A 55,248-nucleotide genomic window follows, 5' to 3' on the forward strand; every position below is an offset into this window, starting at 1 on the left:
GGGCCGCGTCCTTGCTGTCGCGCATGTTGCCGCACTCGATGAAGACCTTCGGAACCGTTGACAGATCGAGACCGCCCAGGTCCTCGCGGGTGACGAGGCCCGTGCCGTCGCCGACGTAGTTGGCGGGCGCGCTGCTCGTCGCGCGGACGAAGTTGCCCGCGATCCGCTCGCCGAGGTCGCGGGAGGGGCCGACGATCGGCCGGGTGTCGGCACCGCCCGCGTGCACGGCGCCGGGCAGGATGACGTGGAATCCGCGGTTGCCCGCGGCCGAGCCGTCCGCGTGGATGGAGATCGCCGCGTCCGCGTGCGCGGCGTTGCCGATCCGGGCGCGCTCGTCCACGCACGGCCCCCACGGCGGGTCGTCGTGGTCGTGGGTCAGCTTCACCGTGGCGCCCTGCTGCTCCAGCAGCGTGCGCAGCCGGTGCGACACGTCCAGGGTGAACTGCGCCTCCGGATAGCCGTCGTTGGTGGACGTGCCCGTGGTGTCGCATTCCTTGGCAGTCGCGCCGATGTTCACCTTTTGGTTGATTTCAGCTGCGTGTTGGAAATTGCCCAGATTGTGCCCGGGGTCGATGACGACCACCTTCCCCGCGAGCGGCTCGGAGCCGGTGGCGGCCGGTGCCGCGGGCGTCGGTTTCGCGGGCGTCGGTTTGGCGTCGTCGCGCGGGGAGCCCGAGGAGTGCGCGCCGGACGGCGCCGACGAGCGCCCGGAGGCCGCGGACGCCGCGGAGGAGGCCGAGGAAGCCGGAGGCGTGGCCGCGCCGCCCGCCGCGGCGGAGCCGTCCGAGCCGCCCACCGCCTCGTACACGAGCCAGCCGATCAGCGCGCCCGGTACCAGGGCGGCCAGTGCGACCGTGAGCGGTGCGCGCCGGAAGCGGCGCGGTTGCTGGGGTTCGAAGTCGGGGCCTAGGTAGGACACGGGTGCGACTCTAACGTGGGGCTCAGATACCTGCCCCCGTTCGCCGCAGCACACGCAGCGAGCCGTGGCCCGCGCTCTCGGTGAACGCGCCGGATTCCAGCGCCCGGAGGTAGACCCGGTACGGGGCCTGGCCGGTGAACTCGTCCGCCGGGTCGGGGAAGACGTCGTGGATCACGAGCAGTCCGCCCTGGGCCAGCCGGGGGGCCCAGCCCTCGTAGTCGGCGCCGGCGTGCTCGTCGGTGTGCCCGCCGTCGATGAAGACGAGGCCGAGCGGCGAGGTCCACAGGGCGGCTATCCGCGGCGAGCGGCCGACCAGGGCGACCACATGCTCCTCAAGACCCGCCCGGTGCAGGGTCCTGCGGAACGCGGGCAGCGTGTCCATCAGGCCGACCTCGGGGTCGAGCGTCTCCGGGTCGTGGTACTCCCAGCCCGGCTGCTGCTCCTCGCTGCCGCGGTGGTGGTCCACGGTGAGCGCCTGCACGCCGTGCAGCCGGGCGGCGTCCGCGAGCAGGATCGTCGAGCGCCCGCAGTAGGTGCCGACCTCCAGCAGCGGCAGCCCCAGCCGTCCCGCCTCGACGGCCGCCGCGTACAGCGCGAGCCCCTCGTCCCGGGGCATGAACCCCTTCGCCGCCTCGAACGCGGCCAGGATCTCGGGTTTCGGCGCCGCGGGCATGGCGGTCCTCTCGGTCGGTCGGCCACCCGTGTCCGGGTGCGGAGGTGCGGGACGGTGTGCGGTCCGTACGGGCGCTCATGCTGCCGCACCCCCCGGCGCGGGGCGACGGGGGGTGCGGCGGTGCCGGATCCGGGCGGTGCCGCCCGGCGGCGGAGTCAGGCGTGGACGGTCTCGCCGGGCAGGGCGAGGTCGAGGTCGACCGGCCGGTCGGCGCCCGGATGGGTCGCGGAGGAGGCGTGCGGGCCGTGGCCCGCGGCCCGCGCCGCCAGGACGTAGGGGCCCTCGGCGGGCACGGCGAGCGCGTAGCTGCCGTCCGCCGCGGAGACGGTGGCGCCCGCCTGCCGGCCCCGGCGGTCGATCAGGGTGACCCTGGCGCGGGGCACCGGGGTGCCGTCGGCGCCCACGACCCGGCCGCGGAAGCCGCGCAGCACCTGCTCGGCGCGCTCCAGGTTGGCTTCCTCCTGGCTGCTCGCGCGCAGCTGCGACGTGCGGTGGGGCTTCGGCAGGAACACCGCCAGGACGAATCCCACCACCACCGCGGCCGTCGCGATCACGAAGGAGAGGCGGAAACCGTGCAGGGTCGGCAGCGAGACGCCGCCCACGGTGTGCGCCGTGTTCGCCAGCACCGTGCCGATGACGGCGCTCGACACGGACGTACCGACGGACCGCATTAGGGTGTTGAGGCCGGTGGCCGCGCCCGTCTCCGCGGCCGGGACCGCGCCGACGATCAGCGCCGGGAGCGAGGAGTAGGCGAGACCGATGCCCGCGCCCAGGACCACCGCGATGACGGCGCTCTGCCAGGGGGCGTTCATCAGGCCGAGGCCGGCGCTGTAGCCGATCGCGATGATCAGCATGCCGAGGATCAGGGTGACCTTCGGGCCGTACTTCGCGGACAGCCGGGCGTAGACCGGTGCGGTCAGCATCATCGTCAGGCCGAGCGGCGCCACCAGCAGGCCCGCGACGACCATCGACTGGCCGAGGCCGTACCCGGTGGACTTCGGCAGCTGGAGCAGCTGGGGCAGGACGAGCGAGACGACGAAGAAGGAGACGCCGACCATGACCGAGGCGAGGTTGGTGAGCAGCACCTCGCGGCGGGCGGTGGTGCGCAGATCGACGAGGGGAGCCTTGACGCGCAGTTCCATCAGACCCCACAGCACCAGCACCAGGAGGCCGGCGCCGAACAGACCGAGCGTTCTGCCGGACGTCCAGCCCCAGTCGCTGCCCTTGCTGACCGGCAGGAGCAGCAGGACCATGCCCGCGGACAGCCCCAGGGCGCCCAGCAGGTCGAAGGAGCCCGGGGCGCGTACCGGGGACTCGGGGACCACGAGGAGGGTGAGCAGGATGGCGATCACACCGAGGCCGGCGGCGCCGTAGAACAGGGCGTGCCAGTCGGCGTGCTGGGCGACCAGGGCCGCGGCGGGCAGGGCGAGGCCGCCGCCGACGCCGATCGAGGAACTCATCAGGGCCATCGCCGAGCCGAGCCGTTCGCGCGGCAGCATGTCGCGCATCAGGCCGATGCCGAGCGGGATCGCGCCCATCGCGAAGCCCTGGAGCGTACGGCCCACGATCACCGTGAGCAGTTGGCTGGTGACCGCGCTGATCAGCGCGCCCACGACCATCACCGCGAGGCTGGCTATCAGCATGCGCCGCTTGCCGTACAGGTCGCCGAGGCGGCCCATGATCGGCGTGGCGATGGCGCCGGAAAGGAGTGTCGAGGTCAGAACCCAGGTGGCGTTGCTCGGCGAGGTGCTCAGCAGCTGCGGCAGGTCCTTGATGACGGGGACGAGCAGGGTCTGCATCACCGCGACCACGATGCCTGCGAAGGCGAGGACGGGGACCACGGCCCCGCTCGCACTCCGGGGGTGCTGGTCGTTCGTGTGCGTCATGAAGTATGGCCTCCGGGCCGGAAGAGAGGAATCGGTCGAGGAACCGCGCGGGATGGGTGCTTGGTGAACCTCGTATGCGCAGGCAACTATTCCTTCGCTTCGAGCCCTGACGGATCCTTGACCTCCCCATGGGGAACTGATTCTTCGTCAGAGGGATGGTCTATGGGTGGAACACGTTCTAGTCTGGCGCGTCATGAAGGCTTATGTAGCCGGGGTCGGGATGACCAGATTCGAGAAGCCCGAGACCCGTGACTGGCAGTACTGGGACATGGCGCGGGAAGCGGGCGGCGCCGCGCTCGCCGATGCCGGAATCACCTACTCCGAAGTAGAACAGGTTGCTGTCGGCTACTGTTTCCAGCCCTCGACGGCCGGTCAGCGCGCCGCCTACGAACTCGGCCTGACCGGCGTACCCGTCTACAACCTGAACAACAACTGCGCCACCGGCTCCACCGCGCTGATGCTGGCCCGCCAGCTCGTCGAGGGCGGCGTCTGCGACTGCGTGCTCGCGCTCGGCTTCGAGAAGATGAAGCGCGGCTCGCTCGGCTCGGGGGCCGACGGCGGTGACTTCGCCACCTCCCCGGTCGCCCGCCACTACAGTGTGATGGCCGCCCGGCACGGCTTCGAGCAGACCCCGCCGACCGCCCAGATCTTCGGCGACGCGGCCCGCGAACACATGGAGCGGTACGGCACCACCGAGGCGCAGCTCGCCGCCGTGGCCGCCAAGAACCACCGGCACTCAGCGCACAACCCGTACGCCCAGTTCCAGGACGTGTACGAGGTCGACGACGTGCTCGCCGCCCGCACCGTGCACCGGCCGCTGACCAAGCTCCAGTGCTCACCGACCTCGGACGGCGCGGCGGCGGCCGTGGTGGTGTCCGAACGGTTCGCCGAGCGGCGCGGACCGGCCGGGCTCGTCGAGATCGCCGGGCAGGCGATGGCCACGGACACCGAGGAGTCCTTCGCGTCCGGCTCCTGCATTGACGTGGTCGGCCGGCCGATGTCCCGCACGGCGGCCCGGCAGGTGTACGAACAGGCCGGGCTCGGCATCGAGGACGTGGACGTGGTGGAACTGCACGACTGCTTCTCCATCAACGAACTGCTGACGTACGAGGCGCTGGGCATGTGCGAGCCCGGAGAGTCCGGCAAGCTCGTCGAGTCCGGCGCCACCACGTACGGCGGGCGCTGGGTGGTGAACCCGTCGGGCGGCCTGATCTCCAAGGGGCACCCGCTCGGCGCCACCGGCCTCGCCCAGGTCACCGAGCTGACGTGGCAGCTGCGCGGCGCGGCGGGGGAGCGGCAGGTGCCCGGGGCGCGGGTCGGCCTGGCGCACAACATCGGACTGGGCGGTGCCGCGGTGGTGACCATGGTGCGTGCGGTATGAGTGATATGGCCGGTATCGGTGGTATGGGCAGGATGTGTGGACCTGGGGACGTAGGCCCGGCGACCTAGACCCACCCGGACACACGTGGTCCGAAATCCCGATGGAAAGGACCGTAACCGGCTTGAGAGCATGACACCCATGCTCGAAGCCGCTGACTCCACCCGAATACGCACCCGGAACGCACCCGCCACCTGGCTGGTGGTGGCACTCGCCTGCGCCGGACAGTTCCTCGTCGTCCTCGACGTGTCCGTCGTCAACGTGGCGTTGCCGTCGATGCGCACCGACCTGGGACTGAGCGGTTCGGGACTCCAATGGGTGGTGAACGCGTACGCCATCGCGTTCGCCGGGTTCATGCTGCTCGGCGGCCGAGCCGGTGACCTGTACGGACGCAAGCGGATGTTCCTCGTGGGGCTCGGGCTGTTCACCCTGGCCTCGCTGGGCGGCGGGATCGCCCAGGACGGCTGGCAGTTGCTGCTCGCACGCGCCGTGCAGGGCCTGGGTGCCGCCGTGCTCGCGCCCTCGACGCTCACCCTGCTGACCGCGGCGGTGCCGGAGGGAGCGGCCCGGGCGCGGGCCGTGGCCACCTGGACCGCGGTGGGCGCGGGCGGCGGGGCCGCCGGCGGACTCGTCGGCGGGGTACTGGTCGACGCGCTGTCCTGGCGGTGGGTGCTGCTCATCAACGTGCCCGTCGGCGCGCTGGTGCTGGCCGGCGCCCTGGTCTGGCTGACGGAGAGCCGGGCGGGGGACCGGCACCGGCTGGACCTGCCGGGCGCGCTGCTGGTCACGGCGGGCCTCGCGACGCTGGCGTACGGCATCGTGCAGATCGAGTCCCACGGCTGGTCGGCCGCGGCCACCCTGGTGCCGCTGCTCGCCGGGCTGGTGCTGCTCGGGCTGTTCCTGCTGGTCGAGGCGCGGGCGACCGCGCCGCTCATGGCGCTGCGGCTGCTGCGGCAGCGGCCGGTGGCCTCCGCGAACGCGGCGATGCTCGTGTCCGGTTCGGCGATGTTCGCCATGTGGTACTTCATGACCCTGTACGCACAGAACGTGCTCGGCTACTCGCCGCTGGAGGCCGGGTTCGCGCTGGTGCCCAGCTCGCTGGCCGTGGTGATCGGCTCGAAGCTGGCGCCGCGCCTCATGCCCGTGCTGGGCCCGCGCAACGTGGCGGTGCTGGGGACCGTGGTGGCCATGGCCGGCTTCGGCTGGCAGTCGGCGATGAGCCCGCACGGCGCGTATGCGACGGAGATCATGCTGCCCGGCGTGCTCATGATGCTCGGCGCGGGCCTCGCCGCCACCCCGCTCGCCTCGCTGGCCACCTCGGGGGCGGCGCCCGGCGACGCCGGTCTGGTCTCCGGCCTGATCAACACCTCGCGCACGATGGGCGGTTCGCTGGGACTCGCCGTCCTGTCGACCGTCGCCGCCGACCGCACCGAGGGCGCGGCGACCCCGCAGGCGCTGACCGACGGCTACGCCCTCGCCTTCCGCACGAGCGCGGTCATGCTGCTGGCCGCGGCCGTGCTGATGCTGCTGTGGCTGCCCCGGAGGGCACCGGCGCCGGCCGTGGGCTGAAGGGCGGACCCGGCCGCCGGTTCTGGCGCGGGCTGTTGCCACGACCAGGCGGCCGGTATGGAATGGACCGCCGAACACACCCGGCCCCTACCAGGTGCCGACACCGTGACGCCTTGAGGAGGCGACCATGGCCGCGAGGCCCCCTGTGCCCCCGTTCACCCGTCAGACCGCGGCCGAGAAGGTCCGCCTGGCCGAGGACGCGTGGAACACCCGGGACCCCGAGCGGGTCGCCCTCGCCTACACGGCCGACAGCCGCTGGCGCAACCGCGGCGAGTTCATCGACGGCCGAGCGGAGATCGTCGACTTCCTCACCCGGAAATGGACCCGGGAGCAGGACTACCGGCTCATCAAGGAGCTGTGGGCGTTCGACGGGAACCGCATCGCCGTGCGCTTCGCCTACGAGTGCCACGACGACTCGGGCAACTGGTTCCGCTCCTACGGGAACGAGAACTGGGAATTCGACGAGGAGGGCCTGATGCGGGTCCGCCTGGCGAGCATCAACGACCTTCCCATCAGGGAAACGGAACGCAAGTACCACTGGCCCCTCGGCCGCCGGCCCGACGACCACCCGGGCCTGGGCGACCTGGGCCTGTGACGCCCCCCGGTCACAGCCAGCCCTGCTGACGGGCCTCCCGCACCGCCTCCATGCGGTTGCGGGTGCCCGTCTTGCCGATGGCCGCGGACAGGTAGTTGCGGACCGTCGACTCGGACAGATGGAGCTTCGCCGCGATGTCCGCGACGGTCGCGCCGTCCACCGACGCCTTCAGCACATCGCACTCCCGGCCGGTCAGCGGACTCGGCCCGGCGCTCAGCGCGGCGGCGGCCAGCGCCGGATCGACCACCGTCTCCCCGGTGAGCACCCGCCGGATCGCCCCCGCCAGGTCCTCCACCGGTCCGTCCTTGACCAGGAAACCGGCCGCCCCGGCCTCCATGGCCCGGCGCAGATAGCCGGGCCGGCCGAACGTCGTCAGGATCAGCACCCGGCAGTCGGGCACCTGCTCGCGCAGCTCGGCCGCCGCGTCCAGCCCGCTCATGCCGGGCAGTTCGATGTCGAGGAGGGCGACGTCGGGCCGGTGGCTGAGCGCCGCGTCCACGATCGCGTCGCCCGCCGCGACCTGGGCCACCACCTCCAGGTCGCCCTCCATGCCGAGCAGCAGGGCCAGCGCGCCGCGCATCATGCCCTGGTCCTCGGCGAGAAGAACTCTGGTGCGCCTGGCCGGGCGGCGCTCCTGCGGCATCTCGTTCATGAAGGACAGGCTAGGTGTACTGTCCCGCCGGCGGGTCTTCGCGGCGGCGCGGCGCCCGGCGCGCGCACACTCTCGCCGCACCCGGTCAGGCACCGAACCGGTGCCGGTCCGGTGCCGATCCGGCGGTCAGCTCGCGTTGGGCACCGTGAGTGCCCCGAGACTCGCCAACTCCGCCGTCTCCACCGGGAGTTCGGCGGTGACCGCGAAGCCGCCGCGCGGCCCGGGGCCGGCCCGCAACGAGCCGCCCGCCGTGGCCAGCCGCTCGGTCAGCCCCGTCAGCCCGGTACCGCCGATGCCCCGCGGGACCCGGTCAGCGCCACCGGCCGCCTCCCGCGGCACGTCGTCCGAGGCGGTCCCGTTGTCCGTGACCGTGAGCCGTACCCGCTCCGCGGCGGAGTCGACCGCGATCTCGCAGCGGCTCGCGTCGCTGTGCCGTACGACGTTGGTGACCGCCTCGCGGACCACCCAGCCCAGCAGCGCCTCCGCCTGCGGGGCGAGCGGGGTGCCGGACTGCCGGACCACCGGTTGCACGCCCGCCGCGGACAGCGCCGAGCGGGCCCGGTCCAGCTCGGTGGCGAGGCTGCCCTCCCGGTAGCCGGTCACCGCCTCGCGGATCTCGGTGAGCGCCTGCCTGCCGACCGACTCGATGTCGCCGATCTGGGTCAGTGCCGCGTCCAGGTCGCGCGGTGCCAGCCGGCGGGCCGCCTCCGACTTCACCACGATCACCGACAGGGTGTGCCCGAGGAGATCGTGCAGGTCGCGGGAGAAACGCAGCCGCTCCTTCTCCACGGCGCGGCGGGCCAGCTCCTCACGGGCGGCGCGCAGCTCCCGCACGGCCTCGGCGAGGGAGAGTATCGCCGCCGTCACCATCGTCGACAGGAACGTGCCGTACGCGATGGTCACCCCGTCCGAGCCGTCCCGCATCCAGGACACCACGCCCGCGTACCCGGCCAGCAGCAGCCCCACCCGGCCCAGCCACGGACCGCGCAGGGTCGCCCCCGTCGCGAGGCCGAGCAGCGGGAAGAACATCAGCCAGCTGCCGCCGTACCCGATGGCCAGGGCGCTGGTCACCAGGGCCATCAGGCCGAGGGCGACCCGGGTGGCCGGCTGCCGGCGCCGCGCCTTGTCGAAGGAGCGGAAGGTCACGTAGATGTAAAGGGAATTGAAGGTCAGCAGGCCCAGCGCGCCGATCCACGGGTCGGAGGTCTGCCCCTGGAGAAGGTTGGACAGGGCGCCCATGCCCATCAGCAGCCAGGGCAGCAGGGCGAACCCGGTGGGCGGCGGGCCCGGATGCTCGGGCACCCGCCCGGTCCCGCGGGCCGCCTTCCGCTCGGCCTTGAACCGTGCCATCTCCTCCTTCCACTGGGCCCGCTCCACCTGCCAGCCGCCGACCTGGCAGGCCACGCCGCGCCACCACCTCATACCGTTGCCCCCGTTCATGGTTCTGCCCCGTTCAGAAGGTCCGCTCAAGGGTCCGCTCAGAAGGTCCGCGCCCCACGGCGGTACGACAACACGGCGTACGCACCGAACGCCATGACCCAGGCCACCAGCACGAGAACGGCACCGAGGGCCGGGGCGTGTCCGTCCGCGACCGAGACGCCGAGCCCGGCGAAGCGGTTCGTGGGGGTCCAGGCGGACACGGAACGCAGCCAGCCGGGGAAGAGGGCGACGGGGAACCACAGGCCGCCCAGCACCGCCAGACCCAGGTTGCACACCATGTTCGCCACGCCCGTGGCCGGTCCGGTCAGCCGGTAGCCGTTGCCGAGGCCGAGCAGCGTGAAGGGGACCGAACCGAGCCACAGCAGCAGCGCGAGCGCCGCCCACTGCCACAGCCGCAGCCGTACCCCGTTGACCAGGCCGCCCGCCGCGAGCACCGCGACGATCGCGGGCAGCACGGTCACCGCACCGGTCAGCGCCCGTCCGGTCACCACCTCGCGCGGGGTCATCGGGGTCACCCGCAGCTGGCGCAGCCAGCCGACCGCCCGGTCCTCGGCGACCGCGCCGCCGGTGTTCAGCGCCGAGCCGACCGCGCCGTACGCGGCCATGCCGACCATGCCGGCGGTCCGCCAGCCGGTGTCGTCGCCCCCGCCGAGGTTGGTGAACAGCAGGTACATCATCACCGGCATCACGATCCCGCCGATCACGAATCCGGTGTCGCGCAGCGTCCGGCGCACCTCAAGGCGCAGGTAGTGGCCCATCACACGGCCTCCTTCGCGGAATCGGCCGTCGCCGCTTCCGTCACAGAGCCGGCCGTCGTCGTCTGCGCGGAACCGGCCGTCGCCGCCTCCGTCGCGGAACCGGCCCGCGACGTCACCGGCTGCGCCGTCCTCGTCCGCAAGGCCGCCCCCGCGGGGCCCGGTGCCGACTGCGCGGTGAGGGCCAGGAACGCGTCGTCCAGCGAGGCCGGGGCCACCTCAAGGCCGCGGATCGCGCCGAGCCCGGCCAGGGCGATCACGGTCGCGTCGGAGTCGTCCGTACGCAGCCGCGCCCGGCTCCCGCGCAGCTCCACCGACCGCACCCCGGGCAGCAGGGCCAGCTCGTCCGGCGAGAGCCCGGCCGCCTCGATGCCGACCAGGCTGCCGCCCGCCGCCCGGCGCAGTTCGTCGCCGGTGCCGTCCGCGACGATCCGGCCGCGGTCCACGACCACGATCCGGTCGGCGTGCGCGTCCGCCTCCTGAAGGTAGTGGGTGGAGAACAGCACGGTGCGGCGGTGGCGCGCGTGCGCCCGCATCGACTCCCAGAAGGACTGCCGCGCCGCCACGTCCAGGGCGGCGGTCGGCTCGTCCAGCACCAGCAGCGCGGGGTCGCCGCACACCGCGACCGCGAACCGCACCCGCTGCGCCTGCCCGCCGGACAGCCGGTCCACCCGCCGCCCGGCCAGCGCACCGATCCCGGCCAGTTCCAGCGCCCGCGCCACCGGCATCGGGGCCGGATAGCGGGAGGCGACGAAGGAGACCAGTTCGCCGACGGTGACCCGGGGGACCGCGCGGCCCTCCTGGAGCATGGCGCCCACCCGGCCCGCGCGTACGGAGCGCTCCGGTGCCGCCCCGAAGATCCGGACGGTACCCGCGTCCGGCTCGTGCAGGCCGAGCAGCAGCCCGATCGCGGTCGACTTCCCCGCGCCGTTGCGGCCCAGCAGCGCCACGCTCTCGCCGCGCCGGATCTCCAGATCGATACCGTCGACGGCGCGGACCTCGCCGTACTTCTTGACCGCCCCCGTGAAGGACACGGCGGTGTGTTCCGTCTGTGTCATGCCTACGACGTTAGAGGTCCGCGCCCAGGCCCGGCAGAGGCGCTTGTACGGACCCGGGCAGGACAAATGTCACCGGGCCGTAGATCTGACGATGCGTCAGCCTTCACAAGTGTCGTGGGCTGGGCTATACAGAGGGCGCCGAGCTGGAACGCGTTCTGGACCGGCCCGTGACGACCTCGGTGCGGTCGACGGTGCGGACGGCCGCGCCGGGGTCTTGCAACCGCGGCCGACCGCGGTCAACCACCGTGCCGGCCCCCCGTGCCGGCCACCCGGCCCGGCCGCCTGCGCCGGCCGCCAGTGTCAGGAGCCGTATGCCCATCGACGCAGCCAAGGCCCTCGCCGCCGAACCCCGCTCCGGGCAGATCACCTGGGACCACAAGGACGTCCAGCTCTACCACCTCGGCATCGGGGCCGGCCGCCCCGCCACCGACCCCGACGAACTGCGCTACACGCTGGAGTCCCGGCTGCACGTCCTGCCCAGCTTCGCCACCGTCGCGGGCAACGGCGCACCGGGTGTGATCAGCGGCCTGTCCATGCCCGGCATCGAGGTCGACCTCGCCCGCGTGCTGCACGGCGGCCAGCTGCTCACCGTGCACCGGCCCATCCCGGCCGAGGGCACCGCCACCGCCACCAACCGGATCGCCGCCGTCTACGACAAGGTCAAGGCCGCCATCCTCGTCCTGCGGACCGAGGTCGCCGACGCCGACGGGCCGCTGTGGACCAACGACGCGCAGATCTTCCTGCGCGGCGAGGGCGGCTTCGGCGGCGACCGCGGCCCCTCCACCCGGCTCGAACCGCCCGCAGGCGAGCCCGACCGCACCGTCGAGCGCGCCGTCCGCGAGGACCAGGCCCTGCTCTACCGGCTCTGTGGCGACTGGAACCCGCTGCACGCCGACCCCGAGTTCGCCAAGCTCGCCGGGTTCGACCGGCCCATCCTGCACGGGCTGTGCACCTACGGCATCACGCTCAAGGCGGTCGTCGACACCCTGCTCGACGGCGACGTGACCCGGGTCCGCAGCTACGTCACGCGCTTCGCCGGAGTGGTGTACCCCGGCGAGACACTGCGCATCCGCATGTGGCGCACGCCGGGCGCCATCAGGGTCGCGGTGAGCGCCGTCAGGGGGACGGACGACGCCCCCGTCCTCGCCGACACCGTCGTCGAACACAGCTGAGCCAGACCGTAGTCGAGGGGAGCCGCACCATGCGCGCAGCCGTACTGCACGAGATCGGCCAGGAGAAGCTGGAGGTGCTCGACGACGTCGAGGCGGTGGGCTTCGGCCCGGGCAAGGTGAGGGTGCGGGTGCGCGCCACCGGGCTGTGCCACTCCGACCTGTCCGCCATGAGCGGGGTGCTGCCGCAGCCGGGGCCGTTCGTGCCCGGGCACGAGGGCTCGGGCGAGATCCTCGAAGTCGGCGAGAACGTCACCACCCTGAAGCCCGGCGACCGGGTGGTGATCTGCTGGCTGCCCGCCTGCGGCGCCTGCCCCGCCTGCCGGCGCGGCCAGACCCAGCTGTGCCTGGCCGGATTCATGAACGCGGGTACCCCCAACTTCAAGCGCTCCGGCGCCGACGTCTTCGGCTTCGCGGGCACCGGCACCTTCGCCGAGGAGGTCGTGGTCGACGCCGGCTGCGCGGTACCGATCCCGGACGACGTGCCCTTCGACATCGCCGCGCTCATCGGCTGCGGGGTGACCACCGGCCTCGGCGCCGCGCTCAACACCGCGGACGTGGCGGCCGGTTCGTCGGTCGCCGTGATCGGCTGCGGCGGCGTCGGCATATCGGCGATCCAGGGGGCCCGGCTGAAGGGCGCCGCGGAGATCGTCGCCGTCGACCCGGTCGACGCGCGCCGTGAGTCCGCGCTGCGCTTCGGCGCCACCCGGGCCGTACCGCCCGAGGGACTGGCCGACGCCAAGCAGGACCTCACCGGCGGCGAGGGGTTCGACTACGTCTTCGAGGTCGTCGGCCGCTCGGCCACCGCCCGCACCGCGTACGAGAACACCCGGCGCGGCGGCACGCTCGTCGTGGTCGGCGCGGGCGCCATGGACGACTTCCTCCAGCTCAACATGTTCGAGCTGTTCTTCGACGAGAAGCGCATCCTGCCCTCCATGTACGGCGGCGGCGACGTGCTCCGCTCCTACACCCGCGCCATAGCGCTGTGGCGGGCGGGCCGGATCGACCTGGAGGGCCTGATCACCCACCGCGTGCCGCTGGCCGGGATCAACGAGGCCCTGGACCAGATGCGCACGGGAACGGCCCTGCGCACCTGCATCGAAATCTGACCTGGGGAGCCGTAGCCGTATGTCACTGCCACTCGAAGGCCGGTCCGCCGTCGTCACCGGCGCCGGACGCGGACTGGGCCGGGCCGAGGCGCTGGAACTCGCCCGGCTCGGCGCCGCCGTCGTCGTCAACGACTACGGGCAGCCGGGCCGTGAAGGACTCGGCGCCGCCTCCGCCGCGCCCGCCGAGGAGGTCGCCGCCGAGATCCGCGCGGCGGGCGGCCGGGCGGTCGCCCACACCGGCGACGTCACCGACTTCGCCCAGGCCCGGGAGCTGACCGGGCTGGCGATCGACACGTTCGGGAGCCTGGACATCCTGGTCAACAACGCCGGGATCCTGCGGGACCGCATGGTCTTCTCCATGACCGAGGGCGAGTGGGACGCGGTGATCCGCGTCCACCTCAAGGGCCACTTCAACACCACCCACTTCGCCGCCGCGCACTGGCGGGAACGGTCCAAGGCGGCCGGCGGGCCGGTCTACGGGCGGATCGTGAACACCTCGTCGGAGGCGTTCCTGGCCGGTTCGGCGGGCCAGCCCAACTACGCCGCGGCCAAGGGCGGAATCGTCGGCCTGACCACCTCGACGGCGCTGGCCCTCGCCAAGTACGGCGTGACGGCCAACGCGATCTGCCCGCGGGCCCGGACCCGGATGACCGAGGACGTTTTCGCCGGCTTCGCCGTACCCGACGAGGGCCTGGACCCGCTGGCGCCCGAGCATGTCGCCCCGCTCGTCGGCTATCTGGCCTCGCCCGCGGCCGGGCGGGTCAACGGACAACTGCTCGTGGTGCACGGCGGCATGGTCGCCATCGTCGACCGGCCACGCGTCCAGGCCAAGTTCGACAGCAAGCAGGACACCTTCAGCTACGACGAACTCGACGCGCTGCTCACACCGCACTACGCGGACCGGCCGGCGGGGGAGACGTTCGCGGCGGCGGAGGTGCTGGGGCTCAAGCGCGGGTGACGACCCGTGCGACCCGGCAGGGCGGGTGGCACGGGAAAGGGGAAAGGGGGCCGGCCGTCGGTCGACGGCCGGCCCCCTCCTCGTTCACCCCGTCAGGCCGCCGACTCGGCCGGCTCCGGCTTGCGGTGACGGCCGCTCGGGGCCGACTCGCCGTCCTTCGACGTGACCGGACCCCGGTGCCTGCCGTGGCCGTCGGCCTCCTGAGAGCCGGCCGACAGCGGCTGCTTGGTGCTGGTGTCGCTCATCGGAAGAATTCACCCCGTCAACATCATTTTCGTACAACCGGGCGAGTTTAACCGGGGCAACGCGGGGCGGATCCAGGCGGGCACACCAACCGGCACTACTTCGTTACAAGACGTCCCAACGGAGCTTGCTGGAGGGGGACGGGGCGGGGCGCGACCGGTTGTCGAGGCTCCGGTTCCGCCATGAGCGGGTCCGGCACCGAGCCCTGGGACTCCGTCAGGTCCGCGGAACCTGCCGAGCCCGTGGCGTCCGTGGAGCCCGTCGAGTCCGCCCTCGTGGAGCCGGGGCGGCCAGGCGAACCCGGGGCGCCGGGCGAGCCCGAAGAGGTGCCCGGCGTCTGCCGCTCCCGCGCGGGCACCGTCAGCCGTGCCAGCCCGCACGCCACCTCCGCCGTCGCGTACGGCAGCAGCAGCTCCCCGTCCGCGGTCCACCGCCCGGCGCCCGCCAACCAGCCTGCGGGCGCCGGGAGAGGGCACACCTGCCGCTGCGCGGGCCGCCACACCCCGACCCACGTGCCGAGCGGACCCTCGACGCGCAGCGCCACCGCGCAGCGCTCCGGCGTCAGCACCTGCCCCGGCTGGATCGCGAACGGTGTCACCACGCAGTCCGGCATCCGCAGGCTCGCCGGGAAGCGCACCGGCAGCATGCTGCCCAGCACGCCCCAGCCCAGCCGCTCCCGGCCCGGCGAGGGCGCGTCCGACGCGATCAGGAGCAGGCCGCTGTCCGGATCGGCGAGCAGCAGCCGGTCGTCGCTGTCGGCCGCGATCTGCAGCAGCGGCGACACCTCGCCACCCCGCTCCAGGTCCACCACGACCGCCTTGGTGCACCCGTCCGCCTCCCGGTCCAGCGCCAGCAGCCGCCCCGTGCCGTCCAGCCAGACCCCGCCCGAACAGCGGCCCGGCACCTCGGCCAGGTGTTCGGGACCGAAGGCGCCGCCCGCCACCAGCCACACCGCCGTCGACCGCGGGCCGACCGCCAGGGCGTAGGCGCGCGTGCCGCCCGGAGCCGGCGGCAGCAGCCGCAGCCGGGTGCCCGCCACCGGGCACTCCACCGCGCCGAGCGGCAGTTCGCCGGTGTCCGGTCCGGTCGGATACAGCAGCGCGAACAGATGCCGCCCGGCCGCCGACCGGTGGATGAGGACCCGCCCGTCGCCCATCGGCTGCACCTCGGTGCCGGGCTCCTCCGGCTGATGGCCGGGCAGCGGTACGGCGTACGGCTCGGGGCCGTCCAGCGTCCAGCGCTCCGGGAACCAGGAGCCGTCGGCCGGCGCGAGCCGGGCGGCGTAGGCCCCGTCCGCCGTGATGGCGCAGCCCGCCTCCGGCTCGCCGTCGTAGGCGTCGGCTGCCGAGGGTTGGATCGCACAGGCCGTCATCGTTCGGTCACCTCCGGCGACGAACGTAGTTTTCGCACGCACAGGCGTGGCACCGGCGAGTGGCCTCTTCACACATAAGGGTGGCCACGCAGCGGTTCGCCTGAGGGAACGGAGACGCGTGTGCTGCTCGGGCCCGCACGTCCGGAGCCGATAGGTCCCCGCAGAACAGGCAGGTAGCCTTTCCCCCGTGCCCCGTCTGTCTGAAGTCATCGCAGCGCTGGAGAACCTGTGGCCCGCCGAGCGTGCCGAGTCCTGGGACGCGGTCGGCACGGTCGTGGGCGATCCCGGCCAGGAGGTCGGCCGGGTCCTGTTCGCCGTGGACCCGGTGCGGGACGTCGTGGCCGAGGCGGTGCGGCTCGGTGCCGACCTGCTCGTCACCCACCACCCGCTCTATCTGCGCGGTACGACGACGGTCGCGGCCGGCACCGTCAAGGGCCGGGTCGTGCACACGCTGATCAAGAACGACATCGCGCTGCACGTCGCCCACACCAACGCCGACACCGCCGACCCGGGCGTCTCCGACGCGCTGGCCGGGGCGCTGGACCTCAGGGTCGTACGCCCCCTCGTGCCCGACCCCACCGACCCGGCGGGCCGCCGGGGCCTCGGCCGGGTCTGCGAACTCGACCACCCCGTCACCGTGCGCGAGCTGGCCGCCCGCGCCGCCGAGCGGCTGCCCGCCACCGCGCAGGGCATCCGGGCGGCCGGCGACCCCGAGGCCCTCGTCCGCACGGTCGCGGTCAGCGGCGGCTCCGGCGACAGCCTCTTCGACCAGGTGCGGGCGGCCGGCGTGGACGCCTTCCTCACCGCCGACCTGCGCCACCACCCGGCTTCCGAGGCCGTCGCCGAAAACCCGCTCGCGCTGCTCGACGCGGCGCACTGGGCCACCGAGTGGCCCTGGTGCGAGCTGGCCGCGGCCCAGCTCGACGAGATCTCCGACCAGCACGGATGGAACCTGCGCGTGCACGTCTCGAAGACGGTCACCGATCCCTGGACCGCCCACGCGGCGTCCCGTCCGTCGCCCACCACCGCCCGTCCACCGAGCGCCACCCGCGCCTCCTCCTCTCACTCACCGGGAGCCCCCAACTGAACGCAGCGCCCGCCGATCAGATCCGACTGCTCGACGTCCAGGACCTCGACGTCCGCCTCCAGCAACTGGCCCACAGGCGGAAGTCGCTGCCCGAGCACGCCGAGATCGAGTCGCTGACCAAGGACCTCACCCAGCTGCGCGACCTGCTCGTGGCCGCGCAGACCGAGGAGAGCGACTGCGCCCGCGAGCAGACCAAGGCCGAGCAGGACGTCGACCAGGTGCGCCAGCGCGCCGCCCGCGACCAGCAGCGCCTCGACTCCGGCGCGGTCACCTCCCCGAAGGACCTGGAGAACCTCCAGAAGGAGATCGTCTCCCTCGCCAAGCGCCAGGGTGACCTGGAGGACGTCGTCCTGGAGGTCATGGAGCGGCGCGAGGGCGCGCAGGAGCGGGTGGGCGAGCTGACCGGACGGGAGACTTCAGTACAGGCGAAGATCGACGACTCGACCGGCCGCCGGGACGCCGCGTTCGAGGAGATCGACGGCGAGGCGGCGACGGTGACCAAGGAACGCGAGGTCATCGCCGGTTCCGTCCCCGCCGACCTGCTGAAGCTGTACGACCGGCTGCGCGAGCACCAGGGCGGCATCGGCGCGGCCAAGCTGTACCAGCGCACCTGCCAGGGCTGCCGCCAGGAGCTGGCCATCACCGAGCTGAACGAGATCCGTTCCGCCGCGCCGGACACGGTGGCGCGCTGCGAGAACTGCCGCCGCATCCTGGTGCGTACGGCCCAGTCGGGACTGTAAGGGGCCCGGGCGTGCGGGAGTTCATCGTCGAGGCGGACGGCGGGTCGCGCGGCAATCCGGGACCCGCCGGGTACGGCGCCGTGGTGCTCGACGCGGCGACCGGCGAGGCGCTGGCAGAGGCCGCCGAGTACATCGGCGTCGCCACCAACAACGTCGCCGAGTACCGGGGGCTGCTGGCCGGCCTGCGGGCCGCGCGGGACCTCGACCCCGGCGCCGCCGTCCACGTCCGGATGGACTCCAAGCTCGTCGTGGAGCAGATGTCGGGCCGCTGGAAGATCAAGCACCCCGACCTGAAGCCGCTGGCCCTGCAGGCGGCCGGGGTCCTGCCTGCCGACCGGGTCAGCTACGAGTGGATCCCCCGGGAGCGCAACAGGCACGCCGACCGGCTGGCCAACGAGGCGATGGACGCGGGCCGTCGGGGCGAACAGTGGTCGCCGTCGCGGTCGACGGCCGCGCTGGACGCGGGAACCGCTCCGGACACGGGGCCGGCTCCGGACGGTGGATCGGCTCGGGACGCGGGACCGGCTCCGAACGCCGGAACCGCCGTACCCGGGCCCGGCGTCGCCGCCGCCGCGGCGGAAGCCGATCTGCGGGCCGCGCAGGCGGTGGCCACGCCGAGTACCGGGTGGGCGCCCGCCGACCTCGGGGCGCCGTCCACCTTCGTGCTGCTGCGGCACGGCGAGACCCCGTTGACCCCGCAGAAGCGGTTCTCCGGGAGCGGCGGCAGCGATCCGTCCCTGTCGGAGGCCGGCCGGGAGCAGGCGCAGCGGGCCGCCGCCGCCCTGGCCCGGCGCGGCACCGTCGAGGCGGTCGTGTCGTCACCGCTGGCCCGGACCCGGGAGACCGCCCGGATCGTCGCCGCCCGACTGGGCCTGGACGTGGCGGTCGAGGACGGGCTGCGCGAGACGGACTTCGGCGCCTGGGAGGGGCTGACCTTCGGCGAGGTGCGCGAGCGCCATCCGGGCGACCTGAACGCCTGGCTGACCGATCCCGCGGCGCGGCCGACCGGCGGCGGCGAGAGCTTCACGGAGACCGCCGCCCGCATCGCCGCCACCCGCGACGAACTGGTCGCCGCGTACCCCCGCCGGACGGTCCTGCTGGTCACCCACGTGACCCCGATCAAGACCTTCGTACGGCTGGCCCTGGGCGCCCCGCCCGAGTCCCTGTTCCGGATGGAACTGTCGGCGGCGTCGCTGTCGGCGGTGGCGTACTACGCGGACGGGAACGCGAGCGTACGGCTGTTCAACGACACGTCCCACCTGCGCTGAGCACCCCGCGCCCGGCCGGCGTACGCGCACAGCCGGCCGCTCCCGGCCTCACCCGGCCGGCTGCGCCCCGCCCCGCACAGCCGGCCGCAGCCCCGCCGCCACCCGGGCCAGTGCCTCGATCCGCCCCCAGTCCCGGGCCGTCACCGTGTCCTCCGGGACCATCCAAGTGCCGCCCACACAGCTGACGTTGGGCAGGGCCAGGTACTCCGGGGCGTTGGCCGGGCCGATCCCGCCGGTGGGGCAGAAGCGGGCCTGCGGCAGCGGACCGGCCAGCGCCTTCAGATACGCCGTGCCGCCCGCCGCCTGCGCCGGGAAGAACTTCATCTCCCGCACCCCGCGCTCCAGCAGCGCCACCACCTCCGAGGTGGTCGACACCCCCGGCAGGAACGGCACCCCGGACCCGCCCATCGCGTCCAGCAGCGCTTCCGTCCAGCCGGGGCTGACGAGGAACCCCGCCCCGGCCGCGCACGCCTGTGCCGCCTGGGCGCGGGAGAGGACCGTTCCGGCGCCGACCACCGCCTCCGGGACCTCGGCGGTGACGGCCCGGATCGCGTCGAGCGCGGCGGGCGTCCGCAGCGTCACCTCGATCGCGGGCAGCCCGCCCGCGACCAGCGCCCGCGCGAGCGGTACGGCGTCGGCGGCGTCCGGCAGTACGACCACGGGCAGAACGGGCGCGAGATCCAGCGGCGATGAGGGCATGCGGCTCATCCTGCCCGCGGGGCACATCATGCACAACGATCGTTGCGCATGATGCAACGGACCCGCACGCCGGTGGCCCGCAGCACACCCCGGCCACGGCCCGGGCGCCGACAGTCCGCCACCCGCACGCCCTCAGTGCACCTCGGTGACCAGCACGTCCAGCGACCAGGCCCGGTCCCCCCGCGCGGGCGTCCGCGCCTCCACCACGTACCCGAGATCCCGCAGTGCCTCCACCAGCTCGCCCGGGCCCTCCGGTGCGGCCCCGGACGACAGCAGACTGCGGACGATCCGCCCCTTCGTCGCCTTGTTGAAGTGGCTGACGACCTTCCGGGTCGGCGCGTGCAGCACCCGCACGGTCGCGGTCCGGCCCGCGACCTCGCCCTGCGGCTTCCACGCGGCGGCGTACGCGGTCGAGCGCAGGTCCAGCACCAGCCCGCTCCCGGCCGCCGGGGGCAGCGCCTCGGCCAGCGGACCGCGCCAGTGCGTGCCCAGCGCGCCGAGGCCCGGCAGCCGCACCCCCATCGAGCAGCGGTAGGACGGGATCCGGTCCGTCACCCGCAGCGCACCCCACAGCCCGGAGAAGACCAGCAGCGCACGCGCGGCCCGCCGTTTGGCGGCCGGGTCCAGGGAGGCGAGGCCGAGGGCGTCGTACAGCACACCCGTGTAGACCTCCCCGGCGGGCCGCGTGCCCGCCGTGCGCAGCGCGGCGTTCTTCGCGACCTCGCCGCGCAGCCCCTCGCTCAGCCCGAGCACCTCGCGCGCCTTGCCCTCGTCGCCTGTGCACAGCTCGACCAGTTCGTCGAGGACGGCCGCCCGGGCGGCGGACAGACCCGGCAGGGACAGCGACTGAGGCTTCAGCGCGGCGCCACGGCCGGACGCGGCCTTGCCTTCGGACGGCGGCAGCAGGACAAGCAACGCGTACTCCTTCTCTCGGCCTTCGCGCCAGCGTACGGCCACGACACCGGCGCACCCACGCCCACCGCACCCTGCGCACCGGCCGAAGCGGCCCGCCGCGCCGGTCGGGGGCGCGGGCCGGTCCGTGCCACCCCGCACGCCCGGTAACATGGTCGACACGGCAGACGAGCCGGGCGGACGGCCGCGTGGAGCCCTTGACGGGTCTTCCCGAGGAACGTCCGGACTCCACAGGGCAGGGTGGTGGCTAACGGCCACCCGGGGCGACCCGCGGGACAGTGCCACAGAGAACAGACCGCCGGGGACCGTATCCGTACGAGCCTCGGTAAGGGTGAAACGGTGGTGTAAGAGACCACCAGTGCCCAGGGTGACCTGGGCAGCTAGGTAAACCCCACCTGGAGCAAGGTCAAAAGGAGCGCCGTCAGAAGCGCTCTGCGCGGACGTTCGAGGGCTGCCCGCCCGAGTCCGCGGGTAGACCGCACGAGGCCGACGGCAACGCCGGCCCTAGATGGATGGCCGTCTCCCGGCCGGCCGCGAGGCCGACCGGTGACAAAATCCGGCGTACAGCCCGACTCGTCTGCCTGCCGCCTTTCAACCCGTCGCGGCCGTGGTTTTACGCCCCTTGCGCAGGAAACGCCGCAGACGGGTCTGCGGCCAGGTATTGATCACATCGTCCTCGGTGAGCCAGCCGCGCTGCGCGGTGCCGATGCCGTACCGCATGTTGGCCAGGTCGGGAACGGAATGCGCGTCGCTGTCCACGGCGAACCGCACCCCGTGGCGGCGGGCCCGCACGATGTCCTCGTCGCGCAGGTCAAGGCGGGCGGGGTGGGCGTTGATCTCCAAAGCCGTGCCGGTGCGCGCGCACGCGGCGAAGATCTCGTCGAGGTCGACGTCGACGGGCGGCCGCCTGCCGAGGATGCGGGTGGTGGGGTGGCCGATGACATGGACGTACGGGTTCTCGCAGGCGCGCACGATCCGCCGGGTCAGTGCCTGGCGGCTCTGGTTGAAGTGCGAGTGCACGGAGGCCACGCACACGTCGAAGGCGGCCAGGAACTCCCCGGGCCAGTCGACGCCGCCGTCCGGGCCGATGTTCAGCTCCACACCGTGCAGCAGCTGCATGCCGCGCCCCTGGCCGTAGGTGCCGTCCAGCTCCCGCACCCGCTCGCGCTGGGCGAGGATCCGTTCCTTCGTCATGCGCTGCATGGACAGGTCCGGCCCGTGGTCGGTGACCGCGTAATAGGCGTAGCCTCGCCCGGCGGCCGCCCGCACCATCTCCTCCAGGGACGCGAGCCCGTCGGTCAGGTCGGTGTGCGTGTGCAGGTCGCCCCTGAGGTCCGACTCCACCACCAGCTCCGGCAGCTCGCCGCGCAGGCCGGCCTCGATCTCCCCCCGGTCCTCGCGCAGGGTCGGCGGGATCCAGGGCAGCCCGAGCCGGGCGTAGATCTCCTCCTCGGTCGCGGAGACGACCTTCTCCCCGCTCTCCACGTCGAAGAGGCCGTACTCGGACAGCTTCAGCCCCTGGTGCACGGCCAGCTCCCGAGTGCGTATGTTGTGCGCCTTGGAGCCGGTGAAGTACTGCAGCGCCGCGCCCCAGGAGTCCGGCGGCACCACCCGCAGGTCGACGGCCAGTCCCTTGGCGGTGCGTACCGAGGTCTTGGCCATGCCGTGCGCGATGACCTCCGTGACGTACGGCAGCTCGGTGAACGCCTGCATCAGCGGCCCCGGCTCCGCTGCCGCGACGAGGACGTCGATGTCGCCGATCGTCTCCCGCATCCGGCGCAGGGACCCCGCGTAGGTGCAGCGGTCGCAGCCGGTCACCCGGGACAGCGCGCCGGTGATGTCGTCGGCGAGGTCCATGGCCACGTCGAGCAGGACGCGGTCGCCGGAGGACTTGAGGAGTTCGACCCCGTGCAGGATGTTCTCCTGAGTCCTCGGCCCGAAGCCCTTCAGACCGTGCAGTTTCTCGGCGCGGATCGCCTCGACCAGCTCGTCGACGGAGGCGATGCCCTGTTCTTCGTAGAGGGCCAGGGCCTTCTTCGGGCCGAGCGTGGGGATGGCGGTCAGCTGCCGGACGCCGGCCGGGATCCTCGCGCGCAGTTCGTCCACCGCGGCCACCCCGCCGGTGCGGAAGTACTCGGTGACCTTCTCCGCGATCGACTTGCCGACCCCGGGGATCTGCTGCAGCCCCTTGGTGTCGAGGGTGGACACATCGGCGTGGTACCCGCCGATCGCCCGCGCGGCCTTCTCGTAGACGCGCGCCTTGAAGGCGTCCTTGCCGGTGATCGAGATGAGGTCCGCGTACTCCCGGAGCAGCGCCGCGACCTCGTCGTTGGATCGAGCCATGTCTTCGGAGTAGGCAGAAACGAGCGGTTCATGCGTGCGGCTGCGCCGTACCTGGGTACGGCGCAGCCGGGGCCGGCCGGGCAGGCTCACCGGTCGACCGGTGAGCCTGCGCTTCGGCGCGGATGCGGGTGCGGGCGGGATCAGGTGAGCTTCCGGCACAGCAGGGCGTCGGGGCCCTGGCCGGCGCCCAGCCGGGTGGTGTAGGCGATGCCGGCGGCGTACTCGTCGTCGGCGCACTGGCCCTTGTAGTCGCCCTGGGCGAAGTCGCCGCCCGGCGGGTTCGCGGGACGGTTGTCGGAGCGGTCGAACCACACGGTGCGTCCGGTGGTGCCGAGCGGCACGCGGGCGGGCACGCACAGGGCGGCCGACGTCCGGCCGCCACGGTGGCTGTACCCGATGAGGAAGTTCCCGTCCGGACACTGGAGTTTGGTGTAGCCGGAGGCCCAGTCGCCGCCCGCCGGGACGTACCGCTCGTCGGTGACGGCGGTCTGGGCGGTGCCCGCGGCGCGCAGGTCACCGACGGTGACGTCCGTGCACAGCCCGCGCCCACTGCTGTGGCCGATGCCGATCAGCCGCTGGCCGTCGGGGCAGGCGGCCTTGGAGGCGCCCACGTCCCAGTCGCCGCCCGCGCGTACCCGCAGCGATTGCACCTGGTCGCCGTGGTCGGTGCTGAGCATGTTCCAGCCGGGTACCGGGGCGACGGCTCCGGTGCGGCTCGGGGCGGTCATCAACCGGTTCCAGCCGGCGCTGCGCCAGTCGGACCCGTCGAGGATGCCGTGGCGGTCGCCCGCGGTGCCGTAGCGCAGCAGGGCCCAGTCGTCGTGGCCCTCCCATCCGACGAGCGGCCAGTACGCGAAGTCCGCGTCGTGGCCGGCGAAGTAGTCGGTGATGTTGCCGAACCAGGTACGGGCGGCGGCACCCGTCTCGTTCGCTCCCGTGCCGAACTCGCTGATCCACACAGGCGCGGTGAAGTGCCGGTCCGCCTCCTCGGACACGAAGAACGCCTCGTCGTACAGGGCCTGGTCGAGCTGGTCGCGGGTGAGGTCCTGGTAGCGCGGGTCGTGGGTCTCGCCGACGCCGGTGGCGCCGCTGTGGTGCGGGCCGGTGTACCCGTAGAAGTGGGCGGAGTACACCAGCTTGTGGCTGGTGACGAGGGTGTGCGAGAGGGTGCGGGCCGGGGTGAGCATCGGGCGGCCGTGCGGCAGCCCGTCGACGGGCAGGCCGGTCCAGTTGATCCCCTCGACGACGATGAGCAGCCGGGGGTTGGCCTCGGTGAGGATGCGGTCGGCCGCGAGCTGCGCGGCGGCGTACCAGTCGTGGGCGTCGCCCAGGCCCCAGTTGGGGTCGTCCAGGACGTCCCGGCGTACTTCGTTGTAGAGGTCGGCGCCCACCACCCGCGCGTCGCCGGCGTAACGGCGGGCCATGAAGATCCAGTCGTCGGCCCACTGCTGGGTGGACTGGCTGCTGTTCCACCGCTCGTTGCCGTCCAGCCCGCAGCACCAGCGGGAGGTGTTGGTGTGGTTGTTGAGGATGACCGCGAAGCCGTCCTGGGTGAGGGCCGCCACGACGGCGTCGAAGACCTGGAGGGGTGTCCGGCCGCGCAGTTGCGGGTTGGCCGCGACGGCGGCGTCCGGCACGGGTGCCGTCGCGTGGACCATCTCGTTGGCGAAGGGCAGCCGGATGCTGTTGATGCCGAGTTGGTGGAAGTCGGCGAGCAGCCGGGGGAGCGGGGTGCGGTCCAGGCCGAGGGGGATGTTGTGGGAGTCCTGGCCGGCGTGGTGGGCGGCGGGGTCGTCGACGCTTCCACTGCCGGTCCAGGAGCCTTGTGCGCCGTCCCAGTTGGCGGACTTCAGCCGGAAGCGGTTGCCCTCGGCGTCGACGACGTACCGGCCGCGGGTCGACAGGGGCGGTTGCCAGGTCGGGGCCGCGGGGGCGGGGGCCGAGACGGTGGCCGAGGCTGTGGTGTCGCCCGGGGGCGGCGCCGGGGCGGCGGTTGCCCCGGGGGCCGTGGGCAGCAGGAGGAGGACGGCCGCCACTGAGGGCAGCAACATCCGGAATAATGTCAGGTGCGGGTCAAATCGGCGGGGTGGCATGGGGCCTCTGTGGAGGGGAGAGGGGGCGGGGGCGAGGAGGTGCGGGTGCCCGCCGGGGTGAAGACGCGGTCCCGGCCGCGGCGGTGTGGCGTGGATCTGGACGCGAGCGTAGCGGGCGGGCCCGGGCCGAGGGGATGGCCTGGGCGGAATCCGATGGCCCGGGCAAGACCTGTTGTCCCGTCCGTCTGCTTCTCGGCCTGTCTGTTCGCTTCTCGGCCGTTGCGCGGCCTGGCTCTCAGGGCGGGGTGACGCGGGGAGTGATGACCGTCACCTCGGCGCCGGAGAGTTCGTTCAGGGCACGCCCGCGGGTTTCGACACGGAAGGCGAGGGTGACGACGAACCCGAGCGCGCAGGCGACGGCCACCCCGTACAACAGGGCGCTCTCCCCGACGGAGGACAGCAGGACGGGGAAGAGGAAGGTCCCCAGGGCGGCGCCCAGCTTTCCGCAGCCGGCCGCGAAACCGTGGCCCGCGGTGCGCATCTCGGACGGGAACACCTCGGCCGGCAGCGCGAACGTGGTGGCGTTGGGCCCCAGGTTCATGAAGGTGTTGAAGACCCCGAAGCCGGCGAAGACCAGGACGAGGTGGGCCTCGGCACCCCCGGGAAGCTGCCCCGCCACGGCCAGGCCGCACAGCGCCAGGGCCATCACCGCGAATCCCGTGAGCTGGAGCGGGATCCGGCCGACCCGGTCCACCAGCACGATCGCCAGACCGAAGCCGACGGCCAGGAAGACGTCCAGCACGGCCGTGCCGGTGGTGGAGGCGATGTCCTCGTCGATGAACGTGGCGTGCGGCCCGGCCACGGAGAACGAGGCCAGCAGGGTGGGCGTGAAGATGCCGACGCCGTAGGTGGCGATGTCCATCAGGAACCAGGGGACCGAGGCGAAGACCGTGCGCCTGCGCCAGCGGGCGGAGAACAGCCGCGGCTGGATGAACGCCCGCAGTCCCTCGGGCGCCGCCTCCTGCCGTAGCCGGTCGGCGTCGGTCACCCGCACCGGGACACCGGCCAGCCGCCGGCCGACCTCGCGCGCCTCCCGCTCCCGCCCGTTCTGCGCCAGCCAGCGCGGGCTTTCCGGTGCCTTGCGGCGCAGCCAGACGATGAACAGGGCCGGCAGCGCCCCGAACCCCAGCAGAATCCGCCAGGAGTCGGGCTGCGGCCGCAACTGGAGGATCACCACGCCCGCCAACGCCCCCAGCAGGATGCCCGCGGCCTGCAGACTGAACGCGGCCACCAGCCATCTGCCGCGGTTCTTCGAGGGCAGGATCTCCGCCAGATAGCTCGCGGCGATCGGGTAGTCCAGGCCGACCGCCAGACCGAGTGCGAAGCGGAACGCCGTCAGCGACCAGACGTCCCACGCCACCGCACACAGCAGCGAGAAGACGACGAACATCCACAGGTCGACCCGGAAGATGCGGCTCCGCCCGATCCGGTCGCCCAGCGGTCCCAGCAGCGCGGCACCGAAGATCGAGCCCACGATGGCGGCCGCCGAGACCAGTCCCGTCTGCGCGGCGCTCACCTTGAAGTCGTGCGAGATCAGCGGGTTGGCGACCCCGATCACGAAGAAGTCGAACCCGTCGAGCATGATGCCCAGACCGGCCAGCAGCCAGAACAGGACGTGCAGGCGAGTGGTGGCCGCGTTGTCGAGCGCTTCGCCCAGCGGCTGTGCCCGGTCGGAGGGGTCGGTCGTCGGCGTGGTCTCGGTGGTCATGGTCCTCACCAGGCCAAGGAGCGCGTCGGGGCGGAGGGATGTCCGGGGCGGGCAGATGTCCGGGGCGGACGGAGGTCATGGTGCGGTATGCGGGCCGCCACGCCCGCGGGCGGCGAGCGGGACGGCACGCCGGACACGGGCCGCCGGACCGGCGCGCGCCGCCGGACACCCGCCGACGGACCTACGAGGGCGAGGCCGAGGACAGGGCCGAGGGGGCGTCAGAGGATGGACAGCAGGGCGGCCAGCGTGGCGAGGGCGGCGCACACGGCCAGGGTCAGGCCCAGACAGCGCCGCCGCAGCAGCCGGTACCGGCTCTCGTACTCAGCGCGCAGGGACGCGCACCGGGCCGCGATGCGTTCCAGGTCCTGCTGGGCCCGTTGCAGGCTGTCCGAGACGTGGCGCTGCTCGACCTGCGCGCGCTGCGAGGTCGTCAGCCAGTCCATCGGCCGGACGAACTCCTGCGCCCGCCGCTCAGCCTCCGCGATCCTGGCCTGCCACAGCAGGTAGCCCTCCACCTGGTTCGCGAGTTCGCCGTCCGTGTCCTGCCGTGCCAGTTCGCTCACTTGGTCCTCAATCGGTCACAGCACGCCGTGCATCCGCGCCTCGGCCGTCGCGATCTCGGGGTGGTGCAGGTCGAACGCCGGGGATTCACTGCGGATCCGCGGCAGGGTGAGGAAGTTGTGCCGCGGCGGCGGGCAGGACGTGGCCCACTCCAGCGAGCGGCCGTAGCCCCACGGGTCGTCCGTGCCGACCGGCTTGCCGTACCTGGACGTGTGCCACACGTTGTAGAGGAACGGCAGCATCGACAGACCGAGCAGGAACGAGGAGATCGTCGAGACCATGTTCAGCGCGGTGAAGCCGTCGGCCGCCAGATAGTCGGCGTACCGGCGCGGCATGCCCTCGGCGCCCAGCCAGTGCTGGACCAGGAAGGTCCCGTGGAAGCCGGTGAACAGCGTCCAGAAGGTGATCTTGCCGAGGCGTTCGTCCAGCATCTTGCCGGTGAACTTGGGCCACCAGAAGTGGAATCCGGCGAACATCGCGAAGACGACCGTGCCGAAGACGACGTAGTGGAAGTGGGCCACCACGAAGTACGAGTCGGAGACGTGGAAGTCCATCGGCGGCGAGGCGAGGATGACACCGGTCAGACCGCCGAACAGGAAGGTCACGAGAAAGCCCGCCGCCCAGAGCATGGGCGTCTCGAAGGACAGCGCGCCCTTCCACATGGTGCCGATCCAGTTGAAGAACTTCACCCCGGTCGGTACGGCGATCAGGAAGGTCATGAAGGAGAAGAAGGGCAGCAGCACGGCGCCGGTGACGTACATGTGGTGCGCCCACACGGTGAGCGACAGCCCGGCGATGGAGATCGTCGCGCCGATGAGGCCCATGTAGCCGAACATCGGCTTGCGCGCGAAGACCGGGATGACCTCGGAGATGATGCCGAAGAACGGCAAGGCGATGATGTACACCTCGGGGTGGCCGAAGAACCAGAAGAGGTGCTGCCACAGCAGCGGTCCGCCGTTCGCGGCGTTGAAGACGTGCGCCCCGAACTTGCGGTCGGCCTCCAGGGCGAGGAGCGCGCCCGCCAGGATCGGGAAGGCGAGCAGGACCAGGAAGGCGGTCAGCAGCACGTTCCACACGAAGATCGGCATGCGGAACATGGTCATGCCCGGGGCGCGCATGCAGATGATGGTGGTGATGAAGTTGACCGAACCGAGGATGGTGCCGAAGCCGGACAGCGCCAGGCCCATGATCCACAGGTCGGCCCCGACGCCCGGTGAGCGGATCGCGTCCGAGAGCGGCGAGTAGGCGAACCAGCCGAAGTCCGCCGCGCCCTGCGGGGTGAGGAAGCCGGCGACCGCGATCAGCCCGCCGAACAGGTACAGCCAGTAGGCGAACGCGTTCAGCCGGGGGAAGGCCACGTCCGGTGCGCCGATCTGCAGCGGCATGATCCAGTTTGCGAAACCGGCGAACAGCGGCGTCGCGAACAGCAGCAGCATGATCGTGCCGTGCATCGTGAACGCCTGGTTGAACTGCTCCTTGGAGACGATCTGCAGTCCCGGCCGGGCCAGTTCGGCGCGCATCACCAGCGCCATCACCCCGCCGGTCAGGAAGAACGCGAACGACGTCACCAGGTACAGCGTGCCGATCGTCTTGTGGTCGGTGGTCGTCAGCCACTTCACCACGACACTGCCGGGGCTGCTGCGCCGCACCGGCAGTTCACTGCCGTAGACGGTGGCCGGCCCGGTCGGTTGGTTCAGAATGCTCAAGGCTCTGTGCTCCTGGCACGGGATCCGCGCCCGCTGCGCGACGTCGTCTGTCACCGGGCATCCTGGTGGAACGGAGACAGGGCCGACATGCCGTGCGGCCGACACGCGGCCGTTCGTGTGGAACCCGTACGCGAATGGAGCAGTCCCGGGGTCCGGCCGGCGGCGCGGCGGACTCCTGCCGCCCGCCGCTGCCCGCTCGATTCGGCCGGCCGGGCGCAGTGGGTGGTCGGCCGGGGTTTCTGGCGGTGCCCGGGGCCGAGGCCGGGCGGAGACGAGACGCACCGGCGGGCGGCGGACCCCGGACCCTCACCGCCCGCCAGCGGCCCGGGGCTACGCGTCGGGCCGCCGCGGGGCAGGGGCTGCCTGAGCGGCGGCAGGAGCGGCTTGAGCGGCTGCAGGGCCGACCTGGGCCGGGCCGAGCGAGCGCTCGGTGACCCGGGCGAGGTGGCGGGTGAACTCCTCGCGGGCGTCCGGGGTCAGGGTGCGCAGGGCGATCAGGGCGGTGATGACGACATCGCAGAGTTCGGCCCGTACGTCCTCCCAGGTGTGGGTGACGCCCTTGCGCGGGTTCTGCCCGGTCACGCCGATCACCGCCTGGGCGACCTCGCCGACCTCCTCCGACAGTTTCAGCAGGCGCAGCAGCAGGGTCTGCGACCCGTCGTGCGGGCCGTGCGCGTCCAGCCAGGCCCACAACTCGTCGATGGCGGTCCAGAGGTCCGCGGGCGCGGGTGTACGGGTGTCCCGATCGGTCATGCCCCGCAGCCTGCCACGCCTTCGGTCACGGCTCGCACAGCGCCTACGGCCACGGCTCGCACAGCGCGCCTCCCGTGCGCGCCCGGCCCGCCGCTGGTACCCGGTCGGAGCAGCAGCGGGCCCAGATGTCACGTCGGTCGTGACAGGTCACGGTGGCTCCCCGGTGCGGACAGGCGGACGGCTGGGAACGGGCTCCTGCCCCGGCGTCCGTCGTCGTCTCCGGGGCCGTCGGACAGCCCGCCCCGGTGGCCGTTCGGATGGCGGGGTCCGGGGAGCGGTGTGAGTGTGGCTGGCATGGCGATCCAGACATCGAAACTCAGCGATCCGGCGGTCCGCGCCTTCGTCACCGCTGTCAACGCCCATGACCGCCGGGCCTTCATGGACATCCTCGCCCCGGACGCCACCATGTCCGACGACGGCGCCGACCGGGACCTCGCCGAGTGGACCGACCGGGAGATCTTCTCCTCCAACGGCCACATGGAGATCGACAAGGAGTGCCGGGGCGGTCGCTCCCTCGTCGCCCGGTACCGCAACGACGAGTGGGGCGAGATGCGGACCAAGTGGTCCTTCATCGTCGAGAACGGCAGGATCTCCCGCTTCGAGACGGGACAGGCGTGACGCAGACGCAGACGCAGACGTAGTCGAGGCGTGGGCTTGTGCTCGGTGCGCTCCAACTCCTGGCGTCGCCGGGCATGGAGAACACGGGATGAGGATGCCGCGGGTACTGGCAGGACGCCGGGGACCGCCACAGGTACTCATCCGCGCCTACGCCTGGAGCACCGGCGACCCGGCTCGCGCCGCCCTCCTCGCCGAGGGCCCGTACTGCACAGCCGTGCACCACGCGCTCAATCCGCCCTGCGGGCAGGGGCGTACGCGTCCGGCACACGCACCGCGTCCCACCTCGGCGGGGAGACACCGGGAACCCGCCCGAAGCGGGTGATCCGGTACCAGCCATGACCACCGGCGGGCGAAGAATCCCCGTGCTTCAGCGCGGGACACGGAGGGCGAAAGCCAGCAAGGAACCACCCCAGGTGAAGGACGCGTGCGGGGTGCGCGAGCACCGTGCCGGACTGGGATTTTCATAAAACAGCAAAGTCCTGGCCCGATGCGCCTCCTCGGTCGGGGAAGCCCTCTGGACTGCGTGTACGGTCCTTGGGATGCGCGAAAGTTCCCGGCTCACGCGGCGTGCCGCCCTCGGTCTCACGGCCGCCGCCCTTCCCTTGTCCGCTGCCGCCCCCGCGACCGCCGCGGGCCCGGCCGTGATCGGTGGTGAGCTGCTGGCCCGCTCCGGGGTCCAGGTCCGCGGGGCCGGGCTGCCCGCGAAGCTCACGGCACGCTCATGGCTGATCGCCGACTGTACGAGCGGAGAGGTGCTCGCCGCGTTCGACGCACACCGGCGGCTGGCGCCGGCGTCCACGCTGAAGATGCTGTTCGCGGACACCGTGCTGGGCAAGTTCGACCGCACCGACAGGCACAAGGTGTCCGAGGAGGAACTCGCCGGGATACCGTCCGGTTCCAGCCTCGTCGGGATCCAGGCCGGGGTCACCTACACCGTCGAGCAGCTGTGGCAGGGCGTGTTCCTGCACTCGGGCAACGACGCGGTGCGCGTGCTGGCCAACATGAACGGCGGGGTGGCGAAGACGGTCGCCGAGATGCAGGCCAGGGCGCGGGACCTACAGGCCCTGGACACCCATGTGGTCAGCCCCGACGGCTTCGATCACGAGGGACAGCTGTCGTCGGCGTACGACCTGACCGTCTTCGCCCGGCACGGGCTGAAGAACGCCGACTTCCGCGGCTACTGCGCCACCCGGACCGCCGACTTCCCGGCGGGCGGCAAGAAGACGTTCCAGATCCAGAACACCGACCGACTGCTCACGGGCGCGTGGGGCCTTGACCGGTACCAGGGTCTGATCGGGGTGAAGAACGGCTACACCAGCAACGCGGGCAACACCTTCACGGGTGCCGCGACCAGGGACGGGCGCACCTTGCTGGTCACCGTGATGCATCCGGGGGCCGGCAGCAACGCCGTGTACGAGGAGACGGCGGCGCTCCTGGACTGGGGCTTCGCGAAGGGCGGCTCGGCACAGCCGGTGGGCGTGCTGGTCGACCCGCTCAGTGAGGGCGGATCACCGGCGAGCCCGCAGCCGGTCCGGGGCGCCGCGGGCGCCGCGGGCGCGTCGGCGGCCGGGGCGTCGAAGGGCCCCTCGTCCTGGCGTCTGCTGGAGGGCGCGGCGGGCACGGTCGTGGTGCTCGGCGCGGGCGTCTGGGCGCTGCGCCGCCGCAGGTCGGCCGCGGCTGGGGCGGCGGCGGGGGCCGAGGCGAACCCCGGGCCCCGGACCGGCACCGACCGGCCTCGCTCCCGGGCCCGGCACCGGGGCTGAGCCGAGCGGCCCCCGGCCCGGGCCCGGCACCGCGACTGAGTCGAGCGGTGCCGGGCGGCCGACGTCCGTGGCGGCCGTTCCACCCCCGGTGCGCACCTCGCGCCCCGCGCGAGGTCCACCCCCACCCGGGCCCGGTGGAACGGCCGCCGCCCCCTCCCCCTCGATGTGGTCTGCGGAACTGCGTTGCCCAACTGTGAAGCTTCGATGGAGGAAAGTTGAGCACAGGTTCACCACCGGCCGCAATGGGCCGGAGATGCAAACTCCGCTTTCCCGACTGGGGAGTTGACGGGGCGTAGGCCGCTCAGCCCCGTCCCACGTACGGCATCGACGTCGCCAGCACCGTCGCGAACTGCACGTTCGCCTCCAGCGGAAGCTCGGCCATGTGCCGCACCGTACGGGCCACGTCGGCGGCGTCCATCACGGGTTCCGGGGCCATTTCCCCGTTCGCCTGCAACGCGCCCGTCTCCATCCGGGCCGTCATGTCGGTGGCCGCGTTGCCGATGTCGATCTGCCCGACCGCGATGCCGTAGGCCCGGCCGTCCAGGGACAGGGACTTGGTCAGGCCGGTCAGCGCGTGCTTGGTCGCGGTGTACGCGACCGACTGCGGCCGGGGAGTGTGCGCCGCGATCGAGCCGTTGTTGATGATCCGGCCGCCACGGGGGTCCTGCCCCTTCATCTGCCGGTACGCCGCCTGCGCGCACAGGAACGCCCCGTTGAGATTGGTCTCGACCACGTGCCGCCAGGCGTCGTAGGGCAGGTCCTCGACCGGGACGCCGCCGGGGCCGAAGACGCCCGCGTTGTTGAACAGCAGGTCGATCCGGCCGAAGCGGTCCACCGTCGTCGCGAACAGCGCGGCCACGTCGTCCGGTCGAGACACGTCCGTGCGCACGGAGAGCGAGTCCTGTCCGGGCACCAGCGCCGCCGTCCCGGCGAGCCGCTCGGCCCGTCGCCCGGCGAGCGCCACCGACCAGCCCGCGCGCAGCAGTTCCACGGCGACCGCCCGCCCGATACCGGACCCGGCTCCGGTCACCACCGCGATCTTCGAATCCCTGTCAGTCATGGCTGAGCAGCGTAGGCGAGCGTGGGCGGCGGATCCGCCATGCGGAATCAGATGTCCGCCGGACGGCTGGCCGGGCCCGGGTTCAGGCGGCCACGGCATCCCCCGGATACCGCACGCCGATCCGCTCCCGGATCGTGTCCAGCGTGCGCATCACGGCGAGCGTGCCGGAGAGCGGGACCAGCGGGGATTCCTGCTCGCCCGCCCGCAGCGCCCGCATCACCTCCGCCGCCTCGTGCCGCAGCGTGTTGCGGGGGCCGTCGGCCGCGTCGAGGACGAACTCCTCGGCGTCGCGCCCGTCCCGGTGCAGCACGAACCGCTCCGGGTTGAAGAAGCCGTCCGGGATGTCGATCCGGCCCTGCGATCCGGTCACCGACGCCGCCACCGCCGTACCGCCGACGATCGAGCAGTGCACCGAGGCCAGCGCCCCGCCGTCCCAGGACAGCAGCGCGCCCGTCTGGAGGTCGACGCCCTCGGGGGCGAGGACCGCGCGGGCGTCGAGCGCGGTGGGCTCGCCGAGCAGCAGGTGGGCGAAGGACACCGGGTAGACCCCGAGGTCGAGCAGCGCGCCGCCGCCCAGCGCCGGGTCCCGCAGCCGGTGCGCGGGCGGGAAGGGGCCCGCGAGTCCGAAGTCCGCCTGCACGGTGCGCACGTCGCCGATCGCCCCGTCGTCGACCAGCGCCTTGAGCCGGCGGACCAGCGGATTGCAGTACATCCACATCGCCTCCATCAGGAAGCGCCCGTGCTCGCGTGCCAGCGCGACCAGTTCCCCGGCCTCGCGCGCGTTCAGCGTGAACGCCTTCTCGCACAGCACGTTCCGCCCGGCGGCCAGGCACAGCCCGGCCGCCGCCCGGTGCGCCGAGTGCGGGGTGGCGACGTACACGACATCGATGTCCTCGTCGCGGGCCAGCGACTCCCAGTCGCCGTACGCCCGCGGGATCCCGAACCGCTCCGCGAACGCCCGCGCCGACTCCTCGGTCCGCGAGGCCACCGCCGCGATCTCGGCGTCCGGCAGATCCACCAGGGCAGCCGCGAACGAGGCCGCGATACCGCCCGTCGCCAGGATGCCCCACCGTACGTTCCGCTCCGCCATTCGAGCCCGCCTCGCTCATGAGTGCCTCGACACTGTGTACGACCTGAGAGCATAGGTGCCGCTCGGCCGCGCGGACCGCGGGCACCGGCCGGCGGGGGAGACCGCTGCCCGGACCGGGCCCGCTCTCCGATGCCGCCGGGCAGGGCACCGGCACCCCGCCGACCGTCGTCCAACCGGTGGAAACGTGCTGGTGCCAGGGCCTGTTTCATGGGAACGTGCCCTCCCTGGAAAGCACGCGCGAGCGCGGAGAACGGGGGCCGTCGCCTGCTCCGGCGCGGCCGCGACCTTGGGGGAGGACAACTGAACACGCCGAGACTGCGTGTCGGCACACCGGAACGGGCCGGGCTCGACCGCGCGGAACTCCAGCGTCTCGCCGAGGAGACGCACGACCTCACCCAGGGGGCGCACCCCTGGGCGGCGGGCGTCGTCGTGGTCGCCGGGCGCGGGCCGGTGATCGCCGTACAGGAAGCGGCGGGCTGGGCGGTCCGCTACAGCGCGTACGACGCCGGCACCGACAGCGGTGTCGAACTGCCGCCCGCGGCCCGGGTGCCGGTGACCGTCGACACCCCCTTCGACCTGGCCTCCCTCACCAAGCTGTTCACGTCCGTCGCGGTCGTGCAGCAGATCGAGCGGGGCACCCTCGACCTCGACGCGCCGGTCTGCGTCCATCTGCCGGAGTTCCGGGCCCTGGGCCGGCACGGCGTCACGGTGCGCCAGTTACTCACCCACACCTCCGGGCTGCGTCCCGAACTCCCGCTGTACGACTGCCCGGACGACCCGGCCCGGCTGGCGATGCTGCGCGCGGAGGCACCGACGGGACCGGCCGGGCAGTACCGCTACTCGGACCTGAACATGCTGCTGCTCCAGCTCCTGCTGGAGCGGATCACCGGGCGAACCCTGGACGCCCTGGTCCACGAGGGCATCACCCGGCCGCTGGGGATGCGGGCCACCCGGTTCGGACCCTGCCCGGGCGCGGCGGCCACCGAGGACCAGCGCCGGCCCTGGGCCAAGGCGGACCGGGGGATGCTGCGGGGCGTGGTGCACGACGAGAACGCGTGGGCGCTGGGCGGGGTGGCGGGCCATGCGGGACTGTTCTCCACGGGCCGGGACCTGGCGGTCTTCTGCCGGGCGCTGCTGGCGGGCGGACAGTACGGGCCCGCGCGCATCCTCGGCCCGGACCTCACCGAACTGCTGCTGACCCCGCCGGGCCTGGGCTTCGCCGTCGACCAGCGATGGTTCATGGGGGAGTTGGCGGGGCGCGGCGCGGCCGGGCACACCGGCTTCACGGGGACCTCACTGGTCCTGGACCGGGCCACCGACACCTTCCTGGTGCTGCTGGCGAACACCGTGCACCCGCGCCGGCGCGAACCGGACAGCACCCCACGGGCCCGCGCCGCGACACACCTGGCCCGGGCGATACGCCGCATTCCCTCCGGGGACTGAGGGCCGGGGGCCGGAGCCGGTCCGGGCAGCCCACGTCCAGGTGGCGGGGGACGGCGGCCGGTCTCGCCGCGTGGCGCGGTGAGGATGCGCGGGCGGCGGGCGCCTCCCAGCCCGCCGCCGGAGCGCCACGCGCGATGGCTCGGGCGCCATGTGCCACGCGTCGGGCGCCCGCCGGTGCCCCGGCCGCCGCCGCAGAGTCCGCCGCCACCGAGGCCGCCGGGAGGGCCCGCCGGGCATGAGGCGGCCCCTCCGGGCTCCCGCCCGGACCCCGGGAACGGCTTCGTACAATCGGCGGGTGACAGAGCCCGTTCAGCCCGTGCAGTTCGTAGAGCCCGTACGTCCCGCCGAACGGCTCCGGGCCGCGCTGGCCCGTCTGCTCGACGGACTGCCGCCGTCGCAGGCCGGCCCGGCCGTGGAGCGGCTGATCGCCCACTACCGAGGGGCCACGCCGACCGACGCGCCGATCCTGCGGGACCGCGCCGACGTCGCCGCGTACGCCGCGTACCGGATGCCCGCGACCTTCGCGGCGGCGCGGGCCGCGCTCGGCGCGTTCGCGGACGCCGTGCCCGGCTGGGCGCCGGCCGGCCACACCGACCTCGGCGGCGGCACCGGTGCCGCGGCTTGGGCGGTCGGCGCCACCTGGGCGGGCACCCGGCCGGTGACCGTGCTGGACTGGGCCCAGCCCGCGCTCGACCTCGGCCGGGAGATCGCCGCCGCCGACCCGGCGCTGCACGGCGCCCGGTGGCTGCGGGCCCGGATCGGCGCGGCCCTCAACCTCGACCCCGTCGACCTCGTCACCGTCTCCTACGTCCTCAACGAACTGTCCGTGGCCGACCGCGCCGCCCTCGTCGACGCGGCGTCCGCCGCCGCGCAGAACGTCGTGATCGTCGAGGCCGGCACCCCCGACGGCTACGCCCGCGTCATCGAGGCCCGGGACCGGCTCATCGGCGCCGGGTTCCGCATCGCCGCGCCCTGCCCGCACAGCGCCGCCTGCCCGATCGCGCCGGGCACGGACTGGTGCCACTTCTCCGCCCGGGTCAGCCGTTCCTCCCTGCACCGGCAGGTCAAGGGCGGGTCGCTGCCGTACGAGGACGAGAAGTTCAGCTACGTCGCCGCCACCCGCCGCCCGGCCGGACCGGCGCCCGCCCGGGTGGTCCGGCGTCCGCAGATCCGCAAGGGGCAGGTCCTGCTCGACCTGTGCGAGAGCGACGAGCGGCTGGTCCGCACGACGGTCACCAAACGCCACGGCGAGCTGTACAAGGCGGCCCGGGACGCCGACTGGGGAGACCCCTGGCCGCCGTACGGGCCCTGAGGGCATGGGCTAGCTTCACCCCATGCCCGACAAGCCGGTCCCTGACACGTCCGTCCCCGACAAGCCCGTGCCCGACGCCACCCGCCGCAGCGAGCGGTCGCGCCGCGCGATCTACGCCGCCGCCCTCGCGCTCGTCGCCGAGGTCGGGTACCCGAAGACCACCGTCGAGGCGATCGCCGCCCGGGCCGGGGTCGGCAAGCAGACCATCTACCGGTGGTGGCCGGCCAAGGCGGACGTACTCCTTGAGGCATTCCTCGACCTGGCCGAGCAGTCCGCCCGGGAGCTGGGCCAGGAGCCGCACACCATCCCGGACAGCGGGGACCTCGCCGCCGACCTCAGGGCGGTGCTGCGGGCCACCGTCGACGAACTGCTCGACCCCCGGTTCGAGGCCCCCTCCCGGGCCCTCGCCGCCGAAGGCGTGGTCAACGAGCAGCTGGGCCGCGAATTCGTCGCCAAACTGCTCGAACCACAGCTCCAGCTGTACGTCGACCGGCTGCGCTCCGCCCAGGACGCGGGGGCGGTACGGGCCGACGTGGACCCGCGCGTCGCCCTGGAACTCTTCGTGTCACCGCTGGCCCAGCGCTGGCTGCAGCACACCGGACCGATCTCCTACGCGTACACCGACACCCTCGTCGACTACGCCCTCAACGGGCTCGCCCCGCGCTGACCGCGACCGCCTGGACGGGGCCGCGGTCTCCCGCGGCGCGCGATGGTGGGACCATGAGGGAAGTTGTCCGCACACCAGCGAGGGCGAGGGGATAGATGAGCGGGACGTTCGGCGGCCGGACCGGCCGGCAGGGCAAACTCTCCCAGTGGCTGCGGGGCCGCCGCACGCCACCGACCGCCGGCGACGGCGGCCGTGAGGAACTGCTGCTCGCCACCGCCGCAGCCGGGCTGCCGCTCGCGCCCGCCGCCCACCCCGCCGCCGGCTACCGGTGTTCCTGCGACCGGGTCGGCTGTCCCACCCCCGCCCGGCACCCGGTGTCGTTCGCCTGGCAGACGCAGTCCACCACCGACCGCGCCCAGATCGAGCGCTGGGCCCGCAACCAGCCGCAGGCCAACTTCATCACCGCGACCGGCATGGTGCACGACGTCCTCGACGTGCCACTGGCGGCCGGGCGGCAGGCCCTGCGGCGGCTGCTCGACTCCGGTGTCGAGGTCGGCCCGGTCGCCGAGAGCGACGACGGCCGCATGCTGTTCTTCACCCTCACCCGCGGCACCCCCGAGGACGAGGACGAGTGGTGGCCGTGCGAGCTGGACTGCCACCCCGAGACCATGGACGAGCACCCCGGCCTGCGCTGGCACTGCCGCGGCTCGTACGTGCTGGTGCCGCCCGCCCGGCTGCCCGGCGACGACGACCAGCGGGTGCGCTGGGCATGCGGTCCGGAGCATGCGCTGCCCGACCCGCTCAGCCTCTTGGAAGCCCTCACCGACGCCTGCGCCCGCCATGTCGGCGACGAGACCGACCACGCGGCGACGGCCTGGCCGCTGCGCCACTGAGTTCCCGCGCCGCCGGACAGGTCGCTCCGGCGTGGTCCAGTCCGGTGGCACCGTACGCCTGGCCGCCGTACGCCTGGCCGCCGTGGGCCTGCCCACCGTCGGCCTGCTCGCCGTGAGCCGGCCCGATGAGCCGGCCCGCCGTCGGCCTGCTCGCCTTGGGCCTACTCGCCCTGGGCCGAGGTCAGCCCCTGGACCCGGCCCAGCACCTCCACGTCGGCGCTCCCGGAACCCCGCTTCGGGTCGAGTACGGCCTCGTTGGAGACGAACTCCAGCGTCAGCGACTGCTTGACCTCGCCCTTCGTCAGGGCCTGCACGTCCGCGTTCTGGGGCGGCACGGCGGTGCCCGTGGCGGCGGTCTGCTTCTCGTAGTGCCGTGTGGTGAAGAACACCAGCGCCCCGCCGTCGGTCGTGCGCAGCGCCAGCGGCGCGTACTCGCCGCCGGTCATCGGCTTGTCGATGTACTGCCGGACCAGCCCCGGCCGGCTGGCCTCCTTGGCGCGGGCCGCCCGCCAGCCGCTGGTGTACGCACCGTCCGCGAAGCCGGAGCCGCCGCCCTTGAGATACGTCGTGTACTTCTCGCTCAGCTCCGCGGGCGGGACCGTCAGGCCGGCCGAACCGGCCGGGACGGCCTCGGCCCAGCCATCCGCGTCGAGCTTGAACTCGGGTACGTCGTCGGGGGCGACCAGCGTCAGGTACGCCACCTTGAACGGCTCGCCCAGATCGCCCCGGGTGAAGACGAACAGCCACCGGCTGCTGCCGCCCTTGTTCGCGGCGGTGTCCGCGACGAACCAGCGGGGCCAGCCCGCCTTCTTCGGGATGGTGAACCTGGTGTCCGACAGCTTCAGCGGCGCGTGCCCGGGGTTGCCCGCCGGGCTGTTGGTGTGCCCGGCCTTGAGCCGGGCCCCGTCGATGTCGGCGAGTGCGCCGGTCACGTGGCCGGCGTCCAGAGAGCGGTCGAACGCCTTGTCCGCCGCGTTGTAGGCGGCCGTGAACTCCTTCAGCGCCTTCGCCGCCTCCGCCTTGGTGGTGGCGGGGAGAACCTCGCGTTCGCCGTGCACCACCACGCAGCCGCTCGCTGCCAGCGACAGAGCGGTCAGTGAGGCCGCTATGAGTGCGTTCCGGTCACGTCGGCGAAGCCCACGAGGGCCGCGTTCCCTGGTCATGAGGTGCCGTCACCTTCCCCTTCCCGGAGGCGAACCCTACCGGGACCTGACGGCGGCCGGGCGCCGGGTGCCGCTACCGCGCCCGCACCGTGACCGGCGGCGGTGACCCGTGCCGTTCCCGGTGCCGTGACCGGCGGGGCTCCCGCCCCGCCGTCGGTCTGATTCCCGACCGCCGACCGCCGACATCCGGGGTTCCGGCCATCCAGGAAACGGGGTCCGCTCGTCGGGAGCCGGGTTCCCCGGCCGTCGGGACGCCTGCCGAAAGCCGGGGCTCCGCCCTCCTCCCGAGCCGTCAGACCTTGTCGCGCACCGTCGTCGAAGCGGGCTGTGTGCGGCTTCCCCGGGCGCGCAGGCCGGATGGCGCGAAGAACAGGACGAGCGTCGGGACCAGGTACACCAGCCACACCGTGACCTGCACGACGGTCGGGTCGGGCTGGAAGTTGAGGACGCCCTTGAGCAGCGTGCCGTACCAACTGTCCGGCGGGATCGTGTCGCTGATGTCGAAGGCCAGGTTCCCGATGCCGGGGACCCAGCTGGCCTCCTGGAGGTCGTGGAAGCCGTACGCGAGCACACCCGCCGCGACCACCACGAGCATGGCGCCGGTCCAGGTGAAGAACTTGGCCAGATTGATCTTCAGGGCGCCCCGGTAGAACAGCCAGCCCAGCAGCACCGCGGTGGCCAGGCCCAGGGCGACGCCGATCAGCGGGCGCGGGGTGCCGTCGCTCGCCGCGTGCACCGAGGCCCACACGAACAGCGCGGTCTCCAGACCCTCGCGGCCCACCGCGAGGAAGGCCGTGGCGACCAGCGCGCCGGTGCCCACGGCCAGCGCCGTGTCCAGCCGGCCGTGCAGTTCGGAGCGCAGGTTGCGGGCGGTGCGCCGCATCCAGAAGACCATCCAGGTCACCAGGCCCACCGCGACGATGGACAGCGAACCGCCGAGCGCCTCCTGCGCCTCGAACGTCAGCTCCTGGGAGCCGAATTCGAGCGCGCAGCCGAAGCCCATGGCGATGGCGACCGCGATGCCGATGCCGGTCCAGATCGGCTTCAGCGCGTCCCGGCGGCCGGTCTTGACCAGATAGGCGATCAGGATGCAGACGACGAGGCTGGCCTCCAGCCCCTCCCGCAGACCGATCAGATAGTTGGAGAACACGGGCTACGCCTCCTCGGTCAGCAGTGTCCGGCCCCACCAGTCGTCCGCGTCCCGGACACCGGGCGGGATCGCGAAGACGGCCGAACCCACGTGCTGGATGTACTCGTTGAGTGCGTCCGACGCCGCCAGCCGGCGCTGGAGCGGAATGAACCCCTTGCGGGGATCGCGCTGGTACGCGAGGAAGAACAGGCCCGCGTCCAGCCGGCCGAGCCCGTCCGTGCCGTCCGTGAAGGAGTAGCCCCGGCGCAGGACGGTGATCCCGTCGTTGGAGTCGGGGTGGGCCAGCCGGACGTGCGCGGTGGGCTTCATTGCCTTCAGGAACGGCTCGTCGTGCTCCTTCGGCTTGCCGACCGGGGCGCCCTCGCCCTTGTCCCGGCCGAAGACGTCCTCCTGTTCCTGCAAGGCCGTACGGTCCCAGATCTCGATGTTCATGCGGATGCGCCGGGCGACGAGGTACGACCCGCCGGTCATCCAGGCCGGCCCGTCGCCGTCCCCGGCCCAGACGAACCGGTCCAGCCGGTCCGTCTCGGTGCCCGCGATGTTGCGGGTGCCGTCCTTGAACCCGAAGAGGTTGCGCGGGGTCTGGGCGCCCGGAGTCGTCGACGACGTCTTGCCGAAGCCGAGCTGGGACCAGCGCACGGCGGCCTTGCCGAAGCCGATGCGGGCCAGGTTGCGGATGGCGTGCACGGCGACCTGCGGGTCGTCGGCGCAGGCCTGGACGCACAGGTCGCCGCCGGAACGGGCCGCGTCGAGGTTGTCGCCGGGGAACCTGGGCAGGTCGACGAGGGCCGCGGGGCGGCGGCCGGCCAGCCCGAACCGTTCGAAGAGAGACGGCCCGAAGCCCACGGTGAGCGTCAGCCGGGACGGCTTGAGGCCCAGCGCCTCACCGGTGTCGTCCGGCGGCGCCTCGGCCGCCCCGCCGTACGCGCCCGCGCCGACCGCCGCGCCCTCGGTCATCCGGCGGGCGGCGGCCGTCCAGTCCTTGAGGAGCTGGACCAGCGCGGCACGGTCGTCGGTCTTCACGTCGAACGCGGCGAAGTGCAGCCGGTCCTGCACCGGCGTGGCGATGCCCGCCTGGTGGGCGCCGTGGAAGCCGACCGAGGTGCCCGCGTCGGCGGCGGGGTCCGCGTCCTGGCCTGAGCGGGCCGCCGCGACGGCGCCGCCGGCCGCGGCGGCGCCGAGCGCGAGCCCGGCACCGCCCCAGCCGATCAGCGCGCGCCGCGAGGGGCTGCCGCCCGGCCGGCCCCCGGCGGGCGCGGAGTCGCCGTCCGGCCGACCCTCGGAGGCTGCGGGGCCGCCGTCCCGCCCGGTCCCGGTCATCTACTTCACCACCGCGGCGGCGAGCTTGGACAGCGGCTCGGCGAGCGCGTTCACCGCGTCCGACAGCTCCTTGCGCTGCTTCTCGGTGACCTTGTCGTAGGAGACGAAGTCGTACGAGGTCTGGTCCGCGCGGTACGTGTCGAGCAGCGTGCCGAGCGCCGCGAACTGCTTGTCCAGCTCGCCGGTCAGCGCCGCGTCGTTCTTCGAGGCGACCGGCTTGAGCAGCTCGTACGCCTTCTGCGCGCCCTCCACGTTGCCCTTGAAGTCGACGAGGTCGGTGTGCGCGTAGCGGTCCTCCTCGCCGGTGACCTTGCCGGTGGCGACCTCGTCGAGCAGTTCCTTGGCGCCGTTGGCCATGGAGGTCGGGGTGATCTCGGCGGTGCCGACCCGCTTCTGCCAGTCCGTCAGGTCGGTCACCAGCTGGTCGGCGACGGCCTTCTCCTCGGCGCCGATCTTCTTGTCCTGCCAGAGGGCCTTCTCCAGCCGGTGCCAGCCGGTCCACTTCTGGCCCTCCTCCAGCCCGTCCTCGCGGACGTCGACCTTGGGGTCGATGGTGCCGAAGGACTCGGCGACCGGCTCGGTGCGCTCCCAGCCGAGGCGGGAGAGGGCGTAGGCGTTCTTGGCGGCCGCGAGGTCGCCGTCCTTGACCGCCTGCGTGAAGGTCTTGACCCGCGGCAGCGTCTCGTCGGCCTGGTCCTGGGCGTACTGGCGGTACTCCGCGACGGCCTTGTCCAGTGCGGGGTCCCGCTCGGCGGTCGCGCCGGCGCCGGTCACGGTGAGCTTCTGCCGGACGCCGTGGCCCTTCATGCCGGGCCGGCAGGCGATCTCGTACGAGCCCGCCTTCACCTCGGCGGTCAGCGTGTACTTGGTGCCCGGCCCGATGTTCTCCTTCTCCGAGACGATCCGGTCGTCCGGGAAGAGGATCTCGACCTCGGTGGCCTTGGCGCCCTTGTTCTCGATCTTCAGGGTGACCTGCCCGGCCGGAACCGACTTGGCGGAGGTGTCGCAGGTGGAGTCGGCGGCGGTCACCTGGATCGCGTCGCCGTCCTTCGCGTCGCTCTTCGCGGTGCAGGCCGTGAGGGCGGTCAGGGCGGCCACGGCTGTGGCAGCGGTGACGGTGAGGCGGACGGCATGCATGCGGGCTCCAAGCGGGAAGCGGTGTGGTGAGGCTGACCTAACTTACCTGAGCCTTACCTCACCTATACCCGGTCGGTCGGTGATTCGGCCCGCACGGAAATATCACAGACACGGCTTGATCTCGTCGTCTCAAAGCAGATCCCAAGAAAGGGTAAAGTAACGGTCAAGGGAGGGTGGGGGTGCGGGCCGGACGCCGCGAGGGCGGGCCGGCGGCGTCCGGCGTCCGCGACCGGGGCGGCCCCGCCCGCCCGCGATGCTTCAATTTCCCCGTGACTTCCCCCGGGGCTTTCCCTGCGACCGACTACGACGTCCTCCGCGTCTTCTGCGGGCCGAACGGCGGTTACGGCAAGGAGGTCGGCGTCGTCCGCGACGGCTCGGCCCTGCCCGGCCGCGCCGACCGGCAGGCGCTGGCCGCGAAACTCGGCTTCGGCACGACCGTGTTCGTGGACGACCCCGAGCGCGGAGCGGTCGACCTCTACGCGCCGACCCTGCGCCTGCCCTTCGCCGGCCACCCCCTCGTCGGCGTCGCCTGGCTGCTGGACCTGCCCGAACTGGTCACGCCCGCCGGGGTGGTGGGGGTCCGGCTGGACGGCGAGTTCAGCTGGATCGAGGCGCGGGCGCAGTGGGCGCCGCCGCACACCCTGGGCCAGTACGCGACCGCGGCCGAGGTCGACGCGCTGCCGGTTCCGCGGCCCGGGACGCGGGCCCCCGAGGCGCCTTCGGCGAGGACGTTCGCCTGGGCCTGGGCCGACGAGGCGGCCGGCCGGGTCCGCGCCCGCGCCTGGGGCGAGGACGAGGACGAGGCGACCGGCACGGCGGCGCTGCTGCTCACCGACCGGCTGGGCCGCGCGCTCAACATCTCCCAGGGTGAGGGCTCCCAGATCCTGACCGCACCGCAGCCCCACGGGTGGGTGGAGATCGGCGGGCGGGTCCTGCTGGAACGCTGACGGCCGGAGAGTCCGGCCCTTGGCGGCGGGCGGGGATCAGGCGCTCAGCGGGAACTCCTCGCCCAGGGCGCCGAACACCGCGGTGTTCAGGGCGAACGCCGCCTTGCACTCGGTCACGATCCGCTGCCGCTCCAGGTCGTCCACGGCCAGCGCGTCCAGCGTCTGCCGGTAACCCCGCTTGAACGCCGCGGGGTTGGGGATCCGCTCGAACACATAGAACCGGACCCCGTCGCCCTTCTTCGCGAAACCCCAGGTCCGCTCCGCCCGGTCCCGGATGATCTGACCGCCGGAGAGATCGCCGAGGTAGCGGGTGTAGTGGTGGGCGACATATCCGCCGGGCCAGTGCGCCGCGCACTCGCGCACCCGGTCCGCGTACGCCCGCGTCGCCGGCAGCGGGGTCAGCGTCGACCGCCACTGCCGGCCGCGCAGATGCCCGAGGTCCCGCTCCAGCGAGGCGAGCCGGAACAGCTCCGGCCGGACGAAGGGGCCGGCCACCGGGTCCGACGCCAGCCGTCCGGCACCGGTCTCCAGCGCCTCGTACAGGAACCACAGCTGCTCCGTGTACCGCGCGAAGGCGTCCACGCCGAGGCCGCCGCCGAGCAGGTCGCTCATGAACGTCGAGGTCTCCGCCGCCCGGTGCTGCTCGTGGGACGCGGTGCGGATGAGTGCCGAGAAGGACTCCATGCCCAAGCACCCCACTCTCTTAGGTAAGCCTTACCTATATCAAGAGCTTTGCCGACATCATGTCGGTAAAATTCTACAAGAGAAAGCCCGCCCTCCCCAGGTCGGGGAGAACGGGCCGGGCCGCCGCGGGCGGCGCTCACGGCAGGGTCAGGATCTCCGCCCCGGTGTCCGTCACCACCAGCGTGTGCTCGAACTGCGCGGTCCGCCTGCGGTCCTTCGTGACCACCGTCCAGCCGTCGTCCCACATGTCGTACTCGTACGTGCCCAGCGTCAGCATCGGCTCGATGGTGAAGGTCATCCCCGGCCGGATGACCGTCGTCGCCTGCGGGCTGTCGTAGTGCGGGACGATCAGCCCGGAGTGGAAGGACGAGTTGATGCCGTGGCCGGTGAAGTCACGGACCACGCCGTAGCCGAAGCGCCGCGCGTACGACTCGATGACCCGGCCGATGACATTGATCTGCCGGCCCGGCCGGACCGCCCTGATCGCCCGGTCGAGGGTCTCCCGGGTCCGCTCCACCAGCAGCCGCGACTCCTCGTCGACGTCGCCGACCAGGTACGTCGCGTTGTTGTCGCCGTGCACCCCGCCGATGTACGCCGTCACGTCCAGGTTGACGATGTCCCCGTCGCGCAGCACCGTCGAGTCCGGGATGCCGTGGCAGATCACCTCGTTGACGCTGGTGCACAGCGACTTGGGAAAGCCGCGGTAACCGAGCGTGGACGGGTAGGCGCCGTGGTCGCACATGTACGCGTGCGCCACCGCGTCCAGCTCGTCCGTGCTCACCCCGGGCGCGATCAGCTTCGCGGCCTCCGCCATCGCCCGGGCGGCGATCCGCCCCGCGACCCGCATCGCCTCCACGGTCTCGGGGGTCTGCACCTCCGGCCCGGTGTACGGCGTCGGCGCGGACTTGCCGACGTACTCGGGCCTGCGGATGTTTCCGGGTACCGAACGAGTGGGAGACAGCTCCCCTGGTACGAGCAGCGACTGGCCAGACATGCCAGCGAGTCTAACCAGCGGGCATGGGGGACCATGTCCCTGGCGAAAGGAGCCGGTCATGGCCCTGTTCAAGAAGCGCACGGTCGGAAAGCCGGGCGAGTGGTACTACTGCCTCGAACACAAGAAGGTCGAAGAGGGCCCGGAGTGCCCGGCCAAGGACCGCTTCGGACCGTACGCGACCCGTACGGAGGCCGAGCACGCGATGGCGACCGCCCGCGAACGCAACCTGGAGTGGGAGACCGACCCGCGCTGGCACGACGCGGCCGGCCGGTCCGCCGACGACGACTGACCGTCCCGGCCTGTCCCGGCGCCCGGCTCAGCCCGCCGGGGTCGGTTCCGGTTCGCCGCCGGCCGCGCTCGCGCGCTGTGCGCGCAGCCGCACCGCGTGCTCGTTCGTCCGCGCGTCGTACGTCATCAGCCCCGGCAGGCACAGCACGAGCAGCCCCACCGCGCCCGCGCACAGCGCCCCGCCGGACCAGACCGAGGCCCGCACGCCCCACCAGGCGGCGAAGCCACCCGACCGGACCTGGCCGAGCTGCGGCCCCACCGAGTACGACAACAGCTCGATCCCGGCGAGCCGCCCGCGCAGCTCGTCCGGGATCGTCTGGTTCCAGATGGCGGCCCGGAAGATCCCGCTGACCATGTCGAAACCGCCGCCCAGGGTCAGGAACAGCAGGACCAGCCAGACGTTGCCGCAGACCCCGGCTGCGGCAACCGACAGCCCCCACAGCGCGGCGGCGCCCGCCACCAGCAGCCCGTGCCGGTGGATCCGCGAGGTCCAGCCGCTGGTCAGGCTCACCAGCAGGGCACCGGCGGGCAAGGCGGCATACTCCCCCATAGCCTTAAGGGCATGGGGGGACCCCCATGCCCCAGCGACCATTCGGCGTGCAGTTCGTCCGCGAGGAACGGCAGCACGGCCAGCGGCATCGCGAGGAACATCGCCGCGAGGTCGACGACGTACGTGCCGAGGAGTTCCTTGCGGCTCCAGGCGTACCGGGCGCCTTCGAGGATCGCGGCGAGCGAGGGCCGCACCGCCTCGCGGGCGGCGGGGGAGGGGGCTATGCGCACCACGAACAGCAGCGAGACGGCGAAGGTCAGCACGTCGACGGCGTACGCCCAGCCGAGCCCCGCGTAGGCCACCACGACCCCGGCGAGCGCCGGGCCCGCCACCCCGCCCACCGTCCAGCGCAGCGAGTTCAGCGCCGCCGCGGCCGGCAACTGCTCGTGCGCCACGATCCGCGGCCACAGCGAGTCCAGCGCGGGCCGCTGGACCGCGCCGACGGCGGAGGTGAGGGCGGCCACCACGTACAGCGGCCACACCGGCGGGCTCGGCAGCAGAGCGTTGAGCAGCAGCAGCGCGCTCAGCAGGCCCTGTCCGGCCTCCGTCCACAGGATCAGCTTCCGCTTGTCCAGCGCGTCCGCGAGCGCCCCGCCGTACAGCCCGAACACCACCAGCGGCACCAGTTCCACGGCACCGATCGCGCCCACCGCCGCGGCCGACCCGGTCAGCTCCTTCACCTGCACCGGCAGCGCGACGAAGGTGAGAAAGCTGCCGAAGTTGCTGACCAGCCCCGACACCCAGAGCCTGCGGAAGTCGACGGAGGCGTGCCAGGGGGCGAGATCCGGGAGGAGGGCGCGCGTCACGAGATGTCATGATCGGCCGCGCGTCCCGGGCGCGGCAACCGGATTTCCCGCCGCACCCACCGCCGGAGGGCCATGGCCCCGGAACCGGTCCGGCCGGGGACCGGCGGTCCCGTCACCAGGACGCCGGCGGCGGGGCCGTCAGGTTCTCCGCCAGCCTCGACAGCCGGTCGCGGAACGTCCGCCGCCCCCGCGGGGACGGCACCGCGTTCTCGCCGGCCGCCGCGCTCACCAGGTGCTGCACGGTGTCCAGGTCCAGTTCGCCGTCGTCCGGCACCGCCAGCGTCTCGTGCGCCATCGCGGCCAGTTCGCCCCCGCCCGGGCCGAGGGCCAGCACCGTCACCCCGGCCCGCCGCGCGTCGTGCACCCGGTTCAGCAGCGGCGCGTGCTCGTCGGGCGCCACGACGAGCAGCGTCTCGCCCCGCCGCGCCGCCGCGATCCGCCCCGGCCCGACAGCCAGGTGCGCCGGGTCCGTGGGGCGCGCGGCGTGCCGCACCAGCGTCGGGGCCAGCTCGGGCGTGCCCGACCAGGCCGCCTCGTCCACCAGATGCGCCGCCAGGTGCCACGGCTCGTACTTTGGCGTGCCCACCAGCAGCAGACCGCCGCCGTGCGCCACCACCGACCCGCGCAGCGTCCCCGCGAACCGCCGCGTGGCCCCCAACCACTCGGTCCCGGCGAGCACTTCGCGCAACAACGCCACCCGTACCGCGTCCATGCCCCCGCATCCTGCCGCAAAAGGCCACTCGTGATGCGGTGTTCACCCCGAATTCGCCCGACCCGGGGAGGGGGCCGAGCCCCGATACCGATGAGGAGCAGGCCCATGACCGACGTCAGTGTCCCTTTCCGCGCGGGTGCGGAGGGGTACGCCAGCTACCGGATCCCGGCCCTGGTCGTCACCGGCTCCGGCGCCGTGCTGGCCTTCTGCGAGGGCCGGGTCGACTCCGCCGCGGACCACGGCCGGGTCGACATCGTGCTGAAGCGCTCCACCGACGGCGGCCGGACCTGGGGCCCGCTGCGGATCGCCGCGCCGGGCGGCGCGGACCTGGCCGGCAACCCCGCCCCGGTCGTCCTCGGCACCGGCCGGATCCTGCTCGTGCACGTGCGCGCCGCCGCCCTCGCCACCGAGGACGCCGTACGGCGCGGCACGGTCGAGGACGCGGCCGGCCGCCGGGTCTGGGTGCGGCACAGCGACGACGAGGGCACGACCTGGTCCGAGCCCCGGGAGATCACCGCGTCGGTGAAACGCCCGGGCTGGCGCTGGTACGCGACCACCCCCGGCCACGCCCTCCGGCTGAGCACCGGCCGGATCGTCGTCCCCGCCAACCACTCCCTGCCGCCCACCGGCGACGACACCGGCACGGAGCCCCACTACTACGGCGGTCACTGCCTGCTCAGCGACGACGACGGCGCGAGCTGGTACCTCGGCTACGTCGACGACGACACCGACGGCCACGTCAACGCCAACGAGACGACCGCCGCCGAACTCCTGGACGGACGGGTCTACTTCAACACCCGCACCCAGTCCCGCTCGCCCGGCACCCGCGCCGACGCCCACTCCGCCGACGGCGGCCGCACCCTGACCGAGCCGTTCTGCCCGCAGGCCGGTCTGACCGGGCCGGTCTGCCAGGCCGCCGTCCTCCAACTGCGCGACCCCGACCTGCTCCTGTACTCCGGCCCCGCCGCCCCCGGCGCCCGCGCCCTGATGACGCTGCGCGCCTCCGCCGACGGCGGCACCACCTGGCGGACGGCGCACACGGTCGACGGACTGCCCGCCGCCTACTCGGACCTGGCCCGGGTCGACCCGGACACCGTCGGACTCCTCTACGAGACCGGCGACCGCAGCGCCTACGAGACCCTCACGTTCCGCCGGGTGGCCGTGACGGCACTGACCTGACCGGGTGGCGGCCGACGTAGAGTCGCCGCATGACCTCTACCGACAGCGCACAGCAGCCCACCGGGACCCCCGCCAAGGATCCCTGGGACCTGCCCGACGTCTCCGGGCTCGTCGTCGGCGTGCTCGGCGGCACCGGACCGCAGGGCAAGGGCCTCGCCTACCGGCTCGCCCGGGCCGGCCAGAAGGTGATCATCGGCTCCCGGGCCGCCGAGCGCGCCCGGGCCGCCGCCGACGAACTGGGCCACGGCGTCGAGGGCTTCGACAACGCCGAGACCGCCCGCCGCAGCGACGTGGTGATCGTCGCCGTGCCCTGGGACGGCCACGGCAAGACGCTTCAGGCGCTGCGCGCGGAACTGGCCGGCAAACTCGTCGTCGACTGCGTCAACCCGCTCGGCTTCGACAAGAAGGGCGCCTACGCGCTCCGGCCGGAGGAGGGCAGCGCCGCCGAGCAGGCCGCCGCCCTGCTGCCGGACTCCCGGGTCACCGCCGCCTTCCACCACCTCTCCGCGGTGCTGCTCCAGGACCCGGAGATCGACGAGATCGACACCGACGTGATGGTCCTCGGTGAGGAGCGGGCCGACGTGGAGACCGTGCAGGCGCTGGCCGGGCGGATCCCGGGGATGCGCGGGATCTTCGCCGGGCGGCTGCGCAACGCCCACCAGGTGGAGTCCCTGGTCGCCAACCTGATCTCGGTCAACCGCCGGTACAAGGCGCACGCGGGACTCCGCCTCACCGACGTGTGAGCCGCACCCGCCCGGACGTGCGGGCCGTTCCGAGCCGGACGTGCGGGCCGCACCGGACCATGGGGGACACTGGTGGCCGTCCAGCAGTGCCCCCCGACAGGAGTCCACCCCATGCCCCGCCTAGCGATCTACGCCCTGGCCGTCTGCGTCCTCGCGGTCGCCGCCGCCGTCGTCTCGTTCGTCCAGGGCAGCTGGCTGGGCGTCGTCTGGGTGCTGCTGGCGGGGCTGTCCAGCAACATGTGCTGGTACTACGTGAAGCGCGCCAGGTCCGGGCACGGGCCGTCCGTCACGGGCTGACCGAGCAGTACGGGTTGCTGCCCTGCCAGAAGCGGTACAGCTCGTGACCGCAGTACTGGTCGAAGAGGTCGATCCCGAGGCCGCGCAGGATGGTGTCGATCACGTCGAAGAACGCGTTGTTGACCGCCGGGATCCACAGCAGCGCGAACACGAACAGCAGACCGAACGCCGCGAACGGTTCCACCTGGCGCTTCACGCTGTACGGCAGCCACGGCTCGACCACGCCGTACCCGTCCAGGCCCGGCACCGGCAGGAAGTTCAGGATCGCGGCCGTGACCTGGAGCAGGGCCAGGAACGCCAGCGCGTACCGGAAGTCCTGGGGGACCCCGTCCAGGGCGTGCAGCCAGAACGGCGCCGTGCACACCGCGGCGAACAGCACGTTCGTCAGCGGGCCGGCCGCCGAGACCAGGCTGTGCCGCCAGCGGCCCCGGATCCGGCCGCGCTCGATGAACACCGCGCCGCCCGGCAGCCCGATCCCGCCCATGATCAGAAAGACCACCGGCAGCACGATGCTCAGCAACGCGTGCGTGTACTTCAGCGGGTTGAGCGTCAGATAGCCCTTGGCGCCCACCGTGATGTCGCCGCTGTGCAGCGCGGTGCGCGCGTGCGCGTACTCGTGCAGGCACAGGGAGACGATCCAGGCCGCGGTCACGAACAGGAACACGGCGACGCCCGGCTGCGCGGCGAACCCCGTCCAGGTGGCCCAGCCGGTGACCGCGGTGACGGCCAGCAGCCCGAGGAAGACGGGGCTGATCCGCCGGTCGCTGTGGCGGACGGTGGCGGTGGTCATGGGGCGGGCTCCTGGTGGGGACGTGTCGGATGGTGCGCGGGGTCGACCGTACCGGTGATGTGGGGGAAACGTCCTGCGGGCCGGTGCGGGTTCCTGGCGGTCGTCCGGCTGTGACCGAGTCGACGGCGGAGGCGGCCATGACGATCGGCGACAGCCGGTCCGGCCCGTTCGGCAAGGAGACCGGCATCCCCGTGGCCGACCGGACGCCCACCCTCGACTCCGCGCAGCTCATGCGCGGGTGAGACCCGCGTCCCCGCGCCTGCCGGGGCCCGTCGCGGCACCCGCCGGAAACCCGGAGGCGGTGGTCCTGCGTCACCAGGGACAATGGACCCCGTGCGCTACCGCATCCTAGGCACCACCCAGGCACTCCGCCCCGACGGAACCCCCGTACCGGTCGGCGGGGCGCGCTTGCGTGCCCTGCTGGCCGTACTGGCGCTGCGACCGGGCCGTACGGTGCCGGTCACCGTGCTGGTCGACGAGGTGTGGGACGGGGAACCGCCCGCCGACGCGACCGGCGCGCTCCAGGCGCTGGTCGGCCGGCTGCGCCGCGCGCTGGGCGCGGACGCGGTGGCCTCGGTGGACGGCGGCTACCGGCTCGCCGCCGCGCCCGACGACATCGACCTGCACCGCTTCGAGCGGCTGACCGGCGACGGCCTGCGCGCCCTGGCCGACGGCGACCCCGCGAAGGCGGCCGGAGCCCTCGACGACGCGCTCGCGCTGTGGCAGGGGCCGGCCCTCGCCGACCTGCCCGACCGCACCGCCGAGGCGGCCCGGCTCGACGCCCGGCGCCTGGACGCGCTGCGCGCCCGGCACACCGCCGCCCTCGCGCTCGGCCACGCCGAACAGGCGCTGCCCGAGCTGACCGCGCTGTGCGACGGCCACCCCCTGGACGAGTCCTTGCAGGTGCTGCGGCTGCGCGCCCTGCGCGACGCGGGCCGTACGGCCGAGGCGCTCGTCGCCTACGAAGAGATACGGCACGTGCTCGCGGACCGGCTCGGCACCGACCCGGGCAGCGAACTGCGGGCGCTGCACGCGCAGTTGCTGCGTCCGCAGGATCCCAGGGAGCAGCGGGCCGACGGCGAGCGGACGGCGGACGGGCACCGGGAGGCCCGCCGCGCCGGCGCGTCCCGCAACGGCACTTTGGCCGGCCCCCCGGCGGCGGGCGACGGCGACCCGTCGGGCCGCGTCCGGTCCGCCCCGGCGCCGGCCGCGCCCGGCCCGTCCGCAGCCGGTGCCCCAACGCCGAACGGCATCGGCCCCGCGGACCTTCCGCCCCCCGGCAATCTGCGCGCCCGGCTCACCTCCTTCGTCGGCCGGGAAGGCGACATCGCGGCGATCCACGGCGACCTCGGGACCGCGCGGCTCGTCACCCTCCTCGGGCCCGGCGGCGCGGGCAAGACCCGGCTGTCGCAGGAGGCCGCCGAGACCGTGCCGTACGCGGCCCGGGACGGGGTGTGGCTGGCCGAGCTGGCGCCCGTCGACGACCCGGCCGCCGTACCCGAGGCCGTGCTCACCGCCGTCGGGGCCCGCGAGACCGTGCTGTACGGCGCCGGCGCCGAGGCCATGCGGGCCGGCACCGACCGGCACGACGACCCCGTCGAGCGCCTGGCCGAACACTGCGGCAGGCGCCGGATGCTGATCATCCTCGACAACTGCGAGCACGTCGTGGAGGCCGCGGCCCGGCTGGTCGAACAGTTGCTGGAGCGCTGCCCGGGGCTGACCGTACTGGCCACCAGCCGCGAACCCCTCGGTGTACCGGGGGAGTTGCTGCGGCCCGTGGAGCCGCTGCCGGAGCCGGTCGCGCTGCGGCTGCTCGCTGACCGGGGCGCCACGGCGAGACCCGGATTCCGCATCGAGGAGGATCCTGCGGCCTGCGCCGAGATCTGCCTGCGCCTGGACGGACTGCCCCTCGCCATCGAGCTGGCGGCGGCCCGGCTGCGCATGCTGACGCCCCGTCAGATAGCGGACCGGCTCGACGACCGCTTCCGGCTGCTCACCTCCGGCAGCCGCACGGTACTGCCGCGCCAGCAGACCCTGCGGGCCGTCGTCGACTGGTCCTGGGAACTGCTCGACGAGGACGAACGGAGCGTGCTGCGCGGGCTGTCGGTCTTCGCGGGCGGCTGCGACCTCGCCGCGGCCGAGGCCGTCTGCGGCCCCGTCGCGCTCCTGGCGCTGGGCACGCTCATCGACAAGTCGCTGGTGGTGGCGGAGCCCGCGGGGACGGGGGAGATGCGCTACCGGCTCCTGGAGACGGTCGCCGAGTACGCGGGCGAACGGCTCGACGAGGCGGGCCGGCGGGCCGAGGTCTCGCGCGCGCACCTGACGTACTACCGCGAACTGGCCCGCACCACCGACCCGCTGCTGCGCGGCGCCGGCCAGCTCGCCGCCATCGAACGGCTGGAGCGCGAGTACGAGAACCTGCGCACGGCGCTGCGGCACGCGGTCACCGAGCGGGACGAACAGGAGGCGATCTGCCTGGTCCTGTCGCTGTCCTGGTACTGGCAGATGCGCGACCTGCGCATCGAGTCCGGGAACTGGTCCCGCGAGGTCGAGCCGCTCGGCCCCGACCCGTTCACCGAGCCCGTCACCCCGGCCGCCCCGGTGTGGGAGCGCTGCACGGACACCCCGCCCCCGTGGAGCGGAGAGGTCCTCGACGAGGCCAGACGCGGTGTGCACCTGGTCCGTCTCGCCAGCATGGACGCCGAGCTGGACTCCTGGCAGACCCCGCAGGCACAGGCCAGGCTGCGCACCATCGCCGCGACCTACGAGCCGGGGCTGCCGCAGACCTGCCGCAGCCCCGGCGCCCTCTGGTTCTTCGCCGTCATGCTCTCCGGCGACATGGACCGGGTGCGTACGGTCATCGACGCCACCGTCGACACCTGCCGCTCGACCCCCGGGTACGAATGGGAACTGGCCGCCAGTCTCCAGATGCGGGCCAATCTGCTCGCCAACCGCAGCGACTGGGCGGGCGACGCCGCCCACGACGCCGACGAGTCGCTGGAGATCTACCGCCGGCTCGGCGACCGGTGGGGCACCGCCGAAGCCCTCTCCGCACGCGGCGAGGCCCATGAGCGCAAGGGCGAGTACCGGCTGGCGGCGGCCGACTACGAGGCGGCGTCCGAGCAGGCCGCCCGGCTCGGCGCCCGCCACCACGTGGCGGTGCTGGACGCCCGGCTCGGCAGTGCGCTGGTGGAGGCGGGCGACCCGGAGACCGGGGAGAGCCTGCTGCGCGACGTGATCGCCCGGAAGGACGGCTCGGGCAACGAGGCGATGCCCGCGGCCCGGCTGTTCCTCGCGGGCCTGCTCGGCGTGACCGGCCGGATCGCCGAGGCGCGCGAGCAACTGCGGCTGCTGCGCGAGGAGTTCAAGATCGCGTACTTCATCGTCTTCGACTCCTTCATCCTGGGCCAGGAGGCGTGGCTGGACGCGGCCGACGGCCGTCACGACGAGGCCCTGGACAAGATCCGGCGAGCGCTCGAACAGGCGCGGGACCCGCTGTCCCAGGCCATTGCCCCTTCCCTGCGGTCCGTGTACCTGATCACCGCCGCGATCGCCCTCACCGGCTCGGACGGCGGCCGTCGCGCCCGCGACGCCGCCCGCTGCATCGGCGCCGCCGACAGCCTGCTGCCGCCCGGCCACATCCGGCCGCGGCTGGAGCGCGAGGTGCGTGCCCGAGCCGCGGAACGGACCCGCGCCGTGCTCGGCGACGCGGCCTACCAGGCCGCGTACGCGGAGGGCGGCGGGCTCTCCCTGGAGGAGGCCGCCGCCCTGGTCTGACGCCGGTCCGGCCATGAACCGAGCCTGACGGAGCCGGTGCCGCGTCAGCTCTTGGTGCGGAACTTGTAGATCGCGACGGGCGCCATCACCACCGTGATCGCCGCCGACCAGGCCAGCGTGATCCACAGGTCGTGGGCGACCGGACCGCCCACCATCAGTCCGCGGGCGGCGTCGGCCAGCGTGGACAGCGGGTTGTAGTCGGTGAACGCCTGGAGCCAGCCCGGCATCGACTGGGTCGGCGCGAAGATCGACGAGCCGAACTGCAGCGGGAACAGCACC

General features: G+C 73.2%; 50 protein-coding genes, 1 other RNA gene and 2 pseudogenes (2 of these 53 cut by a window edge). 24 read left to right on the forward strand and 29 right to left on the reverse strand.

The features are described 5' to 3' along the window. The 3 genes from ACFYPJ_RS03505 to ACFYPJ_RS03515 form a co-directional block, all read right to left on the reverse strand. On the reverse strand, positions 1 to 919 hold the 5' portion of the coding sequence (locus tag ACFYPJ_RS03505; protein WP_389009695.1) for an N-acetylmuramoyl-L-alanine amidase. Its footprint begins 77 nt before the window's first position; 919 of the gene's 996 nt are visible here — the first part of the coding sequence; its start codon is at positions 917 to 919; its stop codon lies off the left edge, out of view. A gap of 22 nt (positions 920 to 941) precedes the next feature. Continuing rightward, positions 942 to 1,592, reverse strand: coding sequence for a class I SAM-dependent methyltransferase (locus ACFYPJ_RS03510; RefSeq protein ID WP_389009698.1), 651 nt, complete (start codon positions 1,590 to 1,592; stop codon positions 942 to 944). Between the two features lie 155 nt (positions 1,593 to 1,747). Next, positions 1,748 to 3,478, reverse strand: coding sequence for an MFS transporter (locus ACFYPJ_RS03515; protein WP_389009701.1), 1,731 nt, complete (start codon positions 3,476 to 3,478; stop codon positions 1,748 to 1,750). A 193-nt stretch (positions 3,479 to 3,671) separates the two neighbouring features. Between ACFYPJ_RS03515 and ACFYPJ_RS03520 the strand changes: the two genes are divergently transcribed. The 3 genes from ACFYPJ_RS03520 to ACFYPJ_RS03530 all read left to right on the forward strand — a co-directional run bounded on the left by ACFYPJ_RS03520 (position 3,672) and on the right by ACFYPJ_RS03530 (position 7,020). Next, positions 3,672 to 4,859 carry a lipid-transfer protein gene (locus ACFYPJ_RS03520; RefSeq protein ID WP_389009704.1) on the forward strand — a complete coding sequence of 396 codons (1,188 nt, stop codon included), beginning with the start codon at positions 3,672 to 3,674 and terminating at the stop codon, positions 4,857 to 4,859. Positions 4,860 to 4,988: 129 nt separating this feature from the next. After that, positions 4,989 to 6,425, forward strand: coding sequence for an MFS transporter (locus tag ACFYPJ_RS03525; protein ID WP_389009707.1), 1,437 nt, complete (start codon positions 4,989 to 4,991; stop codon positions 6,423 to 6,425). A gap of 127 nt (positions 6,426 to 6,552) precedes the next feature. Beyond that, entirely contained in the window at positions 6,553 to 7,020 is a 468-nt protein-coding gene (locus ACFYPJ_RS03530; RefSeq protein ID WP_389009710.1) for a DUF1348 family protein, read from the forward strand. A gap of 10 nt (positions 7,021 to 7,030) precedes the next feature. On the opposite strand, the gene ACFYPJ_RS03535 is transcribed toward ACFYPJ_RS03530, so the two are convergent. From ACFYPJ_RS03535 to ACFYPJ_RS03550, 4 genes are all read right to left on the reverse strand, one after another. Continuing rightward, complete coding sequence (locus tag ACFYPJ_RS03535) at positions 7,031 to 7,672, reverse strand: response regulator (protein ID WP_389009713.1); 642 nt, start codon at positions 7,670 to 7,672, stop codon at positions 7,031 to 7,033. A 126-nt stretch (positions 7,673 to 7,798) separates the two neighbouring features. Then, entirely contained in the window at positions 7,799 to 9,094 is a 1,296-nt protein-coding gene (locus ACFYPJ_RS03540) for a sensor histidine kinase (protein WP_389010144.1), read from the reverse strand. Between the two features lie 56 nt (positions 9,095 to 9,150). Beyond that, positions 9,151 to 9,870 (reverse strand): ABC transporter permease, encoded by a 720-nt coding sequence (locus ACFYPJ_RS03545; RefSeq protein WP_389009716.1) that lies wholly within the window; start codon positions 9,868 to 9,870, stop codon positions 9,151 to 9,153. Continuing rightward, positions 9,870 to 10,925 carry an ABC transporter ATP-binding protein gene (locus ACFYPJ_RS03550; protein ID WP_389009719.1) on the reverse strand — a complete coding sequence of 352 codons (1,056 nt, stop codon included), beginning with the start codon at positions 10,923 to 10,925 and terminating at the stop codon, positions 9,870 to 9,872. The genes ACFYPJ_RS03545 and ACFYPJ_RS03550 overlap by 1 nt, the downstream gene beginning before the upstream one ends. 311 nt (positions 10,926 to 11,236) lie before the next feature. On the opposite strand from ACFYPJ_RS03550, the gene ACFYPJ_RS03555 reads away from it, so the two are divergent. Genes ACFYPJ_RS03555 through ACFYPJ_RS03565 form a run of 3 tightly spaced genes read left to right on the forward strand, consistent with a single transcriptional unit; the run spans position 11,237 to position 14,161 of the window. Further along, complete coding sequence (locus ACFYPJ_RS03555; protein WP_389009722.1) at positions 11,237 to 12,097, forward strand: MaoC/PaaZ C-terminal domain-containing protein; 861 nt, start codon at positions 11,237 to 11,239, stop codon at positions 12,095 to 12,097. Positions 12,098 to 12,126: 29 nt separating this feature from the next. Beyond that, positions 12,127 to 13,203, forward strand: coding sequence for a Zn-dependent alcohol dehydrogenase (locus ACFYPJ_RS03560; protein WP_389009725.1), 1,077 nt, complete (start codon positions 12,127 to 12,129; stop codon positions 13,201 to 13,203). Between the two features lie 19 nt (positions 13,204 to 13,222). Next, positions 13,223 to 14,161 (forward strand): 3-oxoacyl-ACP reductase, encoded by a 939-nt coding sequence (locus ACFYPJ_RS03565; RefSeq protein ID WP_389009728.1) that lies wholly within the window; start codon positions 13,223 to 13,225, stop codon positions 14,159 to 14,161. 92 nt (positions 14,162 to 14,253) lie between these two features. Here ACFYPJ_RS03565 and ACFYPJ_RS03570 read toward each other — a convergent pair whose 3' ends face one another. Both ACFYPJ_RS03570 and ACFYPJ_RS03575 read right to left on the reverse strand, forming a co-directional pair. Then, positions 14,254 to 14,406: a hypothetical protein gene (locus ACFYPJ_RS03570; protein ID WP_389009730.1), complete on the reverse strand. Its 153-nt coding sequence runs from the start codon at positions 14,404 to 14,406 to the stop codon at positions 14,254 to 14,256. 95 nt (positions 14,407 to 14,501) lie between these two features. Next, positions 14,502 to 15,776: a hypothetical protein gene (locus tag ACFYPJ_RS03575; protein ID WP_389009733.1), complete on the reverse strand. Its 1,275-nt coding sequence runs from the start codon at positions 15,774 to 15,776 to the stop codon at positions 14,502 to 14,504. A 187-nt stretch (positions 15,777 to 15,963) separates the two neighbouring features. Between ACFYPJ_RS03575 and ACFYPJ_RS03580 the strand changes: the two genes are divergently transcribed. From ACFYPJ_RS03580 to ACFYPJ_RS03590, 3 genes are read left to right on the forward strand one after another with little or no spacing between them, the layout of a single operon-like run. Further along, a complete protein-coding gene (locus ACFYPJ_RS03580; RefSeq protein ID WP_389009736.1) occupies positions 15,964 to 16,863 on the forward strand; it encodes a Nif3-like dinuclear metal center hexameric protein in 900 nt (299 codons plus the stop codon). Further along, the gene (locus tag ACFYPJ_RS03585; protein ID WP_389010147.1) at positions 16,860 to 17,603 is read left to right on the forward strand and encodes a zinc ribbon domain-containing protein; all 744 of its coding nucleotides are present in this window, start codon (positions 16,860 to 16,862) and stop codon (positions 17,601 to 17,603) included. Before ACFYPJ_RS03580 ends, ACFYPJ_RS03585 begins: the two co-directional genes overlap by 4 nt. An 11-nt stretch (positions 17,604 to 17,614) precedes the next feature. Further along, positions 17,615 to 18,871, forward strand: a complete 1,257-nt coding sequence (locus ACFYPJ_RS03590) for a bifunctional RNase H/acid phosphatase (protein WP_389009739.1) — start codon at positions 17,615 to 17,617, stop codon at positions 18,869 to 18,871. Between the two features lie 48 nt (positions 18,872 to 18,919). Here the strand turns inward: ACFYPJ_RS03590 and eda are convergent, their stop codons facing one another. Together eda and yaaA are read right to left on the reverse strand one after the other, a co-directional pair. Beyond that, complete coding sequence (eda, locus tag ACFYPJ_RS03595) at positions 18,920 to 19,570, reverse strand: bifunctional 4-hydroxy-2-oxoglutarate aldolase/2-dehydro-3-deoxy-phosphogluconate aldolase (RefSeq protein WP_389009742.1); 651 nt, start codon at positions 19,568 to 19,570, stop codon at positions 18,920 to 18,922. 132 nt (positions 19,571 to 19,702) lie between these two features. Then, a complete protein-coding gene (gene yaaA, locus ACFYPJ_RS03600) occupies positions 19,703 to 20,485 on the reverse strand; it encodes a peroxide stress protein YaaA (RefSeq protein WP_389009745.1) in 783 nt (260 codons plus the stop codon). A gap of 165 nt (positions 20,486 to 20,650) precedes the next feature. On the opposite strand from yaaA, the gene rnpB reads away from it, so the two are divergent. Continuing rightward, positions 20,651 to 21,062: RNase P RNA component class A (gene rnpB / locus ACFYPJ_RS03605), an RNA gene on the forward strand. Between the two features lie 11 nt (positions 21,063 to 21,073). On the opposite strand, the gene polX is transcribed toward rnpB, so the two are convergent. The 6 genes from polX to ACFYPJ_RS03635 all read right to left on the reverse strand — a co-directional run bounded on the left by polX (position 21,074) and on the right by ACFYPJ_RS03635 (position 29,646). Beyond that, positions 21,074 to 22,825 (reverse strand): DNA polymerase/3'-5' exonuclease PolX, encoded by a 1,752-nt coding sequence (gene polX / locus ACFYPJ_RS03610; protein ID WP_389009747.1) that lies wholly within the window; start codon positions 22,823 to 22,825, stop codon positions 21,074 to 21,076. A 140-nt stretch (positions 22,826 to 22,965) separates the two neighbouring features. Next, positions 22,966 to 24,876 carry a glycoside hydrolase family 5 protein gene (locus tag ACFYPJ_RS03615; RefSeq protein ID WP_389009749.1) on the reverse strand — a complete coding sequence of 637 codons (1,911 nt, stop codon included), beginning with the start codon at positions 24,874 to 24,876 and terminating at the stop codon, positions 22,966 to 22,968. Between the two features lie 277 nt (positions 24,877 to 25,153). Next, complete coding sequence (locus ACFYPJ_RS03620) at positions 25,154 to 26,626, reverse strand: MFS transporter (RefSeq protein ID WP_389009752.1); 1,473 nt, start codon at positions 26,624 to 26,626, stop codon at positions 25,154 to 25,156. Positions 26,627 to 26,844: 218 nt separating this feature from the next. Beyond that, the gene (locus tag ACFYPJ_RS03625) at positions 26,845 to 27,189 is read right to left on the reverse strand and encodes a cytochrome C oxidase subunit I (protein WP_389009755.1); all 345 of its coding nucleotides are present in this window, start codon (positions 27,187 to 27,189) and stop codon (positions 26,845 to 26,847) included. A 15-nt stretch (positions 27,190 to 27,204) separates the two neighbouring features. Next, entirely contained in the window at positions 27,205 to 28,893 is a 1,689-nt protein-coding gene (gene ctaD, locus ACFYPJ_RS03630; protein WP_389009758.1) for a cytochrome c oxidase subunit I, read from the reverse strand. 330 nt (positions 28,894 to 29,223) lie between these two features. Beyond that, on the reverse strand, positions 29,224 to 29,646 hold the full coding sequence (locus ACFYPJ_RS03635; protein ID WP_389009761.1) for a MazG-like family protein: 423 nt from the start codon (positions 29,644 to 29,646) through the stop codon (positions 29,224 to 29,226). Positions 29,647 to 29,940: 294 nt separating this feature from the next. On the opposite strand from ACFYPJ_RS03635, the gene ACFYPJ_RS03640 reads away from it, so the two are divergent. The 3 genes and pseudogenes from ACFYPJ_RS03640 (at position 29,941) to ACFYPJ_RS03650 (ending at position 32,027) form a co-directional block, all read left to right on the forward strand. Then, complete coding sequence (locus tag ACFYPJ_RS03640) at positions 29,941 to 30,264, forward strand: nuclear transport factor 2 family protein (RefSeq protein ID WP_389009764.1); 324 nt, start codon at positions 29,941 to 29,943, stop codon at positions 30,262 to 30,264. Positions 30,265 to 30,400: 136 nt separating this feature from the next. Beyond that, positions 30,401 to 30,496 (forward strand): annotated as a pseudogene (locus ACFYPJ_RS03645) (aldo/keto reductase); the annotation flags it as partial. Between the two features lie 307 nt (positions 30,497 to 30,803). Continuing rightward, positions 30,804 to 32,027, forward strand: coding sequence for a D-alanyl-D-alanine carboxypeptidase family protein (locus ACFYPJ_RS03650; protein ID WP_389009767.1), 1,224 nt, complete (start codon positions 30,804 to 30,806; stop codon positions 32,025 to 32,027). A gap of 301 nt (positions 32,028 to 32,328) precedes the next feature. Here the strand turns inward: ACFYPJ_RS03650 and ACFYPJ_RS03655 are convergent, their stop codons facing one another. Further along, the gene (locus tag ACFYPJ_RS03655; RefSeq protein ID WP_389009770.1) at positions 32,329 to 33,087 is read right to left on the reverse strand and encodes an SDR family oxidoreductase; all 759 of its coding nucleotides are present in this window, start codon (positions 33,085 to 33,087) and stop codon (positions 32,329 to 32,331) included. Between the two features lie 82 nt (positions 33,088 to 33,169). Further along, the gene (locus ACFYPJ_RS03660) at positions 33,170 to 34,177 is read right to left on the reverse strand and encodes a Gfo/Idh/MocA family protein (protein WP_389009772.1); all 1,008 of its coding nucleotides are present in this window, start codon (positions 34,175 to 34,177) and stop codon (positions 33,170 to 33,172) included. A gap of 207 nt (positions 34,178 to 34,384) precedes the next feature. On the opposite strand from ACFYPJ_RS03660, the gene ACFYPJ_RS03665 reads away from it, so the two are divergent. The 4 genes from ACFYPJ_RS03665 to ACFYPJ_RS03680 all read left to right on the forward strand — a co-directional run bounded on the left by ACFYPJ_RS03665 (position 34,385) and on the right by ACFYPJ_RS03680 (position 38,432). After that, positions 34,385 to 35,620, forward strand: a complete 1,236-nt coding sequence (locus ACFYPJ_RS03665; RefSeq protein WP_389009775.1) for a serine hydrolase domain-containing protein — start codon at positions 34,385 to 34,387, stop codon at positions 35,618 to 35,620. A 295-nt stretch (positions 35,621 to 35,915) separates the two neighbouring features. Beyond that, positions 35,916 to 36,932, forward strand: a complete 1,017-nt coding sequence (locus ACFYPJ_RS03670) for a small ribosomal subunit Rsm22 family protein (protein WP_389009778.1) — start codon at positions 35,916 to 35,918, stop codon at positions 36,930 to 36,932. A 22-nt stretch (positions 36,933 to 36,954) separates the two neighbouring features. Continuing rightward, positions 36,955 to 37,599, forward strand: a complete 645-nt coding sequence (locus ACFYPJ_RS03675) for a TetR/AcrR family transcriptional regulator (protein WP_389009781.1) — start codon at positions 36,955 to 36,957, stop codon at positions 37,597 to 37,599. Between the two features lie 95 nt (positions 37,600 to 37,694). Further along, on the forward strand, positions 37,695 to 38,432 hold the full coding sequence (locus tag ACFYPJ_RS03680; protein ID WP_389009784.1) for a bifunctional DNA primase/polymerase: 738 nt from the start codon (positions 37,695 to 37,697) through the stop codon (positions 38,430 to 38,432). Between the two features lie 161 nt (positions 38,433 to 38,593). Here ACFYPJ_RS03680 and ACFYPJ_RS03685 read toward each other — a convergent pair whose 3' ends face one another. The 4 genes from ACFYPJ_RS03685 to efeO form a co-directional block, all read right to left on the reverse strand. Next, the gene (locus tag ACFYPJ_RS03685; protein WP_389009787.1) at positions 38,594 to 39,595 is read right to left on the reverse strand and encodes a hypothetical protein; all 1,002 of its coding nucleotides are present in this window, start codon (positions 39,593 to 39,595) and stop codon (positions 38,594 to 38,596) included. A gap of 292 nt (positions 39,596 to 39,887) precedes the next feature. Beyond that, complete coding sequence (gene efeU / locus ACFYPJ_RS03690) at positions 39,888 to 40,745, reverse strand: iron uptake transporter permease EfeU (RefSeq protein WP_389009790.1); 858 nt, start codon at positions 40,743 to 40,745, stop codon at positions 39,888 to 39,890. Positions 40,746 to 40,748: 3 nt separating this feature from the next. After that, a complete protein-coding gene (gene efeB, locus ACFYPJ_RS03695; protein WP_389009793.1) occupies positions 40,749 to 42,065 on the reverse strand; it encodes an iron uptake transporter deferrochelatase/peroxidase subunit in 1,317 nt (438 codons plus the stop codon). Then, entirely contained in the window at positions 42,066 to 43,202 is a 1,137-nt protein-coding gene (efeO, locus tag ACFYPJ_RS03700) for an iron uptake system protein EfeO (RefSeq protein WP_389009796.1), read from the reverse strand. Between the two features lie 269 nt (positions 43,203 to 43,471). On the opposite strand from efeO, the gene ACFYPJ_RS03705 reads away from it, so the two are divergent. Further along, complete coding sequence (locus ACFYPJ_RS03705; RefSeq protein ID WP_389009799.1) at positions 43,472 to 44,149, forward strand: PhzF family phenazine biosynthesis protein; 678 nt, start codon at positions 43,472 to 43,474, stop codon at positions 44,147 to 44,149. 36 nt (positions 44,150 to 44,185) lie between these two features. On the opposite strand, the gene ACFYPJ_RS03710 is transcribed toward ACFYPJ_RS03705, so the two are convergent. Next, positions 44,186 to 44,833: a heme oxygenase (biliverdin-producing) gene (locus ACFYPJ_RS03710; RefSeq protein WP_389009801.1), complete on the reverse strand. Its 648-nt coding sequence runs from the start codon at positions 44,831 to 44,833 to the stop codon at positions 44,186 to 44,188. 136 nt (positions 44,834 to 44,969) lie between these two features. After that, positions 44,970 to 45,827, reverse strand: a complete 858-nt coding sequence (map, locus tag ACFYPJ_RS03715; protein WP_389009804.1) for a type I methionyl aminopeptidase — start codon at positions 45,825 to 45,827, stop codon at positions 44,970 to 44,972. Positions 45,828 to 45,885: 58 nt separating this feature from the next. Here map and ACFYPJ_RS03720 point away from each other — a divergent pair, with 58 nt between their 5' ends. Continuing rightward, entirely contained in the window at positions 45,886 to 46,116 is a 231-nt protein-coding gene (locus ACFYPJ_RS03720; protein WP_389009807.1) for a hypothetical protein, read from the forward strand. Between the two features lie 27 nt (positions 46,117 to 46,143). Here the strand turns inward: ACFYPJ_RS03720 and ACFYPJ_RS03725 are convergent. Then, positions 46,144 to 47,471: pseudogene (locus tag ACFYPJ_RS03725) on the reverse strand (MFS transporter). Positions 47,472 to 47,583: 112 nt separating this feature from the next. Continuing rightward, positions 47,584 to 48,183, reverse strand: coding sequence for a hypothetical protein (locus ACFYPJ_RS03730; RefSeq protein ID WP_389009810.1), 600 nt, complete (start codon positions 48,181 to 48,183; stop codon positions 47,584 to 47,586). Between the two features lie 105 nt (positions 48,184 to 48,288). Here ACFYPJ_RS03730 and ACFYPJ_RS03735 point away from each other — a divergent pair, with 105 nt between their 5' ends. The 3 genes from ACFYPJ_RS03735 to ACFYPJ_RS03745 all read left to right on the forward strand — a co-directional run bounded on the left by ACFYPJ_RS03735 (position 48,289) and on the right by ACFYPJ_RS03745 (position 50,402). After that, a complete protein-coding gene (locus ACFYPJ_RS03735) occupies positions 48,289 to 49,362 on the forward strand; it encodes an exo-alpha-sialidase (protein ID WP_389009813.1) in 1,074 nt (357 codons plus the stop codon). A 29-nt stretch (positions 49,363 to 49,391) separates the two neighbouring features. Further along, positions 49,392 to 50,105, forward strand: a complete 714-nt coding sequence (npdG, locus tag ACFYPJ_RS03740; protein WP_389009816.1) for an NADPH-dependent F420 reductase — start codon at positions 49,392 to 49,394, stop codon at positions 50,103 to 50,105. A 111-nt stretch (positions 50,106 to 50,216) separates the two neighbouring features. After that, positions 50,217 to 50,402 (forward strand): hypothetical protein, encoded by a 186-nt coding sequence (locus tag ACFYPJ_RS03745; RefSeq protein WP_389009819.1) that lies wholly within the window; start codon positions 50,217 to 50,219, stop codon positions 50,400 to 50,402. Here ACFYPJ_RS03745 and ACFYPJ_RS03750 read toward each other — a convergent pair. Then, positions 50,392 to 51,192, reverse strand: coding sequence for a site-2 protease family protein (locus ACFYPJ_RS03750; RefSeq protein ID WP_389009822.1), 801 nt, complete (start codon positions 51,190 to 51,192; stop codon positions 50,392 to 50,394). The two genes, ACFYPJ_RS03745 and ACFYPJ_RS03750, sit on opposite strands and share 11 nt — an antisense overlap. Positions 51,193 to 51,302: 110 nt before the next feature. On the opposite strand from ACFYPJ_RS03750, the gene ACFYPJ_RS03755 reads away from it, so the two are divergent. Both ACFYPJ_RS03755 and ACFYPJ_RS03760 read left to right on the forward strand, forming a co-directional pair. After that, positions 51,303 to 51,434, forward strand: coding sequence for a hypothetical protein (locus ACFYPJ_RS03755; RefSeq protein ID WP_389009825.1), 132 nt, complete (start codon positions 51,303 to 51,305; stop codon positions 51,432 to 51,434). Positions 51,435 to 51,516: 82 nt separating this feature from the next. After that, a complete protein-coding gene (locus ACFYPJ_RS03760; protein ID WP_389009827.1) occupies positions 51,517 to 54,969 on the forward strand; it encodes a BTAD domain-containing putative transcriptional regulator in 3,453 nt (1,150 codons plus the stop codon). Positions 54,970 to 55,013: 44 nt separating this feature from the next. Here ACFYPJ_RS03760 and ACFYPJ_RS03765 read toward each other — a convergent pair whose 3' ends face one another. Then, positions 55,014 to 55,248, reverse strand: the end of a protein-coding gene (locus tag ACFYPJ_RS03765; protein ID WP_389009830.1) for an ABC transporter permease. It continues 632 nt past the right edge of the window; the window shows 235 of its 867 coding nt (coding positions 633-867); its start codon lies off the right edge, out of view; it ends in the stop codon at positions 55,014 to 55,016.

This window comes from Streptomyces sp. NPDC006012, assembly GCF_042871185.1.
Lineage (GTDB): Bacteria > Actinomycetota > Actinomycetes > Streptomycetales > Streptomycetaceae > Streptomyces.

What these genes read in the sequence shown, in the direction of transcription:
- ACFYPJ_RS03510 (WP_389009698.1), bottom strand. Translation starts at nt 1,592, where the DNA reads ATGCCCGCGGCGCCGAAACCCGAGATCCTGGCCGCGTTCGAGGCGGCG.
- ACFYPJ_RS03515 (WP_389009701.1), bottom strand. Translation starts at nt 3,478, where the DNA reads ATGACGCACACGAACGACCAGCACCCCCGGAGTGCGAGCGGGGCCGTG.
- ACFYPJ_RS03520 (WP_389009704.1), top strand. Translation starts at nt 3,672, where the DNA reads ATGAAGGCTTATGTAGCCGGGGTCGGGATGACCAGATTCGAGAAGCCC.
- ACFYPJ_RS03525 (WP_389009707.1), top strand. Translation starts at nt 4,989, where the DNA reads ATGACACCCATGCTCGAAGCCGCTGACTCCACCCGAATACGCACCCGG.
- ACFYPJ_RS03530 (WP_389009710.1), top strand. Translation starts at nt 6,553, where the DNA reads ATGGCCGCGAGGCCCCCTGTGCCCCCGTTCACCCGTCAGACCGCGGCC.
- ACFYPJ_RS03535 (WP_389009713.1), bottom strand. Translation starts at nt 7,672, where the DNA reads ATGAACGAGATGCCGCAGGAGCGCCGCCCGGCCAGGCGCACCAGAGTT.
- ACFYPJ_RS03540 (WP_389010144.1), bottom strand. Translation starts at nt 9,094, where the DNA reads ATGAGGTGGTGGCGCGGCGTGGCCTGCCAGGTCGGCGGCTGGCAGGTG.
- ACFYPJ_RS03545 (WP_389009716.1), bottom strand. Translation starts at nt 9,870, where the DNA reads ATGGGCCACTACCTGCGCCTTGAGGTGCGCCGGACGCTGCGCGACACC.
- ACFYPJ_RS03550 (WP_389009719.1), bottom strand. Translation starts at nt 10,925, where the DNA reads ATGACACAGACGGAACACACCGCCGTGTCCTTCACGGGGGCGGTCAAG.
- ACFYPJ_RS03555 (WP_389009722.1), top strand. Translation starts at nt 11,237, where the DNA reads ATGCCCATCGACGCAGCCAAGGCCCTCGCCGCCGAACCCCGCTCCGGG.
- ACFYPJ_RS03560 (WP_389009725.1), top strand. Translation starts at nt 12,127, where the DNA reads ATGCGCGCAGCCGTACTGCACGAGATCGGCCAGGAGAAGCTGGAGGTG.
- ACFYPJ_RS03565 (WP_389009728.1), top strand. Translation starts at nt 13,223, where the DNA reads ATGTCACTGCCACTCGAAGGCCGGTCCGCCGTCGTCACCGGCGCCGGA.
- ACFYPJ_RS03570 (WP_389009730.1), bottom strand. Translation starts at nt 14,406, where the DNA reads ATGAGCGACACCAGCACCAAGCAGCCGCTGTCGGCCGGCTCTCAGGAG.
- ACFYPJ_RS03575 (WP_389009733.1), bottom strand. Translation starts at nt 15,776, where the DNA reads ATGACGGCCTGTGCGATCCAACCCTCGGCAGCCGACGCCTACGACGGC.
- eda (WP_389009742.1), bottom strand. Translation starts at nt 19,570, where the DNA reads ATGCCCTCATCGCCGCTGGATCTCGCGCCCGTTCTGCCCGTGGTCGTA.
- polX (WP_389009747.1), bottom strand. Translation starts at nt 22,825, where the DNA reads ATGGCTCGATCCAACGACGAGGTCGCGGCGCTGCTCCGGGAGTACGCG.
- ACFYPJ_RS03615 (WP_389009749.1), bottom strand. Translation starts at nt 24,876, where the DNA reads ATGTTGCTGCCCTCAGTGGCGGCCGTCCTCCTCCTGCTGCCCACGGCC.
- ACFYPJ_RS03620 (WP_389009752.1), bottom strand. Translation starts at nt 26,626, where the DNA reads ATGACCACCGAGACCACGCCGACGACCGACCCCTCCGACCGGGCACAG.
- ACFYPJ_RS03635 (WP_389009761.1), bottom strand. Translation starts at nt 29,646, where the DNA reads ATGACCGATCGGGACACCCGTACACCCGCGCCCGCGGACCTCTGGACC.
- ACFYPJ_RS03640 (WP_389009764.1), top strand. Translation starts at nt 29,941, where the DNA reads ATGGCGATCCAGACATCGAAACTCAGCGATCCGGCGGTCCGCGCCTTC.
- ACFYPJ_RS03650 (WP_389009767.1), top strand. Translation starts at nt 30,804, where the DNA reads ATGCGCGAAAGTTCCCGGCTCACGCGGCGTGCCGCCCTCGGTCTCACG.
- ACFYPJ_RS03655 (WP_389009770.1), bottom strand. Translation starts at nt 33,087, where the DNA reads ATGACTGACAGGGATTCGAAGATCGCGGTGGTGACCGGAGCCGGGTCC.
- ACFYPJ_RS03660 (WP_389009772.1), bottom strand. Translation starts at nt 34,177, where the DNA reads ATGGCGGAGCGGAACGTACGGTGGGGCATCCTGGCGACGGGCGGTATC.
- ACFYPJ_RS03665 (WP_389009775.1), top strand. Translation starts at nt 34,385, where the DNA reads ATGGGAACGTGCCCTCCCTGGAAAGCACGCGCGAGCGCGGAGAACGGG.
- ACFYPJ_RS03675 (WP_389009781.1), top strand. Translation starts at nt 36,955, where the DNA reads ATGCCCGACAAGCCGGTCCCTGACACGTCCGTCCCCGACAAGCCCGTG.
- ACFYPJ_RS03680 (WP_389009784.1), top strand. Translation starts at nt 37,695, where the DNA reads ATGAGCGGGACGTTCGGCGGCCGGACCGGCCGGCAGGGCAAACTCTCC.
- ACFYPJ_RS03685 (WP_389009787.1), bottom strand. Translation starts at nt 39,595, where the DNA reads ATGACCAGGGAACGCGGCCCTCGTGGGCTTCGCCGACGTGACCGGAAC.
- efeB (WP_389009793.1), bottom strand. Translation starts at nt 42,065, where the DNA reads ATGACCGGGACCGGGCGGGACGGCGGCCCCGCAGCCTCCGAGGGTCGG.
- efeO (WP_389009796.1), bottom strand. Translation starts at nt 43,202, where the DNA reads ATGCATGCCGTCCGCCTCACCGTCACCGCTGCCACAGCCGTGGCCGCC.
- ACFYPJ_RS03710 (WP_389009801.1), bottom strand. Translation starts at nt 44,833, where the DNA reads ATGGAGTCCTTCTCGGCACTCATCCGCACCGCGTCCCACGAGCAGCAC.
- map (WP_389009804.1), bottom strand. Translation starts at nt 45,827, where the DNA reads ATGTCTGGCCAGTCGCTGCTCGTACCAGGGGAGCTGTCTCCCACTCGT.
- ACFYPJ_RS03720 (WP_389009807.1), top strand. Translation starts at nt 45,886, where the DNA reads ATGGCCCTGTTCAAGAAGCGCACGGTCGGAAAGCCGGGCGAGTGGTAC.
- ACFYPJ_RS03730 (WP_389009810.1), bottom strand. Translation starts at nt 48,183, where the DNA reads ATGGACGCGGTACGGGTGGCGTTGTTGCGCGAAGTGCTCGCCGGGACC.
- ACFYPJ_RS03735 (WP_389009813.1), top strand. Translation starts at nt 48,289, where the DNA reads ATGACCGACGTCAGTGTCCCTTTCCGCGCGGGTGCGGAGGGGTACGCC.
- npdG (WP_389009816.1), top strand. Translation starts at nt 49,392, where the DNA reads ATGACCTCTACCGACAGCGCACAGCAGCCCACCGGGACCCCCGCCAAG.
- ACFYPJ_RS03745 (WP_389009819.1), top strand. Translation starts at nt 50,217, where the DNA reads ATGCCCCGCCTAGCGATCTACGCCCTGGCCGTCTGCGTCCTCGCGGTC.
- ACFYPJ_RS03750 (WP_389009822.1), bottom strand. Translation starts at nt 51,192, where the DNA reads ATGACCACCGCCACCGTCCGCCACAGCGACCGGCGGATCAGCCCCGTC.
- ACFYPJ_RS03760 (WP_389009827.1), top strand. Translation starts at nt 51,517, where the DNA reads ATGGACCCCGTGCGCTACCGCATCCTAGGCACCACCCAGGCACTCCGC.